Annotated in this window: 56 protein-coding genes and 1 riboswitch (2 of these 57 cut by a window edge); of the genes, 19 read left to right on the forward strand and 37 right to left on the reverse strand. The window is 75.2% G+C overall.

Annotated elements, in window-relative coordinates; translation table 11 throughout:
* Window positions 1-188: the 5' portion of a hypothetical protein gene (locus ACVCAH_RS08710; RefSeq protein ID WP_447135531.1), read on the reverse strand. It extends 409 nt beyond the left edge of the window; only the first 188 of its 597 coding nucleotides appear in the window; its start codon is at window positions 186-188; its stop codon lies off the left edge, out of view.
* Window positions 189-384: 196 nt separating this feature from the next.
* Between ACVCAH_RS08710 and ACVCAH_RS08715 the strand changes: the two genes are divergently transcribed.
* The 3 genes from ACVCAH_RS08715 to ACVCAH_RS08725 all read left to right on the forward strand — a co-directional run bounded on the left by ACVCAH_RS08715 (window position 385) and on the right by ACVCAH_RS08725 (window position 2,116).
* Window positions 385-885, forward strand: coding sequence for a GNAT family N-acetyltransferase (locus tag ACVCAH_RS08715; protein ID WP_447135532.1), 501 nt, complete (start codon window positions 385-387; stop codon window positions 883-885).
* 61 nt (window positions 886-946) lie between these two features.
* Window positions 947-1,741 carry an SAM hydrolase/SAM-dependent halogenase family protein gene (locus tag ACVCAH_RS08720; protein ID WP_447135533.1) on the forward strand — a complete coding sequence of 265 codons (795 nt, stop codon included), beginning with the start codon at window positions 947-949 and terminating at the stop codon, window positions 1,739-1,741.
* A gap of 153 nt (window positions 1,742-1,894) precedes the next feature.
* Window positions 1,895-2,116 carry a CPCC family cysteine-rich protein gene (locus ACVCAH_RS08725; protein WP_447135615.1) on the forward strand — a complete coding sequence of 74 codons (222 nt, stop codon included), beginning with the start codon at window positions 1,895-1,897 and terminating at the stop codon, window positions 2,114-2,116.
* A 40-nt stretch (window positions 2,117-2,156) separates the two neighbouring features.
* Here the strand turns inward: ACVCAH_RS08725 and ACVCAH_RS08730 are convergent, their stop codons facing one another.
* Entirely contained in the window at window positions 2,157-2,588 is a 432-nt protein-coding gene (locus ACVCAH_RS08730) for a hypothetical protein (RefSeq protein ID WP_447135534.1), read from the reverse strand.
* A 96-nt stretch (window positions 2,589-2,684) separates the two neighbouring features.
* Between ACVCAH_RS08730 and ACVCAH_RS08735 the strand changes: the two genes are divergently transcribed.
* Window positions 2,685-3,506, forward strand: coding sequence for a DNA-formamidopyrimidine glycosylase family protein (locus ACVCAH_RS08735; RefSeq protein ID WP_447135535.1), 822 nt, complete (start codon window positions 2,685-2,687; stop codon window positions 3,504-3,506).
* 455 nt (window positions 3,507-3,961) lie between these two features.
* A complete protein-coding gene (locus ACVCAH_RS08740) occupies window positions 3,962-7,603 on the forward strand; it encodes a hypothetical protein (RefSeq protein ID WP_447135536.1) in 3,642 nt (1,213 codons plus the stop codon).
* 9 nt (window positions 7,604-7,612) lie between these two features.
* On the opposite strand, the gene pspM is transcribed toward ACVCAH_RS08740, so the two are convergent.
* From pspM to ACVCAH_RS08775, 7 genes are all read right to left on the reverse strand, one after another.
* A complete protein-coding gene (pspM, locus tag ACVCAH_RS08745) occupies window positions 7,613-8,392 on the reverse strand; it encodes a phage shock envelope stress response protein PspM (RefSeq protein ID WP_447135537.1) in 780 nt (259 codons plus the stop codon).
* Between the two features lie 23 nt (window positions 8,393-8,415).
* On the reverse strand, window positions 8,416-9,288 hold the full coding sequence (locus tag ACVCAH_RS08750; RefSeq protein ID WP_447135538.1) for a PspA/IM30 family protein: 873 nt from the start codon (window positions 9,286-9,288) through the stop codon (window positions 8,416-8,418).
* 199 nt (window positions 9,289-9,487) lie between these two features.
* Window positions 9,488-9,937, reverse strand: coding sequence for a helix-turn-helix domain-containing protein (locus ACVCAH_RS08755; protein ID WP_447135539.1), 450 nt, complete (start codon window positions 9,935-9,937; stop codon window positions 9,488-9,490).
* Window positions 9,938-10,089: 152 nt separating this feature from the next.
* The gene (locus tag ACVCAH_RS08760; RefSeq protein ID WP_447135540.1) at window positions 10,090-10,644 is read right to left on the reverse strand and encodes a CinA family protein; all 555 of its coding nucleotides are present in this window, start codon (window positions 10,642-10,644) and stop codon (window positions 10,090-10,092) included.
* Between the two features lie 99 nt (window positions 10,645-10,743).
* Window positions 10,744-11,334, reverse strand: a complete 591-nt coding sequence (gene pgsA / locus ACVCAH_RS08765; RefSeq protein WP_447135541.1) for a CDP-diacylglycerol--glycerol-3-phosphate 3-phosphatidyltransferase — start codon at window positions 11,332-11,334, stop codon at window positions 10,744-10,746.
* A gap of 77 nt (window positions 11,335-11,411) precedes the next feature.
* Window positions 11,412-12,908 (reverse strand): 30S ribosomal protein S12 methylthiotransferase RimO, encoded by a 1,497-nt coding sequence (gene rimO / locus ACVCAH_RS08770; protein WP_447135542.1) that lies wholly within the window; start codon window positions 12,906-12,908, stop codon window positions 11,412-11,414.
* A 123-nt stretch (window positions 12,909-13,031) separates the two neighbouring features.
* On the reverse strand, window positions 13,032-13,958 hold the full coding sequence (locus ACVCAH_RS08775; RefSeq protein WP_447135543.1) for an ornithine cyclodeaminase family protein: 927 nt from the start codon (window positions 13,956-13,958) through the stop codon (window positions 13,032-13,034).
* A 95-nt stretch (window positions 13,959-14,053) separates the two neighbouring features.
* Window positions 14,054-14,121: riboswitch (guanidine-III (ykkC-III) riboswitch) on the forward strand.
* A gap of 65 nt (window positions 14,122-14,186) precedes the next feature.
* Between ACVCAH_RS08775 and ACVCAH_RS08780 the strand changes: the two genes are divergently transcribed.
* Complete coding sequence (locus ACVCAH_RS08780; protein ID WP_447135544.1) at window positions 14,187-14,501, forward strand: DMT family transporter; 315 nt, start codon at window positions 14,187-14,189, stop codon at window positions 14,499-14,501.
* A 92-nt stretch (window positions 14,502-14,593) separates the two neighbouring features.
* Complete coding sequence (locus ACVCAH_RS08785) at window positions 14,594-14,839, forward strand: hypothetical protein (RefSeq protein ID WP_447135545.1); 246 nt, start codon at window positions 14,594-14,596, stop codon at window positions 14,837-14,839.
* Between the two features lie 97 nt (window positions 14,840-14,936).
* Here ACVCAH_RS08785 and ACVCAH_RS08790 read toward each other — a convergent pair whose 3' ends face one another.
* Window positions 14,937-15,326, reverse strand: a complete 390-nt coding sequence (locus ACVCAH_RS08790; protein ID WP_447135546.1) for a VOC family protein — start codon at window positions 15,324-15,326, stop codon at window positions 14,937-14,939.
* Entirely contained in the window at window positions 15,319-17,775 is a 2,457-nt protein-coding gene (locus ACVCAH_RS08795) for a DNA translocase FtsK (protein WP_447135547.1), read from the reverse strand. The genes ACVCAH_RS08790 and ACVCAH_RS08795 overlap by 8 nt, the downstream gene beginning before the upstream one ends.
* 113 nt (window positions 17,776-17,888) lie before the next feature.
* Here ACVCAH_RS08795 and ACVCAH_RS08800 point away from each other — a divergent pair, with 113 nt between their 5' ends.
* From ACVCAH_RS08800 to ACVCAH_RS08810, 3 genes are all read left to right on the forward strand, one after another.
* Complete coding sequence (locus ACVCAH_RS08800; protein ID WP_447135548.1) at window positions 17,889-18,368, forward strand: YbjN domain-containing protein; 480 nt, start codon at window positions 17,889-17,891, stop codon at window positions 18,366-18,368.
* Complete coding sequence (locus ACVCAH_RS08805; protein ID WP_447135549.1) at window positions 18,365-19,954, forward strand: YbjN domain-containing protein; 1,590 nt, start codon at window positions 18,365-18,367, stop codon at window positions 19,952-19,954. Before ACVCAH_RS08800 ends, ACVCAH_RS08805 begins: the two co-directional genes overlap by 4 nt.
* A gap of 124 nt (window positions 19,955-20,078) precedes the next feature.
* Window positions 20,079-21,125 (forward strand): LPXTG cell wall anchor domain-containing protein, encoded by a 1,047-nt coding sequence (locus ACVCAH_RS08810; RefSeq protein ID WP_447135550.1) that lies wholly within the window; start codon window positions 20,079-20,081, stop codon window positions 21,123-21,125.
* A gap of 93 nt (window positions 21,126-21,218) precedes the next feature.
* Here the strand turns inward: ACVCAH_RS08810 and ACVCAH_RS08815 are convergent, their stop codons facing one another.
* The 6 genes from ACVCAH_RS08815 to ACVCAH_RS08840 form a co-directional block, all read right to left on the reverse strand.
* A complete protein-coding gene (locus tag ACVCAH_RS08815; protein WP_447135551.1) occupies window positions 21,219-22,781 on the reverse strand; it encodes a S1 family peptidase in 1,563 nt (520 codons plus the stop codon).
* A 174-nt stretch (window positions 22,782-22,955) separates the two neighbouring features.
* The gene (locus ACVCAH_RS08820; RefSeq protein ID WP_447135552.1) at window positions 22,956-24,644 is read right to left on the reverse strand and encodes a ribonuclease J; all 1,689 of its coding nucleotides are present in this window, start codon (window positions 24,642-24,644) and stop codon (window positions 22,956-22,958) included.
* Window positions 24,645-24,696: 52 nt separating this feature from the next.
* A complete protein-coding gene (dapA, locus tag ACVCAH_RS08825; RefSeq protein WP_447135553.1) occupies window positions 24,697-25,623 on the reverse strand; it encodes a 4-hydroxy-tetrahydrodipicolinate synthase in 927 nt (308 codons plus the stop codon).
* Between the two features lie 47 nt (window positions 25,624-25,670).
* Complete coding sequence (thyX, locus tag ACVCAH_RS08830) at window positions 25,671-26,414, reverse strand: FAD-dependent thymidylate synthase (protein WP_447135616.1); 744 nt, start codon at window positions 26,412-26,414, stop codon at window positions 25,671-25,673.
* Window positions 26,415-26,520: 106 nt separating this feature from the next.
* Window positions 26,521-27,081, reverse strand: a complete 561-nt coding sequence (locus ACVCAH_RS08835; protein WP_447135554.1) for a DUF2752 domain-containing protein — start codon at window positions 27,079-27,081, stop codon at window positions 26,521-26,523.
* Entirely contained in the window at window positions 27,078-28,307 is a 1,230-nt protein-coding gene (locus ACVCAH_RS08840; protein ID WP_447135555.1) for a winged helix-turn-helix domain-containing protein, read from the reverse strand. Before ACVCAH_RS08840 ends, ACVCAH_RS08835 begins: the two co-directional genes overlap by 4 nt.
* A 78-nt stretch (window positions 28,308-28,385) precedes the next feature.
* Between ACVCAH_RS08840 and ACVCAH_RS08845 the strand changes: the two genes are divergently transcribed.
* Window positions 28,386-28,937 carry an N-acetyltransferase family protein gene (locus ACVCAH_RS08845; protein ID WP_447135556.1) on the forward strand — a complete coding sequence of 184 codons (552 nt, stop codon included), beginning with the start codon at window positions 28,386-28,388 and terminating at the stop codon, window positions 28,935-28,937.
* Here the strand turns inward: ACVCAH_RS08845 and ACVCAH_RS08850 are convergent.
* Window positions 28,836-30,113, reverse strand: a complete 1,278-nt coding sequence (locus ACVCAH_RS08850; RefSeq protein WP_447135557.1) for a glycosyltransferase family 87 protein — start codon at window positions 30,111-30,113, stop codon at window positions 28,836-28,838. The genes ACVCAH_RS08845 and ACVCAH_RS08850 overlap by 102 nt on opposite strands.
* A gap of 35 nt (window positions 30,114-30,148) precedes the next feature.
* Here ACVCAH_RS08850 and ACVCAH_RS08855 point away from each other — a divergent pair, with 35 nt between their 5' ends.
* A complete protein-coding gene (locus ACVCAH_RS08855; RefSeq protein ID WP_447135558.1) occupies window positions 30,149-30,730 on the forward strand; it encodes an N-acetyltransferase family protein in 582 nt (193 codons plus the stop codon).
* Window positions 30,731-31,074: 344 nt separating this feature from the next.
* Here the strand turns inward: ACVCAH_RS08855 and ACVCAH_RS08860 are convergent, their stop codons facing one another.
* From ACVCAH_RS08860 to truB, 7 genes are all read right to left on the reverse strand, one after another.
* The gene (locus ACVCAH_RS08860; RefSeq protein ID WP_447135559.1) at window positions 31,075-31,548 is read right to left on the reverse strand and encodes a GNAT family N-acetyltransferase; all 474 of its coding nucleotides are present in this window, start codon (window positions 31,546-31,548) and stop codon (window positions 31,075-31,077) included.
* A gap of 42 nt (window positions 31,549-31,590) precedes the next feature.
* The gene (dapB, locus tag ACVCAH_RS08865; RefSeq protein ID WP_447135560.1) at window positions 31,591-32,364 is read right to left on the reverse strand and encodes a 4-hydroxy-tetrahydrodipicolinate reductase; all 774 of its coding nucleotides are present in this window, start codon (window positions 32,362-32,364) and stop codon (window positions 31,591-31,593) included.
* An 81-nt stretch (window positions 32,365-32,445) separates the two neighbouring features.
* A complete protein-coding gene (locus ACVCAH_RS08870; RefSeq protein WP_447135561.1) occupies window positions 32,446-33,840 on the reverse strand; it encodes a M16 family metallopeptidase in 1,395 nt (464 codons plus the stop codon).
* Between the two features lie 47 nt (window positions 33,841-33,887).
* Window positions 33,888-36,269, reverse strand: coding sequence for a polyribonucleotide nucleotidyltransferase (locus ACVCAH_RS08875; RefSeq protein WP_447135562.1), 2,382 nt, complete (start codon window positions 36,267-36,269; stop codon window positions 33,888-33,890).
* Window positions 36,270-36,489: 220 nt separating this feature from the next.
* Complete coding sequence (rpsO, locus tag ACVCAH_RS08880; protein WP_043962418.1) at window positions 36,490-36,759, reverse strand: 30S ribosomal protein S15; 270 nt, start codon at window positions 36,757-36,759, stop codon at window positions 36,490-36,492.
* A gap of 231 nt (window positions 36,760-36,990) precedes the next feature.
* A complete protein-coding gene (locus ACVCAH_RS08885) occupies window positions 36,991-37,920 on the reverse strand; it encodes a bifunctional riboflavin kinase/FAD synthetase (protein WP_447135563.1) in 930 nt (309 codons plus the stop codon).
* Window positions 37,921-38,005: 85 nt separating this feature from the next.
* A complete protein-coding gene (truB, locus tag ACVCAH_RS08890) occupies window positions 38,006-38,890 on the reverse strand; it encodes a tRNA pseudouridine(55) synthase TruB (RefSeq protein ID WP_447135564.1) in 885 nt (294 codons plus the stop codon).
* A gap of 225 nt (window positions 38,891-39,115) precedes the next feature.
* Here truB and ACVCAH_RS08895 point away from each other — a divergent pair, with 225 nt between their 5' ends.
* Window positions 39,116-39,418, forward strand: coding sequence for a hypothetical protein (locus ACVCAH_RS08895; protein ID WP_447135565.1), 303 nt, complete (start codon window positions 39,116-39,118; stop codon window positions 39,416-39,418).
* Between the two features lie 11 nt (window positions 39,419-39,429).
* A complete protein-coding gene (locus ACVCAH_RS08900; RefSeq protein ID WP_447135566.1) occupies window positions 39,430-40,464 on the forward strand; it encodes a hypothetical protein in 1,035 nt (344 codons plus the stop codon).
* Window positions 40,465-40,467: 3 nt separating this feature from the next.
* Here ACVCAH_RS08900 and ACVCAH_RS08905 read toward each other — a convergent pair whose 3' ends face one another.
* From ACVCAH_RS08905 to rimP, 12 genes are all read right to left on the reverse strand, one after another.
* Window positions 40,468-41,796 carry an MATE family efflux transporter gene (locus ACVCAH_RS08905; RefSeq protein WP_447135567.1) on the reverse strand — a complete coding sequence of 443 codons (1,329 nt, stop codon included), beginning with the start codon at window positions 41,794-41,796 and terminating at the stop codon, window positions 40,468-40,470.
* 141 nt (window positions 41,797-41,937) lie between these two features.
* On the reverse strand, window positions 41,938-42,450 hold the full coding sequence (locus ACVCAH_RS08910; protein WP_447135568.1) for an adenylate kinase: 513 nt from the start codon (window positions 42,448-42,450) through the stop codon (window positions 41,938-41,940).
* A 271-nt stretch (window positions 42,451-42,721) separates the two neighbouring features.
* Window positions 42,722-42,862: a hypothetical protein gene (locus tag ACVCAH_RS08915; RefSeq protein WP_447135569.1), complete on the reverse strand. Its 141-nt coding sequence runs from the start codon at window positions 42,860-42,862 to the stop codon at window positions 42,722-42,724.
* A 211-nt stretch (window positions 42,863-43,073) separates the two neighbouring features.
* Window positions 43,074-43,283 carry a DUF6186 family protein gene (locus ACVCAH_RS08920; protein WP_447135617.1) on the reverse strand — a complete coding sequence of 70 codons (210 nt, stop codon included), beginning with the start codon at window positions 43,281-43,283 and terminating at the stop codon, window positions 43,074-43,076.
* Window positions 43,283-43,690 (reverse strand): hypothetical protein, encoded by a 408-nt coding sequence (locus ACVCAH_RS08925; RefSeq protein WP_447135570.1) that lies wholly within the window; start codon window positions 43,688-43,690, stop codon window positions 43,283-43,285. The genes ACVCAH_RS08920 and ACVCAH_RS08925 overlap by 1 nt, the downstream gene beginning before the upstream one ends.
* A 130-nt stretch (window positions 43,691-43,820) precedes the next feature.
* Entirely contained in the window at window positions 43,821-44,900 is a 1,080-nt protein-coding gene (locus tag ACVCAH_RS08930; RefSeq protein WP_447135571.1) for a DHH family phosphoesterase, read from the reverse strand.
* Window positions 44,897-45,394: a 30S ribosome-binding factor RbfA gene (gene rbfA / locus ACVCAH_RS08935; protein WP_447135572.1), complete on the reverse strand. Its 498-nt coding sequence runs from the start codon at window positions 45,392-45,394 to the stop codon at window positions 44,897-44,899. The genes ACVCAH_RS08930 and rbfA overlap by 4 nt, the downstream gene beginning before the upstream one ends.
* Window positions 45,395-45,538: 144 nt before the next feature.
* Window positions 45,539-45,832 carry a DUF503 domain-containing protein gene (locus tag ACVCAH_RS08940; protein WP_447135573.1) on the reverse strand — a complete coding sequence of 98 codons (294 nt, stop codon included), beginning with the start codon at window positions 45,830-45,832 and terminating at the stop codon, window positions 45,539-45,541.
* 90 nt (window positions 45,833-45,922) lie between these two features.
* Complete coding sequence (infB, locus tag ACVCAH_RS08945; protein WP_447135574.1) at window positions 45,923-48,934, reverse strand: translation initiation factor IF-2; 3,012 nt, start codon at window positions 48,932-48,934, stop codon at window positions 45,923-45,925.
* 93 nt (window positions 48,935-49,027) lie between these two features.
* Window positions 49,028-49,360, reverse strand: a complete 333-nt coding sequence (locus tag ACVCAH_RS08950; protein WP_447135575.1) for a YlxR family protein — start codon at window positions 49,358-49,360, stop codon at window positions 49,028-49,030.
* Window positions 49,361-49,376: 16 nt separating this feature from the next.
* Complete coding sequence (nusA, locus tag ACVCAH_RS08955) at window positions 49,377-50,420, reverse strand: transcription termination factor NusA (protein ID WP_447135576.1); 1,044 nt, start codon at window positions 50,418-50,420, stop codon at window positions 49,377-49,379.
* On the reverse strand, window positions 50,417-51,106 hold the full coding sequence (rimP, locus tag ACVCAH_RS08960; protein WP_447135577.1) for a ribosome maturation factor RimP: 690 nt from the start codon (window positions 51,104-51,106) through the stop codon (window positions 50,417-50,419). The genes nusA and rimP overlap by 4 nt, the downstream gene beginning before the upstream one ends.
* A 228-nt stretch (window positions 51,107-51,334) precedes the next feature.
* Between rimP and ACVCAH_RS08965 the strand changes: the two genes are divergently transcribed.
* The 5 genes from ACVCAH_RS08965 to ACVCAH_RS08985 form a co-directional block, all read left to right on the forward strand.
* Entirely contained in the window at window positions 51,335-51,787 is a 453-nt protein-coding gene (locus tag ACVCAH_RS08965; protein WP_447135618.1) for a hypothetical protein, read from the forward strand.
* A complete protein-coding gene (locus ACVCAH_RS08970) occupies window positions 51,784-52,233 on the forward strand; it encodes a ferritin-like domain-containing protein (RefSeq protein WP_447135578.1) in 450 nt (149 codons plus the stop codon). The genes ACVCAH_RS08965 and ACVCAH_RS08970 overlap by 4 nt, the downstream gene beginning before the upstream one ends.
* A gap of 66 nt (window positions 52,234-52,299) precedes the next feature.
* Window positions 52,300-52,881, forward strand: a complete 582-nt coding sequence (locus ACVCAH_RS08975; protein WP_447135579.1) for a PadR family transcriptional regulator — start codon at window positions 52,300-52,302, stop codon at window positions 52,879-52,881.
* Window positions 52,878-53,642 (forward strand): ABC transporter ATP-binding protein, encoded by a 765-nt coding sequence (locus ACVCAH_RS08980; protein ID WP_447135580.1) that lies wholly within the window; start codon window positions 52,878-52,880, stop codon window positions 53,640-53,642. Before ACVCAH_RS08975 ends, ACVCAH_RS08980 begins: the two co-directional genes overlap by 4 nt.
* Window positions 53,639-55,743, forward strand: the 5' portion of a protein-coding gene (locus ACVCAH_RS08985) for an FtsX-like permease family protein (protein ID WP_447135581.1). Its footprint extends 613 nt past the window's final position; only the first 2,105 of its 2,718 coding nucleotides appear in the window; it begins with the start codon at window positions 53,639-53,641; its stop codon lies off the right edge, out of view. Before ACVCAH_RS08980 ends, ACVCAH_RS08985 begins: the two co-directional genes overlap by 4 nt.

Consider the following 55,743-nt stretch of genomic DNA (forward strand, 5'->3'; position numbering starts at 1 on the left):
GCGGTCACGCCGCCGGGCACGGTCGTCGTCGCGGCGCCGGTCGCGGTCGGGGAAGCGACGTCCTGCGCGCCGGTCGAGGCGGGGGCGCCAGCGGCACCCGACCGGTCGCGGGCGTCGTCGCCGCAGGCGGCGGTCAGGCTGGCGGCGATCAGGAGCACCGCGACGGCGGCCAGCTTCCGGTTGGTCACCCCGGCAGTCTGCCCAACCCGCTTCCGGTCCCGGCAGTGGCCGGTCGGCCAGTGCCGCTGTCCCATATCTGCCAGCACGCCCGCCTTGTCGACCGACCGCACCTCGACGGAGCCGCCCGCAGGGCCGGCGTGAACGGGTGGGCCCGGTCGGCGGCGGTGTCGGTACGATCCGGGCCGATCGGGGACGGGAGACGGGATGAGCGAGCCACGGGTACGTCCGGCGGAAGCCGGGGACCGGGCGGCGGTCGACGCGCTGCACGAGCGCGAGTGGGGCGGGCCGTACGTGATCGCCCACGACACCCGCTACGACCTGCGTACGCTGCCCACCCTGGTGGCGGTGGACGGTGCCGGCGCCGTGGTCGGGGCACTCGCCCACCACACCGACGCGGACGGCCTGGAGGTGGTCAGCGTGGTCGCGGCGACCCCGGGCGGCGGCGTCGGCACGGCGCTGCTGGCCGCGGCGACCGAGACCGCCCGGGCCGCGGCAGCGGCGCGGCTCTGGCTGATCACCACCAACGACAACCTGCGGGCGCTGCGCTTCTACCAGCGGCGGGGGCTGCGGCTGGTGGGCGTGGACCGGGGCGCGGTGGACCGGGCCCGCCGGCTCAAGCCGACCATCCCGACGGTCGGGGAGAACGGCATCCCGCTGCACGACGAGCTGATCCTGGGGCTGCGCCTGGCCCCCGGCGGCGGCTGACCGACCCACGGCCCAACGGCTGGCACGGCAGGCCCCGGGACGGAGGAACTACCCTGCCGGCATGGCACCGACCCCGTGGATCTCGCTGACCACCGACTACGGACTCGCCGACGGCTTCGTGGCCGCCTGCCACGGCGTGATCGCCCGGCTCGCGCCGGCGGCGCGGGTGATCGACGTGACCCACCTGGTCCCGGCGGGCGACGTGCGCCGGGGCGCGGCGGTGCTCGCGCAGACCGTGCCGCACCTGCCGGCCGGGGTGCACGTGGCGGTGGTGGACCCGGGGGTCGGCACGGCGCGCCGGGGAGTCGGGCTGGCCACCCCGGGCGGGCTGCTGGTCGGGCCGGACAACGGCCTGCTGATCGACGCCGCGGCGGCGCTGGGCGGGATCACCGCCGCCGTCGAGCTGGCCGACCCCGGCTGGCTGGCGCCGCGGGTGTCGCACACCTTCCACGGCCGGGACGTCTTCGCGCCGGTGGCGGCCCGGCTCGCGCTCGGCGCGCCGCTGGCCGACGCCGGCCCGGCCGTCGACCCGGCGACCCTGGTCCGGCTGCCCGCGCCGGTGCTCGATCGCGGGCCGGCCGGGTTCACCGCCGAGGTGCTGACCGTTGACCACTTCGGCAACGTGCAGCTCGCCGCGCCGGCGGAGCTGCTGGGGTCGCTGCCCGGCGGGGTGCGGGTGGCCGGGCGGGACGCGGTGCGCGGCCGGACCTTCGGCGACGCCCCGGCCGGCGGGCTGGTGGTGCACGCCGACTCGGCCGGCCTGGTGGCGGTGGCAGTTAACGGCGGCCGGGCCGCCGACCTGCTCGGGGTCGCGCCCGGCGACCTGCTCCGGGTCACCGCCCCGGACGCCGGCTGACCGCCGGTCGGTCCCGGCCCGCGCGGATCGGCCGGCGGCTGTCCGCCCGCGTCGGCGTCGACCGCGCCGGACGGGGCGCCGGAACCGGCCTCCCGGCCGCCGACCGTTCATCGACTGTGGAATGCTGCCCGGGTGGGTGAGCAGTGGGTTCCCGTGGCCTGTCCCTGTTGCGCCTCGCGGACCGGTGGTGGCACCTGTCCGGTGTGCTTCTGGACGGACGACGGTCAGAACGACGCCGACGCCGATGTGGTGCGCGGCGGCCCGAACGGCGAGCTGAGCCTGTCGCACGCCCGGCTCAACTTCGCCATCTACGGCGCCAGCCACCCGCGCTACCAGGACATCGTCCGCCCGGCGCGCCCGGACGAGCGGCCCTGACCCGTGCCGGGCCGGGGCTGGCCGGCCCGGCACGGGAGGTTCAGCAGGCCGGCACCGTGCCGCCCCACACCGCCGAGATGTACGCGTGGCTGACGTACTGCCCGCCGGCCAGCCGGTTCCACCGATTGGTGGTCCGGTACGGGCCGGCGACCGTCTGGCCGGTCACGTAGCACTGGATCGGCACGTACGCGAAGCGGGCGGCCAGCCCGCGCACCGGGTAGGCGGTGCTCGCGCCGGTGCGGATGTTCAGCGGGCCGTCGCCGACCACCCCGCGCGGCCCGGTCCCGGTCCACAGGTACGCCACGTCCATCCAGGCGTTGGTGGTGAGCCGCAGCCCGTCCCAGAACGTCCCGTCGGCCAGGTCGATGCCGGCCGGGTTGAGCACCACCCGGCCGAACTGGTCCCGCCCGCCGTGGTAGCCGCTCTGGTAGGCCGCCTGCGCCTGCGGCCGGCCCTGTGCAGGTCCTTCCACCGGTCGCCACCGGCGCGGCGACGGCGGGGGACGAGGTGGGTAGGAGGGTTGCGGACGGCGGTCAGGAATATCCCTCGACGGGAGGAGGATGGCAGGGTGCCCGAAGGCGACACCGTCTGGAACACCGCCCGCGTTCTGCACCGCGCGCTGGCCGGCGCCCGGCTGACCGGCAGCGACTTCCGCGTGCCCCGGCTCGCCACCACCGACCTCACCGGCTGGACCGTGCGAGAGTCGGCCAGCCGGGGCAAGCACCTGCTGCTCCGGCTCACCGCACCGGACGACCGGGACGGCCCGGCGCACTGGACGCTGCACTCGCACCTGCGGATGGAGGGCGCCTGGCGGGCGTACGCGCCCGGCGAGCGGTGGACCGCACGGCCGGCCCACCTGATCCGGGCGGTGCTGCGCAGTCCGGGGGCGGTCGCGGTCGGCTACCACCTGCACGAACTGGCCCTGGTCCCCACCGTCGAGGAGGACTCGCTCGTCGGGCATCTCGGCCCCGACCTGCTCGGCGCGGACTGGGACCCGGCCGAGGCGGTCCGCCGGCTGGCCGCCCGGCCCGAGCTCATCATCGGCGAGGCGCTGCTGGACCAGCGCAACCTGGCCGGCATCGGCAACCTCTACAAGTGCGAGGTGCTCTTCCTGCGCGGGATATCGCCGTGGACGCCGGTGGGCGCGGTGCCCGACCTGGCCGGCACGGTCACCCTGGCGCAGCGGCTGCTCGCGGCCAACCGGGGCCGGTGGACGCAGAGCACCACCGGGTCGCTGCACCGCGGGCAGACCAGCTACGTCTACGGCCGCCGCGCCCAGCCCTGCCGCCGCTGCGGCACCGCCGTCCGCAAGGAGGAACTCGGCGAGCGGGTCACCTACTGGTGCCCGGTCTGCCAGCCGGAGCGCGGCGCGGGCGACGACGCGCGGTGATGCCGCTGGCGCGTCCGCCGTGGCGCCCGGTCGGCCTCCTCTCGCCCGGAGGCCCCGCCCTCGGCCCGACGCCGCACGACCGACACCCCTCCACCCCCCTTTGCACTGCTTCAACGGACGCACAGGTTGACCCGCGGCAGTGTTGCGTGGGTTGACGCAGAGCAAAGGACGCGGACGGCGGCCCTGCCGGCGGCTCCCGACCCGCCGAGCAGGGGCCGGGCCGGCCGGCGATCCCCGACGCCGGGTCCCGACCGTCACGACCAGCGCCGTCGCCGCGTGTCGATCGGGTGGAGATGGCCGACCGATCCCAGATACGGACGATTGGGTACTTCCTAACCCACCGGTCCAGGTCGCATGCTGCGGTTGAGTGCTCACCGATCGTCAACGCAGCGCCGAGCGCGGTCGGCCCGCCACGCCGGGGTGGTGGCCGCCGCGCCCCGACCCCGGGGAGAGCCATGGTCATGTTCCGCCGACTCCGGATCCCCTGGGCCGCCCGCCTCGGCGCCGCCGCCGGCGCGCCGGCCACCGTTCCGGCGGCCCGGACCGCCGAGCCGGTCGCCCCCGCGCCGGCCAGCCTCGACCCGGCCGCGGTGCCGCGCTGCTTCGGCCCGGTGCCGAACCACACCGGCAGTCCCCGCCCGGTGCCCGCCGCCGACGGTCGGGTGACCGCGGGCACCGGCATCCGCAAGTTCGTCGACGCGCTGCCCGGCCTCGGCGCGCTGGACGCCAACGAGCTCGGGGCTCACCTGCCGGTGGCCACCCCGGACACCATCAGCTACCCGGGCTGCGACTACTACGAGATCGGCCTGCAGGAGTACGCCCAGCGCCTGCACCGGGACCTGCCGGCCACCCGGCTGCGCGGCTACCGGCAGCTCAACCTGGGCACCGACGCCGACGGGCACAACACCGTCGCGCCGCCGGAACGCCCCTGGCACCTCGGGCCCGTCGTGCTGGCCCGGCGGGGGCGGCCGGTGCGGATCAAATTCATCAACCAGCTCCCCACCGGCCGGGCGGGGGAGCTCTTCCTGCCGGTCGACCCGACCGTGTACGGGGCCGGCACCGGCCCGCTGGACGGCCCGGCGCCGTACCCGCAGAACCGGGCGGTGCTGCACCTGTCGGGCGCGCAGACCGCATGGATCTGCGCCGGGAACCCGTGGCAGTGGATCACTCCGGCCGGCGAGATCACCCCGTACCCGAGCGGAACCGGGCTGACCCACGTGCCGGACATGCCGCCGCCCGGGGCGGGCGCCACCACGCTCTACTACCCCAACGAGCAGAGCGGCCGGCTGCTCTGGTTCCACGACAACACCCTCGGCCTGGCCCGGCTGACCGTCTACTCCGGGCAGGTGGCGCTCTACCTGCTCACCGACCCGGCCGAGGAGCAGTTGGTCGCCGACGGGGTGCTGCCGGCCGAGCAGCTGCCGCTGGTGATCGAGGACAAGACGTTCGTGCCGGACGACACCCAGCTCGCCGGGGAGGACCCGACCTGGGACCGGGACCGCTGGGGCGCCCGGGGCAGCCTCTGGCACCCGCACGTCTACCAGCCCCGGCAGAACCCGTACCGGGCCGGCGGGACGAACCCGACCGGCCGGTGGGACTACGGACCGTGGTCGCGTACCGCCGAGGTGGCCGGGCCGGTCGGCGGCGCGCCCGCCGGGATCGACGGTCCGCACCCCGGCCCGGAGCCGGTGCCGAATCCGCGCCACGACCCGGTGACCGACCCGACGGAGCCCCCGTGGACGCCCGGCGTGCCGCACCCGTCGGCGGTGCCGGAGATGTTCGGCGACACCATGCTGGTCAACGGCGTCGCCTACCCCTACCTGACGGTGGCGCCCCGCACCTACCGGTTCCGGATCCTCAACGCCTGCCTGGACCGCAGCCTCAACCTGGCCCTCTACCGGGCCCGGTCGGACGGCCCGATGTGGGCGGCCGACGGCAGCCTGGCCGACGCCGACGCCGGCGAGGTGCCGATGGTGGAGGCGGTCCGGGCGCCGGACCGGCCGGCCGGCTGGCCGACCGACGGGCGCGACGGCGGGATGCCCGACCCGGCCGCGGCCGGCCCGGAACTGGTCCAGATCGGCAACGAGTGCGGGCTGCTGCCGGCGCCGGTGGTGATCCCGAACCGGCCGGTGGGCTACCGGTACGACCGGCGCGACCCCACCGTGCTCAACGTCGACGGGCACGCCCTGCTGCTCGCCCCCGGCGAGCGCGCCGACGTGCTGGTCGACTTCTCCGCCGTCGCCCCGGGCAGCACGCTGATCCTCTACAACGACGGTCCGACCCCGTTGCCCGGCTTCGACCCCCGCTACGACCACCACACCGGCGGTCCGGACCGCACCGCCGAGGGCGGCGGCCCGCCCACCCGCCCCGGGTACGGCCCGAACACCCGCACGCTGCTCCAGTTCCGGGTGTCCGGCACGCCTGCCCCCCGGTACGACCTGGCCCGTTTGCGCGACCGGCTGCCCCGGGCGTACGCGGCCAGCCAGCGGCCGCCGATCGTGCCGCAGCCCGGCCACGACGCCGCCTTCGGCACCCGCACCGACCGGGCGACCCTGGTCCCGGTGCACGCCACCACGGTCACGTTCACCCCGGCCGGGGCGGCCGCCCCGGTGACCCTGCCACTCGCCGTCAAGACGGTGCAGCAGGTCTTCGAGCCCGGGTACGGCCGGCTGGCCGGGCGGCTCGGCGTCGGGCACCCGCACGCCGGCCCGCTCGCCCCCGCCGCCCTGCCGCTCGACCCGACCGACCCGCCCACCGAGATCCTCTTTGCCGCCGACCCGGCGGTCGGCGTCGGCTCCCCCGCCGACGGCACCCAGCTCTGGCGGATCAGCGGGCACGCCCGGCAGTCCCAGCCGGTGCAGTTCGACGGCTGCGACGTGCAGGTGGTCAACCGGGTCGGCTGGGACGGCACGGTACGGCCGGCGGAGGCGGCCGAGCTGGGCTGGAAGCAGATCGTGCGGGTGGATCCCCGGGAGGACGTGATCGTCGCCCTGCGGCCGGTGGCCCCCGCCCTGCCGTTCAAGATCGGCGACAGCGTACGGCTGCTCGATCCGGCCCGGCCGGCCGGGGCCCGGACCGGCTCGACCCCGGTGAGCCCGGTCGACGGGCGCCCGGCGATGGTGTTGAACCACCTGGTCAACCTGGGCTGGGAGTACCGCTGGCACAGCCGGATGGCCGGGCACCGCGACCAGGGCATGAGCCGGCCGCTGGTGCTGCGGGTCGCGCCGAAGGCGCCCACCGGGCTGACCGCCACCCCGGCCCCCGGCTCGGCCACCGCGCTGCCGGCGATCGCGCTGGCCTGGACCGGCAACGGCAGCCGTCCCCCGGCCACCAGCCACCTGCTCCAGCGGGCCACCGACGCCGCCTTCAGCGACGGGCTCACCGAGATCACCGTGGCGGCCACCGCCACCCGGTACACCGACGCCACCGTCACGCCGGGGGTGACCTACCACTACCGGATCCGCGCCGAGAACGCGGTCAGCTGCTCCGCCTGGTCGAACAGCGTGCCCGCCGCGGTGCGGCTCACCGCCCCGGCCGGGCTGACCGCGGCGATCCCGCCGGCCGCACCGCTGCGGATCGCGCTGCGCTGGGCCAACCGCTCCTTCGCCACCGGCATCGACGTGCAGCGGGCCACCAACCCGACGTTCACCAGCGGGCCGGGCACCACCGCGATCGGGGTCGGCGAGAACCACCTGGACGCCGCCGTCGCCGCGGACACCACGTACTACTACCGGGTGCGCACGACATATCTGGGCGCCGCCTCACCCTGGTCGACGGTGGCCACGGTGACCACTCCGCCGGTGCCGGGCAGGCCGACCGCGGTGAGCGTCACCGCCACCGCGCCCGGCCCGGACACCGCCACGGTGATCGTGGGCTGGGCGGCCAGCACCCCGACCGGGCCCGGCGCCGGGTTCATCGTGCAGCGGGCACTGGACGGGGCGTTCAGCCGGGAGGTGGCCACCTTCACGGTCACCGGCCGGGGGTTCACCAACACCGGCCTGGCCCGCGGGGTCACCTACCACTACCGGATCCGCTCGTTCAACGTCGTCGGCAGTTCCCCGTTCACCACCCCGGTCGCGGTCACCACGCCGGAGTGACCGGCCGGCTCAGGGCGCGCGCAGCGGGGTGTTGACAGTGCGCAGCTCGGCCAGCGCCGCGGCCACGCCGTGCAGCAGGTCGGTCGCCTCGGTCAGCCGGGCGGCGGCCGGGTGCTCGGCGCTCGGCCGGGCGTCCTCGGCGACGTAGCCGGCGGCGGCCACCACCAGCCGCTCGTACGCGGCGACGCCGCTGTCCAGCTGGGCGGTGAGCGCCCGGTGCGCCTCGGCCAGCGGCGGCCGGGCGTCGACCGGGGCGAGCCGCAGCGCGCGCTCCACGCTGGCCACCCGGTTGGCGAGGTCACGCAGGGAGCGGTCGGCCGCGGCCGCCTCCAGCACGGCCGGCTCGGCGAGACCGGTCAGCCGGGGCGCCATGCCGGCCAGGGTCAGCGCGGCCCGGTCCAGCCGGGCCCACGGCTCGGCGGCGCTGGTGCCGCGCAGCGCCACCCGGGAGCGGACCCGGCGTACCTCGGCGAGGACGCCCGGGCCGACCGGGAGCCGTTCCACCGCGGCGACCAGCCGGGCCCGGGACCGGGCGGCGGCCTCGGCCGGGTCGAGCGGCGGGGGCGCCGGGCGGGCGGCCAGCGCGCGCAGGTCGACCCAGCGCCAGGCGGCGAGGGCCACCGCGCTGCCCGCGCCGGCGGCCCAGGCCGCGTCGGGCAGCCCCAGCCCGGCGTACGGGGTGAGCACCGCCGCGGCGCCGCCGAGCCCTCCGGCCAGCACGCTCCATCGGCGGGCGGACCGCCGCAGCCGGCCGAGCCGCCGGAAGTACCGCGTACGCTCGTCTGCCACCTGTGCCTCCTCGACCGGGCCGCTCAGCCGGCGGCGGTGGTGTCCCCGGTGCCGCGCTCCCGGCTCACGCTGGACCGGATCTCGTCGAGCCGGGCGGCGGCCGCCGCGTCCGCGGCCGGCGCGGCCGGTTCGGCGCGGGGCACGGCGGGCCGCTCCTGCTGGGCGCCGAGTTGCTCACCGGCCATGCTGGCACGGATCTGCTCCAGCCGGGCCGATCCGGCCGAGTCCAGGGTCGCCTTCTGGATCTCCAGCATCCGGCCTTCGACGGAGTTGCCGGCCAGTTCGGCGCGGCCCATCGCGGTGGCGTAGCGCCGCTCGATCCGGTCGCGCACCTCGTCGAGTGTCGGGGTGGTGCCGGACGCGGTCAGCGCCGACATCGACTCCAGCGACTGGGCGACGCTCTCCTGCATCTTGGCCTGCTCCAGCTGGCTGAGCAGCTTGGTGCGCTCGGCGAGCTTCTGCTGGAGGATCATCGAGTTGTTCTCCACCGCCTTGCGCGCCTGCGCCGCGGCCCCGAGCGCCTGGTCGTGCAGGGTCTTCAGGTCCTCGGTGGCCTGCTCGGCGGAGACCAGCTGGCTGGCGAGGGTCTGCGCGGACTGCTCGTAGCGCCCGGCCTCGGTCTCGTCGCCCCGGGCCCGGGCCTGGTCGGCGAGGACCAGGGCCTGCCGGGCGTTGGCCTGCAACCGCTCGACCTCGGACATCTGGCGGGAGAGCTTCATCTCCAGCTGGCGCTGGTTGCCGATCACCGCGGCGGCCTGCTGGACGAGCGCCTGGTGCTGGCGCTGCGCCTCCTCGATGGCCTGCTGGATCTGCACCTTGGGATCGGCGTGCTCGTCGATCTTGGCGCCGAAGAGCGCCATCAGGTACTTCCAACCCTTGACGAACGGGTTCGCCATCTCCGCGGTATCCCCTCAGTCGCGTCGCTCCGCCGCGCCGTGCCGGACGGCCCGACGATCCCGGCGCGGCGATGGCACCATCGTCCCAGCCGGACGCCACCCCGGCATCCGTACCGGCCAGCGGGCAACGCCGACACCGTCCGCGATCAACCCTACGCGGCGCGGGCCACGGGTGGCCACGGAGCGCGGCGGGTGGAGATCAGGCGGCGCAGACCACGTCGCGGTCGGCCGGGCGGACCCGGGTGCTGCGCAGCGTGGCCTTGAGCGGGGAGTCCTGGTGGACCGAAACGGCGACCTTGCCGTCGGAGCTGACCTGGTGCACCGGCCGGTTGGTGGCCTTTCGCACGGCGGGCCGTCCCACCGGGGCCGACTCGACCGACTCGTCCTGCACCGGCACCAGCACGCCCGGCATCTGCTCGGCGAGCGCGACGGTGTCGCTGACCTCGCGCAGCAGCTCGGACAGGCGCGCGCCGAGCGCGTCGCAGATGGCGGCCAGCAGCTCGCTGGAGGGCTCCTTCTGGCCGCGCTCGATCTCGGAGAGATAGCCGAGGCTGACGTTGGCGGCGGAGGAGACCTCGCGCAGGGTGCGGTGCTGCCCCTGCCGGCGCGCCCGCAGTGCGTCACCGATCACCCGGCGTAGCAGGACCATCGCACCTCCCCCTGAGGGACACCTCTGTTCCACCCGGCCGCGGCCCGGCGCGGCGGACCGCGCCGGCCCCGAGCGCCGGAGCCTTCCCGCAACCGTACCCGTTGCCGGGCCCGGCGACATCCCACCCCGCCCGGGGATCGTCGGTTGTCCGCCTACCGCCGCCCCGCTCCGCTGTGCGGCGCCGCCCCTTCGACGGCCGGGTCGGCCTCGTGGACCCGGTCGGCGAGCAGCCGGAGCGCCTCGACCACCGCCGCGGACCGGATGTGGTCCCGGCCACCGTCGAGGTCGAGTTGCCGGACGGTGGTGCCGGACGGCCCGGCGACCGCCACGTAGACCAGCCCGACCGGCTTGCCGTCCTGCGGCTCCGGGCCGGCCACCCCGGTGGTGGCGAGGCCCCAGTCGGCGCGGCAGCGCCGCCGCCCGCCCTCGGCGAGCGCGGCCGCCACGTCCGGGTCGACCGGCCCGCGCTCGGCGAGCAGGCCGGCCGGCACCCCCGCCAGCTCGGACTTCAGCTCGGTCGCGTAGACCACCAGCCCGCCGCGGAACACCCCGCTCACCCCGGCGATCTCGACGATCGAGGCGGCCAGCAGGCCGCCGGTGAGCGACTCGACGGTGGCCAGCGTCTCCTCCCGCTCGGCCAGGCTGTGCACCACGGCCGCCGCCGGGCTGCCGACCGGCCGCTCCCCGTTCGCGTCGCTGCTCCGCATGTCCCCGATCCTTCCCCCCACCGTTCCCGATCAACCATGCCCCCCGGCCCCGTCGATCATGCCCCCGCCCACCGCCCGCCCTGGCCGTCGGGGTGGGGGTCAGGGGGTGCGGCGGAGGCGGAGGGCCTGGGCCACGTAGTCGAAGCCGGTGACGACGGTCACCGCCACCGCGGCGGCCATGATCCACGGGCCGACGGCGGTCAGCGCGGCCGGCATCGGCCAGAGGTACCAGGCGATGGCGAGGATCTGCAGCGCCGTCTTGATCTTGCCGCCGCGGCTGGCCGCGATCACGCCGCGGCGGATCACCCAGAACCGCAGCGCGGTGATGCCCAGCTCGCGGACGAGGATCACCACGGTCACCCACCAGGGCAGCCGGTCGTACCAGGAGAGCAGCAGCAGCGCGGCGCCGGTGAGCGCCTTGTCGGCGATCGGGTCGGCCACCTTGCCGACCGAGGTGACCAGGCCGAACCGGCGGGCGATCCAGCCGTCGACCAGGTCGGTCACCGAGGCGACGGCGAAGATCAGGCAGGCGGCCATCCGCCAGCCGGCGTTGCTCATCGCCGAGATGACCACGCTGGTCGCGAAGACCGGCACCAGCACCAGCCGCAGCGCGGTGAGCGCGTTGGCCGCGTTGAGCACCGGCACCCGGCCGACCACCGGGGCCGGCGTCGAGCCGGTCGCCCCGGTCACCGCCGCACCCCGCCCGGACCGCCGTGGCGTTCCCGGTACCGCACCACGTGGCCTCCCCGCTCCGTCCGGGCCCGCCGTCACCGTGCCGCGCCGGGCGCCGCCGAGATCATCTCATCCGGCACGGCGAGCAGGTCCACCCCTTCGGTGCCGGTGACGGTGGCCCGGACCAGGTCGCCGGGGCGCAGCGCGGCCAGGTCCACCCCGCCGCCGTCCGGGGCGACCAGGGTGGTCGAGCCGTCCACCTCCGGGGCCTGGTGGGCGGCGCGGCCCTCGACCACGCCGTCCTCGACCGAGTCGACCAGCACCTCGACGGTGGAACCCAGCCGCTCCTCGGCCCGCTGCGAGCAGAGCTCGTCGGCGAGCGCGGTGAGCCGGTCGTAGCGGCGCTTGACGGTGGCGGCGGAGACCTTGCCGGACAGCCCGGCGGCCTCGGTGCCGTCCTCGTCGCTGTAGTCGAACACGCCGATCGCGTCGAGCCGGGCCGCGGTCAGGAACCGGACCAGCTCGTCGACGTCGGCGCGGGTCTCGCCGGGGAAGCCGACGATGAAGTTGCTCCGCGCGCCCGCCTCGGGGGCCAGCGCCCGGGCACCGTCCAGCAGCTCCAGGAAGCGGTCGGTGGAGCCGAAGCGCCGCATCCGGCGCAGCACCGGCTCGCTGGAGTGCTGGAACGACAGGTCGAAGTAGGGCGCCACGCCGGGCGTGGTGGCGATCGCCTCGATCAGGCCGGGCCGGGTCTCGGCCGGCTGGAGGTAGCTCGCCCGCACCCGGACGATGCCGTCGATCGCGGCGAGCTGCGGCAGCAGCTTCTCCAGCGCCCGCGGGTCGCCCAGGTCCTTGCCGTACGAGGTGGAGTTCTCGCTGACCAGCACCAGCTCGCGGACGCCGGTCTTGGCCAGCCACTCCGCCTCGGCGAGCAGCTCGTCCGGGGTACGCGAGACGAACGCGCCGCGGAACGCCGGGATGGCGCAGAACGCGCAGCGGCGGTCGCAGCCGCTGGCCAGCTTCAGCGAGGCGACCGGGCCGGTGTCCAGCCGCCGGCGCAGCACCTGGCGCAGGTGGGCCGGGGTGTGCTCGTCGGTCTCGACGGCGGTGCGGGCCGGGGTGCCGTGGCCCGGCAGCGACACCGCCGCGGCGCGCCGCTTCACCGGGGTCAGCGGGAGCAGCTCGCGCCGGTCCCGCGGGGTGTGCGCGGCGACCTGCTCGCCGGCGAGCACCGCGTCCAGCCGGGCGGCGATGTCCGGGTAGTCGTCGAAGCTGAGCACCGCCTGCGCCTCGGGCAGGCTGTCGGCCAGCTCACGGCCGTACCGCTCGGCCATGCAGCCGGCGGCGACCACCTTCGCCCCGGTGTCGGCCGCGGCGAGCAGCGTCTGGATCGAATCCTGCTTGGCCTTCTCCACGAAGCCGCAGGTGTTCACGACCACCACGTCGGCGCCCTCGCCGTCGGTGGTCACCTGCCAGCCGTCGGCGTGCAGCCGGGCGGCCAGCTCCTCCGAGTCGACCTCGTTGCGGGCGCAGCCCAACGTCAGCAGGGCGACCCGGCGGCCGTCTGGGGAAGGGGAGGTGGCAGACACCATCCGAGGGTACCGGGCCGGGCCGGCGTCCCCGCCGTCGGCGGGCCGCCGGCAGTCGGCCGGCTCACATCCGCCCGGTCCGGCCGCGGCCAGCGCGCCGCGCCGACCGGGCGCACGTCCGTGCGGTCAGGCGGCGGCCGCGGCGCCGACCCGGACCAGCCGGTCGAGCAGGAAGACCTCGGTGCCGGCCAGGCCGACCGAGCAGAAGACCGACACCTGGTCCGCGCCGGTCCGGCCGGCGGCGGCGCCGGCCAGCACCGCGCCCAGGTCGACCAGCCGGTCGGCGTACGGCGGGTGGGCGGCGAGCATCGGCGGGGCGTACGCGTGCGCCTGCGCCGGCGAGTCGGTGACCAGCAGGTCGGCGACGTCCAGCAGGTCGGTGCCGAACTCCGCCCGGTCGCGCTGCTTGAAGCCCACCGCGTTGACGTGGGTGCCGGGGCGCAGGTTGGCGGCGTCGAGCACCGGCGTCGGGCTGGTGGTGGCGAGCACCACCACGTCCCGGTCACGCACGGCGGCCCGGGCCGAGTCCACCGCCCGGGCCCGAACGCCCAGCTCGGCGCGGACCCGGGCGGCGAACGCCTCCCGGCGGGCGGCGGAGCGGCTGTGCACGGTCACTTCGCGCAGCGGGCGCACCGCGGCGGCGGCCCACACCTGGGTCCAGGCCTGCCGGCCGGAGCCGACCACGCCCAGGGTGGCGGCGTCGGGCCGGGCCAGCGCGTCCACCGCGACCCCGCCCAGTCCCCCGGTACGCCGGGAGCCCAGCTCCTCGCCGACGGCGACCGCCCGCACCGCCCCGGTACGCCCGTCGTGCAGCACCACCACCTGCTCCGACTCGGGGTGACCGAAGGTGTCGTACGACCGGAAGCCGTACCACTCGCCGGTCAGGTGGCCCGCGGTCAGCACCATCCGGCCGCCGCCCAGCGGCGCGGCCGCCCGGGGCGGGGCCACCAGACGACCCGCGTACGCGGCCCGCAGGGCGTCCCGCATGGCGTCCACCGTCGCGGCGGCGTCCAGCGCGGCGGCGACCTCCCGGTCGGAGAAGAGCAGCGTCATGAGCCAATCCTGCAAGTTGAAGTGAAGTTCAGGTCAACGGACGGTGGTCCGGCTCACCCTTCCCTACCCACCGCCGCCCGGTGCTAGCCTCGGCGCCGGTGGCCCCGTGCGGGCCGCCCCGGACGAGTGGTGGGCGTACCCGGTCAGGCCAAGACGCCCCGCGTGACGTACAGACTCGACTCGTCCCGGCCCCCGACGGTCCGGGCGGACCCGGTGAGGTGCACTTCGATGGCCTGGATCGTGCTAGTCATCTCCGGACTGCTGGAGACGGCCTGGGCGGTGGCCCTGGACCGCAGCGCGGGCTTCACCCGCCTCGTCCCGTCGCTGGTCTTCGTCGTCGCTCTGGTGCTCAGCATGCTCGGGCTGGCGTACGCGCTGCGCGAGATCCCGGTCGGCACCGGCTACGCGATCTGGGTCGGCATCGGCGCGGCCGGCACCGCCCTGGTCGGGATGCTGGCGCTGAACGAACCGGCCAGCCTGCCCCGGATCGCCTGCCTGGGGCTGGTCATCGCCGGCGTGGTCGGGCTGAAGATCTTCCACTGAGTTCCGGCGCGCCGAAGTGCCCGAGGCGTGCCGAACGCCCACAGTGGGTAGTGATCGGCTGGCATCGCAGGCTCTCACCGACGGAGGCAGATATGGCCGACATGCACAGCACCGCCCGCCCGCGCAGCAACGCCGCCCGCATCTGCACCATCCTGGGCTTCGTGTTCGCGGTTCTCGCGCTCCTGCTCAACCCGATCATCTTCGGCATCCTCGGCGTCATCCTCGGCGTGGTCGGCGCGGTGCTCGGCGACAAGCCGCTCGGCTGGTACGCCGCCGTCGCCAGCGTGGTCGGCGCGGTGATCGGCCTCGTGCTGGTGGCCGCGATCGTCAACAACTGACCGCACCGCTCCCCCGACGCGACGGGCCCGCCGCACCCCGGCGGGCCCGTCCGTGTCTTCCTGAGGGTCGGCCGGGTACGCCCCGGCGCTCACCGGCTCAGCCGGCGTCGGCGACGCCCCGGTCGGCGACGATCACCCGGTGGCCGTCGGGGTCGCGGACGACCGCCATCCGCTCACCCCAGGGCTGCGCCGCCGGTTCCGCCAGCACGGTCACCCCGGCCGCGCGCAGCCGGTCGACCGCGGCGTCGCAGTTTCGTACGTACACCCAGAGCGCGACCCGGTCGTCGGGCGGCGGCCCCGGCTCCGCCTGGCGCCCGATGCCGAGCTGACCGGCGCCGAAGCTCAGCGAGACGTACTCCGGCTCGCCCGTGTCGGGGAAGCGGTAGCTGACCGTCCCGCCGAGCAGGTCCCGGTAGAAGCCGAGGGCGGCCGGCAGGTCCGCGGCGGTGAGGATCGGAAACAGCTCCTCCGCCAGCGGGTCACTCACCGCCGCGCAGGCCGGCCAGGACCTCCTCCAGCTCGTCCGGCTTGACCAGCACATCGCGGGCCTTGGAACCCTCGGACGGCCCGACCACGCCCCGGGTCTCCATCAGGTCCATCAGCCGGCCCGCCTTGGCGAAGCCGACCCGCAGCTTGCGCTGCAGCATCGAGGTCGAGCCGAACTGCGAGGTGACCACCAGTTCGATCGCCTGCACCAACAGGTCGAGGTCGTCGCCGATGTCCTCGTCGATCTTCTTCTTGCTGTCCTGCGCGACGGTCAGCACGTCCGGGCGGAACTCCGGCTCGCGCTGGTCCTTGCAGAACTTCACCACGTCGGCGATCTCGCGCTCGGTGACCCAGGCGCCCTGGATCCGGATGGGCTTCGAGGCGCCCATCGGCAGGAACAGCCCGTCTCCCCGGCCGAGCAGCTTCTCCGCCCCCGGCTGGTCGAGGATGACCCGGCTGTCGGCCAGCGAGGAGGTGGCGAACGCGAGCCGGGACGGCACGTTCGCCTTGATCAGGCCGGTGACCACGTCCACCGACGGGCGCTGGGTGGCCAGCACCAGGTGGATGCCGGCGGCCCGGGCCAGCTGGGTGATCCGGACGATCGAGTCCTCCACGTCGCGCGGGGCGACCATCATCAGGTCGGCCAGCTCGTCCACGATCACCAGCAGGTACGGGTACGGCCGCAGCTCCCGCTCGCTGCCCGGCGGTGCCTTGATCTCGCCGTTGCGCACCTTGCGGTTGAAGTCGTCGATGTGCCGGACCCCGTTGGCGGCGAGGTCGTCGTAGCGCATGTCCATCTCGCGGACGACCCACTCCAGCGAGTCGGCCGCCTTCTTCGCGTTGGTCACGATCGGGGTGACCAGGTGCGGGATGCCCTCGTAGCCGGTCATCTCGACGCGCTTCGGGTCGACCAGCAGCAGCCGCACCTCGTCCGGGGTGGCCCGGGTGAGGATCGACACCAGCAGCGAGTTCAGGCAGGAGGACTTGCCCGCGCCGGTGGCGCCGGCGATCAGGATGTGCGGCATCTTGGCCAGGTTGGCCACCACGTAGCCGCCCTCGATGTCCTTGCCGAGCGCGACCACCATCGGGTGGTGGTCGCTGGTGGCGGCCCGCGAGCGCAGCACGTCGCCGAGCGCGACGTTCTCCGGGTCGGTGTTCGGGATCTCCACGCCGACCGCGCTCTTGCCCGGGATCGGGCTCAGGATCCGCACGTCCGGCGACTTCACCGCGTACGCGATGTTGCGGGAGAGCTGGGTGATCCGCTCGACCTTCACGCCGTGGCCCAGCTCGACCTCGTAGCGGGTGACGGTCGGGCCGCGGGTGAAGCCGGTGACCGCGGCGTCCACGTCGAACTGCTCGAAGACGCCGGTGAGCGCGGCGATCACCTCGTCGTTCGCCTTGCTCCGCTTCTTCGGGGCCGCGCCGCTGCTGAGCATGTTCGCCGGCGGCAGCGTGTAGTCGCCGGCCAGCCCGGTCAGCGCCAACTGCTCGGCCCGGGTGGGCGCGGGCGAGTGCTCCGGCGGCTCGACCGGCTTGCGGGTCGCCGGCACCTTGGCCGGCGCCTTGCGCGGCAGCACGATGGTGTCCTGCAGGTCCACGCCGTCGTCGAGGTCGTCGAAGTCGTCCGGGTCCACCGGCGGCATCCGCTTCGCGGAACGCCTGCGGGCGGGCGCGGCGCGGGCCTCGGTCTCCTCCGCCGCGTCCTCGGCGGCGGGCGCGCCGGTCACCGCGCCGGCCAGCAGCCCGAGCCGCTCGGGGATCTTGTTGATCGGCGTGGCGGTGACCACCAGCAGGCCGAAGACCAGCAGCAGGATCAGCAGCGGCACCGCGACCCAGGCGGTGACCGCCCGCTCCAGCAGGCTGCCCACCCCGGCGCCGACCAGCCCGCCGGCGAAGTCGCGCTGGACCTCGTCGACCGGCTCCTGCCCGATGTGCAGCAGCGCGGCCGTGGCCACCAGCAGCGAGCCCCAGCCGACCAGCCCGCGACCGCGGTGCTCCGGGTCGACCGGCTGCCGCATCAGCCGCCAGGCGCCGATCATCAGCAGCACCGGGACCACGATGGCGATCGCGCCGAGGAAGAGCCGGACCGTGTCGGCCACCCGCTCGCCGACCGGGCCGGCCGCGGAGAACCAGATCCCCACCGCGCTGAGCAGGGCGAGCCCGAAGACCAGCAGGCCGGCGCCGTCGCGACGGTGCTCGGGATCGAGGTCCCGGGCCGTGGCGGCCTGCCGGCCGGCCGCGCGCACCGCCCAGCCGACGCCGTGCGCCAGCCCCATCCACAGTGCACCGACGGCCCGGCCGACGTAGACCGCCGGACCCGGACGGGCGGCCGCGGTGCGGCGCCGGGCGGGCGCGCGGGTCTTCTTCGCCGGTTGGCGGGCACGGCTGTTCGTTGTGCCGCGCGGCGACGCGCCGCGCCGCCGGCTCGCCTGAGAGGTACGGCCCGCCATAGCATCAACTTAACGGCGTGACCCGGCAGATCGCCGCTTTTCCGGGTCGTGTCCGCGCGTCGCAGCACGGACCTCGCCGTCCGCCGTGATATTCGCCTCTGAAGGGATGCCCCATGGCGTCGCCGGAAATCGAGGACGGTCCGGACGGCCCCCTGGCCGGACATCCCCGGGAACTGCGACCTTTGACCGGTGAGCTGATCGCCGCGGTGCTGGCCAGCCGGGGCTACGTCGTCCAGCGCGACCCGGACGGCGACCTGGTCGGCCGCTGGGACGACAGCCTGATCTGGTTCCTACGCCTGGGCCCCGCCGGGGAGTTGCTCCAGGTCCGCACCGTCGCCGCCCCCACCTTCTCCATCGAGCACGTCCCCGCGCTGTACGCGTTCTGCAACGGCTGGAACCACGACCGGCTCTGGCCCAAGGCATTCGTGCACGTGGAGGACGACGGCCGGGCCCGAATCTGCGGCGAGGTGATCGCCGATCTGGAACGCGGCGTCACCCCGCACCAGCTGGACCAGTTGCTCGACTGCGGCATCGCCACCGGCTGCCAGCTCGCCGCCGAGGTACACCGGCTGCCCGGCGCGGTGGTGCCATGAGCGAGCCACCCGGCCCGGCCGACCCTGCGCTGGCCGACGCGCTCGTCGACGCCGGGGACCTGCCCGACGGCGAGGCCCGGACCGCCGAGCTGGAACGGATCGCCGCGCACGCGGACGCGGCCGGGGCCGACCGGACGGCGGTGGCCGCCCGGTTCGCGCTGGTCGAGGCGTACCTGCTGGACGGGGAGCGGTGGCGGCTGGTGGAACCGGTGCGCCGCTGCCTGGCCGCCGTCGACCGCCAGCCTGACCTGCTCCCGGCGGCCGACGCCGAGCTGCTGCTGCGCTACCAGCGCTACGCGGTGGAGGCGCTGCTCGGCACGCCCCGGATCGGGCTGGACCAGGCCCGGTCCATGCTGGACGACCTGGCCGCCCGGACGGCTCCCGCGGACGGGGACGCCGCGGTGGTCGCGGAGCTGCGCTGCCGGATCGCCGACCACCTGGGCGACGAGCCCACCGCCCGCCGGTGGTACGACCGGTGGGCGGCCGCCGCGCCCGGGCCGGCCGACGGCTGCCCCGGCTGCGCCCCGGCCCGCCGGGCCGAGCTGCTCGCCGGCTGGGGCGACTGGCGGGCCGCGCTGGACGCGCTGCGGGCCCCGCTCGACGGCCCGGTCGCCTGCACCGAGCAGCCGGAGCGGGCACTCGCCGCGGCACTGCTGCCCTGGCTGCGGGCCGGGGAGCCGGAGCAGGCCGGGCAGGCGCACGTGCGGGCGTACCGGCGGCACCGGCGGGAACCCGCCGCCTTCCCGTACCTCTCGGCGCACCTGCGGTTCTGCGCGCTGGGCGGGCACCTCGGCCGGGGGCTGGACATCCTCGCCGAGCAGTTGCCCCGGCTGGACCGCCCGGCCGACGACCTGTCCGCGATGGAGTTCGCCGCCGCCGGGGCGCTGGTCTGCGCACTCGCCGTCGAGGCGGGGCTGGGCGGCCGGACGCTGCACCGCCCCGCCGCCGGGCCGCGGCCGGCCGCCGAGCTGGACGTCGAGACGCTGGGGCACACCCTGCTCGGCACCGCCACCCGGCTGGCCGGCAGCTTCGACGCCCGCAACGGCACCGGCCACCAGTCCGGCCGGATCGCCTCCTGGCTGGCCGAGCGGCCGCTGGCCGCCCCGGTTCCGCTGCCCGTCGACGACGCGCCGGACGACCTCGACGACCCGCTCGACGACGACGCCGGGCCGGCGGAGCTGGAACCGGCGCCGCTGACCCAGGCCATGATCATGGCCGCGCTGGACCGGCGGGGTGACCACTACCAGGTGGACGACGGCGGCACGGTGGTCGGCCGGTGGGGCGCGGCGGTGATCCAGTTCCGGCAGGCCGGAGAGCGCGGGGAGATCCTGCATGTGCGGGTGGTCGCGGCGCGCCGGCTGCCGGCCGGCCGGCTCGCCGAGGCGTACGCGTTCTGCAACGCCTGGAACCACGACCGGCTGCTGCCGAAGGCGTACGTGCACGATCTCGGCGGTGAGCTGGCGCTGGCCGGCGACGTCAGCACCGACCTGGCGCACGGGGTGGCACCGGCCCAGCTCGCCGTGCTGCTGGACGCGGCCGTGCGCACCGGCGTCGGGTACGCCGAGGCGGTCGCCGAGCTGCCCTGACGCGCGAACGGCTTCGCCGGTTGCGATGACGACGTCCACCGACCGCCATCCGACAGCAGCGCAACCCGATCGCCGGCGCAGGAGTGACTCCCCCGTCAACCGCGCTGACCCCTGGGAGTCCACGATGACCCGCCTCCACCGCACCGGCACCGTCGCCACCGCCGCTACCGCCCTGCTGGCCCTGTCCACCCTCTGCCCGCCCGCCGCCACGGCCCACGCCCCCGCACCGAACCCGGGGGCGGGGACCGCGCCGCCCCTGGACGAGGCGCCGGTCATCTCCGCCCGGGGCGACCTCGTCTTCCTCGGCGGCGATCCGTGGCGGCCCGCGGGGCCCCTGGCCGTCACCGTCACCAACCGGGGAACGGCACCGGCGAAGGGCTACTTCGTGCTGCACCTGCCCTCCGGAGTGGAGCTGACGTCGGGCGGGGACTGCGCGGCCGCCCCGGAGCCCCGCGCCTACCGCTGCGCCGGCGCCGAGCTGGCGGCCGGCGGCAGCCGCACCTACCGGCTGACGGTGACGTCGACGGCGGCCGAGCCGGTCTTCGGCGTCGCCGCGTGGGGCACGGTCGCCGGCCAGGAGGCCAGCGGCGCCACCGATCGGTCCGCCGAGTTCCGGGTCAACTGGCCGGACCGGACGTCGCTGCGGCTGCGCGCCACCGCCGGCCAGGTCGACGGCGGGGCGGCCACGGTGACGGTCCGGGTGACGAACACCGGCAGCTTCGCCATCGGCGGCTACTCGCTGAACGTCACCACCCCCGATGGCGTGCGGGTGACCGCCCCGGCGTGCTCGGAGAGCGGCCGGATGGCCGGCGTGGGCTGCGAACTCCTGCGGCCCGGGACGCTCAGGGCGGGCGCCACGGACACCTTCCGGGTGCGCCTGACGGTCCGTGGCGGCGAGCGCACGGTCCGGCTGTACCTGGCCCCGGTCGACCGGTACACGAACAAGGACACCTCGGTCACCCTGCGGTTGGCCGGTGGCGTGGGGGGCGGCGCCACCACCCCGCCGTCGGCCGACCCGACCGGCACGCCGACCCCGACGGCACCGGCCGAGGAGCCGGGGCAGCTGCCCCGCACCGGCCCGGCCGGCGGCACGTACGCCCTGGTCGGCGCGGCGCTGCTGGCCCTCGGGGCGGGGCTGCTGCTGCTCCGCCGCCGCCTCCGGCGGAGCTGACCGGCGGCGTCACCGGACGCCGTACCCCGGCCCGGGCCGGTCGCCGACATGCACGGGGATGTCGGCGGCCGGCCCGCTCGGGTGTCACGCCGGTCAGCCGGCGGAGAACGCCAGGGTGTAGTCGCCGGAGCCGCGCAGCGCGGTCACCCGGTAGCGGTAGGCCCCGGCCGGGCCGTCCACCGTCAACCGGCCCGCCTCCCCGTCGGCGTCGGCACGGGCCACGGTCCGCCAGCCGGCGCCGGTCCAACGCTGGAGGGTGAGCGCGAACCCGGCCCCGTCCGGGGCGTCCAGGCAGGCCCGCTGCGGGCCGGCCGGGGCGCGGAACCAGCGGCCGTCCGGCTGGGTCTGGGTCCGCCCGACGGCCAAGGAGCCGGTGCGGGTGACCTGGCCGGTGCAGTCGGCGCCCCCGTCGGCCGGCGGGGGCGGCGGCGGGGTGCTGGCGGCCGGCGGCTCGGCCGGCGCGGTGGGTGCCGGCGCCTCGCCGCCGTCGGCGGTGACCAGGGTCAGCCGGTTGGCGGCGAGGATCTCGTTGACCGGCTGGAAGAAGGTGACCCCGCCCCGGGTGCAGTCGCCGGAGCCACCGGAGGTGACGCCCTGCGCCTGGTCGCCGGAGAGCCAGGCGCCGCCCGAGTCGCCCGGCTCGGCACAGACGTTGGTGAGGGTCAGCCCGGTGACCGTGCCCTCCGGGTAGTTGACCGTGGCGTTGCGGGCCTGGATCACCCCGCAGCGGGTGCCGGTCGTCGAGCCGGACCGGCAGATCGACGCCCCGATCGGCGCCTCCTGCGAGCCGGCCACCGGCACCGTGCCGCCGTTGAAGTCGTTCACCACGCCCTGCGGCGTCCAGTCGTCGTTCACCTCGACGAACGCCCAGTCGTCACCGGGGAAGGACGAGGCGCGGAAGGTGCCCTGGGCGACCCGGTTCGATCCGGTGGTGCGGTCCCCCGGCCGGCCGCAGTGTCCGGCGGTGACGAATCCGCCGACCACCGAGAAGCCGACCGAGCAGCGGCCGGCGTTGTTGATGAAGTACGCGTCCCCGCCGCGTACGTCGAACAGCAGGCGGGGCGCCTCGGCTGCGGTCCGCACCCGGACCGCCCCCGCCGGTGCCCCGCTCGCCGCGGCGAACCGCCGGCCGGCCGCCTCGGCCCCCGGCTGGGCGAGCACCACCACGCTGTTGTCGGCCACGTCGACGTACCAGCCGGCCACGTCCGGGCTGGCCTGGCCGCCGGCCCGGTCCAGCCGGCGCTTGACCGCGTCCAGCTCGCCGACGCCCCGGGCCACCTGCTTCGGCACCGCACCGGCGGCGCGCACCCGGTCGGCCCCGGCCGGATCGGCGACCGCCACGGTCAGCTGGCGGCCGTCCGCGCTGAGCCAGCTGCCGCCGTAGTCGGTGCCGAGTTCGGCGCGGAGCCGGGCCACCGCGCCGGCGGCCCGGCGTTCGCTGCGCAGCCGGTCGACCACCTGCTCCGGGCTGAGCGACAGGTCGCGGCGCATCGCGTCGACCACCTCCGGGGCGACCCCGGCGGTGGCCGCCGCATCGCCCGTCCGGTCGGCCGGTGGGGCGGTGCCCTCCCCGGCCAGCGCCGGCAGGGTCACCGCCGCCGCCGCTCCCGCCGTCGCCACCAGGACGCCGATGGCTGTCATCCGTCTGCGGTCCATCCGCCACGCTCCTCCCGGCCGGCGCGGGGTACGCCTGCCTGGGACGGAGTACGGAAGCGGGCGACGGACGGTTGAACAATCGATCGAAAACTATTCCATGGGGACGGATCGCGCCGTTAACGCCGACGGCGCCCGCCCGCACGCGGGGTGCGGACGGGCGCCGGAGCGTACGGCTCAGACCTCGACGACGGTGGGGACGATCATCGGCCGCCGACGGTACGCGTCGTTGACCCACCGCCCCACGGTGCGCCGGACGATCTGCTGGAGCTGGTGCGGGTCGGTGATGCCGTCCGCCGCGGCCCGGTTCAGCGCCTCGGTGACCAGCGGGATCACCGGGTTGAACGCCTCCGGGTCCTCGGAGAAGCCCTTCGCGGAGAGGGTCGGGCCGCCGACCACCTTGCCGGTGACCGAGTCGACCACCACGGTGGTGGCGATGAAGCCGCCGTCGCCGAGGATCCGCCGCTCGGTGAGCAGCGACTCGCTGACGTCGCCGACGGCGAGGCCGTCGACGTAGACGTAGCGGCTCTTCACGTGCCCGACCAGGCTGGCCCGCCCCTCGACCAGGTCGACCACGTCGCCGTCCTCGCAGAGCACCACCCGGTCCGCCGCCACCCCGGACTCGATGCCGAGCCGGGCGTGCGCGCGCAGGTGGCGCCACTCGCCGTGCACCGGCATCAGGTTGCTGGGCCGGACCACGTTGAGCAGGTAGAGCAGCTCACCGGCGGGCGCGTGGCCGGAGACGTGCACCTTGGCCACGTCCTTGTGCACCACCACCGCCCCGGCCCGGGCCAGCCGGTTGATCACCCGGTAGACCGAGGTCTCGTTTCCGGGCACCAGCGAGGAGGCGAGCACGACGGTGTCGCCGGGGGCGATGGTGATGTGCCGGTGGTCGCCGCTGGCCATCCGGCCCAGCGCGCTCATCGGCTCGCCCTGCGAGCCGGTGGACATCAGCACGATCTGCTCCGGCGGCAGCGTGGTCGCCTCCTCGATCCCGATGACCAGGCCGGCCGGGATGTTGAGCAGCCCCAGGTCGCGGGCGATGCCCATGTTGCGGACCATGGACCGGCCGATCAGCGCGACCTTGCGGCCGTGCTCGGCGGCGGAGTCGAAGACCTGCTGCACCCGGTGCACGTGCGAGGCGAACGAGGCCACGATGATCCGGCCGGTGGCCTTGGCGAAGATCGAGTCGAGCACCGGCCCGATCTCCCGCTCCGGGGTGACGAAGCCGGGGATCTCCGCGTTGGTGGAGTCGGAGAGCAGCAGGTCCACGCCCTCGGCACCGAGGCGGGCGAACCCGGCCAGGTCGGTGATCCGGCCGTCCAGCGGGAGCTGGTCCATCTTGAAGTCGCCGGTGTGCAGCACCAGGCCGGCCGGGGTGCGGATGGCCACCGCGAGCGCGTCCGGGATCGAGTGGTTCACCGCGAAGAACTCGCACTCGAACGGGCCGAGCCGCTCCCGGCCGCCCTCCCGCACGGTCAGCGTGTACGGCTGGATCCGCCGCTCGGCGAGCTTCGCCTCGACCAGGGCGAGGGTGAACTGCGAGCCGACCAGCGGGATGTCCGGCTTGTGGGCGAGCAGGTAGGGCACCGCGCCGATGTGGTCCTCGTGGCCGTGGGTGAGCACGATCGCCTGCACGTCGGCGAGCCGGTCCAGGATCGGGCCGAAGTCGGGCAGGATCAGGTCGACGCCGGGCTGCTCCACGTCCGGGAACAGCACTCCGCAGTCGACGATCAGCAGCTTGCCGTCGTACTCGAAGACGGTCATGTTCCGACCGATGGCGCCGAGCCCGCCGAGCGGGATGATCCGCAGTCCACCCTCCGGCAGCGGCGGGGGAAGTTCCGCCGCGATGTGCGCCTCGGTCACGCGTCCACCTCATTCTGCGACGCCGTCATCCGGCGTCCGTCGTGTCGTTCGGTCATTCGGGTAGTTCCAGGCCCGCCGCCGCGCAGTCCGCGCGCAGCTGGGCGAGTTCGTCGTCGGTGGCGTCCACCAGCGGCGGGCGGACCGGGCCGGCGGGCAGGCCCTTGGCCGCGAGACCCGCCTTCACCAGGATCACGCCCTGGGTGCGGAAGATGCCGGTGTACAGCGGCAGCAGCCGCCGGTGCAGCTCCAGCGCCGTACGGGTGTCCCCCGCGTCGTACGCCTCGATCATCCGCTTGGTCAGCGCGCCGGTGAAGTGGGTCGAGGTGCCGACCACGCCGACGGCGCCGACGGCCAGCGCGGGCAGGGTGAGCGAGTCCTCGCCGCTGTAGAAGGCGAGGTTGGTGCGGCTGGTCACCCAACTCGTGGCGGTCAGGTCGCCCTTGGCGTCCTTGACCGCGACGATCCGGCCGTGCTCGGCGAGGCGCACCATCGTCTCGGTGGCGATCGGCACGCCCGCGCGGTGCGGGATGTCGTAGAGCATCATCGGCAGGCCGGTGGCGTCCGCGACGGCGGTGAAGTGGCGCAGCAGGCCGCTCTGCGGCGGCTTGTTGTAGTACGGCGTCACCACCAGCAGGCCGTTCGCGCCGGCCTTCTCGGCGGCGGCGGCCAGCTCGATGGTGTGCCGGGTGTCGTTGGTGCCCACCCCGGCCACCACCTTGGCCCGGTCGCCGACGGCCTCCACCACGACCCGGATCAGGCGCTCCTTCTCCGCGTCGGTGGTGGTCGGCGACTCGCCGGTGGTGCCGTTGACCACCAGCGCGTCGTTGCCCTGCTTGTCGACCAGGTGGTTCGCCAGCCGCGCGGCGCCGTCGAGGTCGAGCGAGCCGTCGGCGGTGAACGGGGTCACCATGGCCGTGAGCACTCGCCCGAACGGGCGGGACACCGCCCGGTCGAGGGTGTCAGGGTGGTCGTGCGTCATGCCATCCAACCTAGCGGACGAGCAGCGGGCGCCCGCCGGGGAAGGGCTCAGGACAGCTCGGCGTGCGGGCTCGCCGCCACCTCGGTGCCGTCCGGCAGGGTCGAGATGACGAAGTCGGCGAAGACGTTCGGCGCGACCCGCTGCAACTGGCGCAGGCACTCCACCGCCAGCTCGCGGATCTCCACGTCGGCGTGCTCGGTGGCGCGCATCGCGATGAAGTGCCGCCAGGCCCGGTAGTTGCCGGTGACCACGATCCGGGTCTCGGTGGCGTTGGGCAGCACCGCGCGGGCGGCCTGCCGGGCCTGCTTGCGCCGCAGGGTGGCGTTCTCCACGTCGGCGAAGCGTCGCTCCAGCCCCTCCAGCAACTCGTTGTACGCCCGCACGCTCGCCTCGGCCGCCTCGACGAACCTCTTGTGCAGCTCCGGGTCCTCGGCGATCACCGCCGGCTCGACCATGGCGGCGTCCCGCTCCGGCACGTACCGCTGGGACAGCTGGGAGTACGAGAAGTGCCGGTGCCGGATCAGCTCGTGGGTGAACGACCGGGACACCCCGGTAAAGTAGAAGCTCACCGAGCCGTGCTCCAGCACCGAGAGGTGCCCGACCTCCAGGATGTGCGCCAGGTAGCCGGCGTTGGTGGCGGTGGCCGGGTTCGGCTTCTTCCAGCTCTGGTAGCAGGCCCGCCCGGCGAACTCGGCGAGGGCCTGGCCGCCGTCGGCGTCGGTCGACCACGGCACGTCGTCCGGCGCCTCGAAGTGGGTCCACGCGACGAGCTTCACCTGGGGCTGCACCATGTCCGGCATTCCTCGGACTGTAGTGGCGGGGCCCCGCCCCGCCCAAGTCAGGCTCGCCCGGTGCAACCTCGATCACCCGCCACCGGCGGTGGACCACCGCCCCCGGTCAGACGTAGAGCGAGGTGAACGGGGCCCAGGGCAGGTTGCGCAGCACCGAGAAGGCCAGCCAGACGGCCAGGAACCCGCCGATGACCTTCGGGCTGATCCGCAGCTCCGGCAGGCGCCAGCCGAACGCCTGCCGCCCCGCCCAGACGACGAAGAGGTAGGCCAGGAAGGGCAGCGCGAAGACGAAGAGGAAGTGGTGCCGCGCGGCGGCCGGCAGGTCGGCGTGCAGCACGTACCAGAGCGCGCGGGTGCCGCCGCAGCCGGGACAGTCCAGCCCGGTGGTCAGCTTCAACAGGCAGGTCGGCGCGGCGTCCGGCGCCGACCGGGTCGGGTCGCTGAGCAGCGTGTAGCCGATGCCGGCGGCGACGCAGCCGACCGCGGCCAGCGGCACCACCCAGCGGGGCGACCGGTCGTAGAGCCGGGTCACGAACCGGGTGAGCCGGTCGGGTTCGGCGACCGGGTAGGGCGGCACCTGATCCGCGGGCCACGCCGGGGCGGCCGGCGCGCCGGTCGGCGGCTGCGGCTGGCCGGCCGGTCCGTCAACGCTCGTCACGCCGCTCACCGTACACCGGCGACGCCCACCAGCGCGGCGGCGAGCGGGACGGCCAGGTCACCGGCGGTGGGCGGGGCCACCGCGTCCAGGCCGAGCCAGCCGGCGAGGCGGTGGAGCTCGGCGGCGAGCGCCAGCGCGGTCTCGCCCGGGTCGGCGCCCGGTTCCACCCAGGCGGCCGGCACCTGCAGCACGCCGGCCTTGCGGTCGGCCTTCAGGTCGACCCGGGCGGTGAAACGCTCCCCCTGCAGGAAGGGCAGCACGTAGTAGCCGTACACCCGCTGCGGCGCCGGCACGTAGATCTCGATGCGGTAGCTGAAGTCGAAGAGCCGTTCGGTGCGGGCGCGCTCCCAGACCAGCGGGTCGAACGGGCTGACCAGGGTGTTGCCGCGCACCCAGCGGGGCAGCCGCGCCTGGGCGTGCAGCCAGGCGGGCTGCCGCCAGCCCTGGACCGTGACCGGGGTCAGCTCGCCGGCCTCGACCAGCTCGGCGATCGCCTGCCGGGCGCCGGCCAGCGGGAGCCGGAAGTAGTCGCGCAGCTCCGGCTCGGCGGCCACCCCCAACGACCGGGCGGCGATCGCCACCAGCGTGCGGTAGGCCTCGGCGTCGGTCGGTGTCGGCGCGTCGAGCACGGCGGCGGGCAGCACCCGCTCGGGCAGGTCGTAGCGGCGGGCGAACGAGGTGGTGCGCTCGGCGGCGGTGACCTCGCCGGCCCAGAACAGGAACTCCAGGGCGCGCTTCACGGCCGACCAGTTCCAGCCCCAGTTGCCGGTCTCCCGGGGCGCGTCGTGCTCGATCTCGGCCGCGGTGAGCGGGCCCCGGGCGGCCACCTCGTCGCGCACCCAGGCGACCAGGCCGGGCTGCTCCTGGGCGATCCGGCGCATGCCGCCCCAGGAATCCGAGTGGGCGTTGGCCATCCGCCAGCGCAGCGCCGGGTGCAGCCCGACCGGCACCAGCGACGCCTCGTGCCCCCAGTATTCGAACAGCTCGCGAGGGCGGCGGTAGGCGGCGGTGTCGAGCAGCGCCGTCGGGTAGGGGCCGAGCCGGCTGTAGAGCGGCAGGTAGTGCGCGCGTTGCAGCACGTTGACCGAGTCCATCTGGATCAGCCCGACCCGGTCGAGCACCCGGCGCAGGTGCCGTCGGGTGGGCACCCCGGCGGGTCCGGGGTCGGCGAAGCCCTGGGCGGCGAGCGCCACCCGGCGGGCCTGGGCGAGCGAGAGCGATTCCGGTGCGGTCATCGTCGGCGAGGCTAATCCACGGGTACGACGCCGGAGCGGACGCTGGACCGATCGCCCGTGCCGGCATAGAACGGACGCATGCTCACCATTCGCCGGGAGGAGCCCGACGACGCCGAGGCGGTCGCCCGGGTGCACGTGCACGGCTGGCAGGCCGGATACGCCGGGCTGATGCCCGACGAGGTGCTGGACCGGCTGAACGTCACGGCCTGGGCCCAGCGCCGCCGCGACGTCGGCACCGCCGATCCGGAACACCCGTTCACCACCCTGCTCGCTGAGGTCGACGGCGTGCTGGCCGGCTTCACCACGTTCGGCCCGTACCGCCACAACCAGGACCGGGCCGACCTCGACCCGGCGCACGGGGAGGTGGTGGCGATGTACGTCGAGCCGGCGCATTGGGGGGACGGCACATCCCGCGCGCTGCTCGCGGCCGCCCACGCCGGCCTGCGCGAACGCGGCTGGGCCGACTACCGGCTCTGGGTGCTCGAAGGGAACCACCGGGCCCGCCGGTTCTACCAGCGGGCCGGCCTGTCACCGGACGGTGAGCGGTCGACCTACCCGGTGCCGCTCGCCGGCGGCCGTCCGCCGGTCGGGCTGGTCGAGCTGCGGTACGCCGGACGTCTCGACGGCTGACCCGGCCGGCGCCGCCGGGCGGCGGATCGGCAGGAACGCCAGCAGGGCCAGGCTGATCCAGACGTACGTGTTGGCGCCGAGGAAGCCGTCCACCCCGGTGAAGTCCTTCTCCCAGGCCCAGACGATCCGGCTGGTCAGGAAGGCGTACCCGACGGCCGCGGCGGCCAGCAGCATCCGGCGCCGGCGGCCGCGGGCGGGCGCGGCCATGCCGTTGTCCACCAGCAGGATCAGCCCGGGCAGCAGCCAGACCAGGTGGTGCACCCAGGTGACCGGGCTGACCAGGCACATCGCCGCGCCGGTCAGGGCCAGGCCGGTCGCCTCGTCGCCGGCGGCCACCGCGGCCCGGGAGCGCCACGCCCAGAGCGCCAGCGTGCCGAGGACCAGGACCAGCCAGGTCAGGGTGCTCGGGTGCTCCGGGTCCAGCCGGGCCACCACGCCGTTCAGCGACTGGTTGGAGACGAACGCCAACTCGCCCACCCGAGCGGTGTTCCACAGCGCCTCGGTCCAGAACTCCCGGGAGGCGTCCGGGAAGAGCGCGGCGGCCAGCAGGCTCGCCCCGGCCGCGGCGGCCATCGAGGTGACCGCCGCCCGCCAGCGCCCGGTGACCAGCAGGTAGACGATGAAGATGCCCGGGGTCAGCTTGATCGCGGTGGCCAGGCCGATGCCCACCCCGGCCCACCGGCTGCCGGCGGGCAGCAACCGCAGCAGGTCGACCGCGACCAGGAAGAGCAGCAGCGTGTTGACCTGGCCGAAGTTGACCGTCTCGCGCATCGGCTCGTAGGCGGCGGCCAGGCAGAGCGCGACGGCGAGGGCGAACCAGCGGGTCCAGCCGGCCCGGCGGGCGATCGGGTCGACCAGCCACCAGATCAGCACGGCGCTGGTCAGCACGCTGGCGGTCACGCTGACGGTGATCGCCGCCAGCCACGGCAGGTACGCCATCGGCAGCATGACCAGGGCGGCGAACGGTGGGTAGGTGAAGCCGTACTGGGTGCCCGGCTTGAGGAAGTCGTAGACCTCCCCGCCGTCGTGCACCCACCAGGTGAGCGCGCCGTAGTAGACCTTGAGGTCGAAGAAGCCGTGTCGTACGGCGGCCACGGAGAGGAAGGCGGTCACCGCGGCGGCGAGCCCGACCACGCCGACGACCTGCGTCGCCGTCCTTCTGGCACCCTGGGCCACCGTCGCCTCCCTCGCCCTGCGTAGGCTTCCGTCCCATGGCTCTCGGGTACGTCCGCCCGGCGCGTCCCGAGGACGCCGGCGAGATCGCACGCATCCAGCTCGCGACCTGGCGGGTCGCCTATCGCCGGATCCTGCCCCGGCACGTGCTCGACAACCTGGACGAGGCGTGGCTCGCCCGGCGGTGGAGCGCCGCGGTGCAGGAGCCGCCGTCGCCCAGCCACCGGGTGCTGGTCGCCGTCGAACAGGCCGAGCAATCCTATCTGGTGGGGTTCGCCGCCTCCGGTCCGGCCGACGCCGAGGCGCTCGCCCCCGGCGAGCCGGCCGAGGCGCTCGGGCCGGACGTGGTGGCGGTCACCGACCTGCTGGTCGAGCCGCGCTGGGGCCGGCGGGGGCACGGCAGCCGGCTGCTCGCCGCCAGCGTGGACCTGTGGCGGGAGGACGGCTTCGCGCGAGCGGTGGCCTGGGCGTTCGACGCCGACGAGGCGACCCGGAAGTTCCTCACCGGCACCGGCTGGGAGCCCGACGGCGCTGCCCGCGCCCTGGACGTCGACGACATGCTGGTCGACCAGCTCCGCCTGCACGTCGCCGTCCCCACCGAACCCCTCCCCGCCGACTGACCCTCGCGACCTTGCGCCTGCCGGCCCCGCGGTGCCCGTCCTGCGGGCCCGCGACGCCCCGGTTTCCCGCTGACGGTCGACACCCCGTCCCTGCCGGCAGGGACGACGCTGCGCCGTTGGCGGAGTGTCCGGAGCGCAACATCGGCGGCCAGGTGGAGGTCCGCCGCCTGCGGTCACCAGGCGTGACCGCCCGAGGCCGGACCTCGGGCTGGACCGACATTCCGGAGAGGAATGAATATTCCGGTCCGGAATGTCGGTCGGTCGGAACTGTGGCCCCGAGGCCGCCGGGGCGGAGCGGCCCGCGCCTCCCGTCGACTCGACCCGGTCGGTCGCCGAGCCGGGGGTCAGCGGCCGGGCGGCGCGAACTCGGCGACCAGTTCGTCGTCCTCCATCGCGCCGGTGGGGCGGAAGCCGAGGGCCGTGTAGAGGCGGGCGGCGTCGGTGTTGTCGGGGTGGTACGAGAGCCGGACCGGCTCGCCCTGGGCGGCCAGCCAGCCTGCGAGGGTGGCCACGGTGGCCCGGCCGACGCCCCGGCCCTGTTCGGCGGCGTCGACGACCATCCCGCCGATCCAGCGGGAGGCGTCGTCGTCGACCCCCCACATGACGTGCCCGACCACCGTCTCGTCCGCGTACACGGCGAGCGAGGTCCACACCTCGGAGCGCATGGTCAGCAGCAGGTAGCGGGCCGCCAGCGCGGGCACCCAGTCCCGCTGGTCGTCGCGCGGGGCGACGTCGGCCACGGCCCGCCAGTTGTCGTCGTCCACCGGCCGCAGGGTGACCCGGCGCCCGGCCCGGTCCAGCTCTCCAGAATCGATCACCGGGGCAGCGTAGGCGCCGCCCCGGCGGTCCGGCGAGCGGTTTCAGTCGAGCAGGGCGTCCAGGCCGACGGTCAGGCCCGGCCGGTTGCGCACCGCGCGCACGGCCAGCAGCACCCCGGGCATGAACGAGGCCCGGTCGTACGAATCGTGCCGGATGGTCAGCGTCTCGCCGGTGGTGCCGAAGAGCACCTCCTGGTGGGCGACCAGCCCGGTGGCCCGCACGGCGTGCACCCGTACCCCGTCGATGTCGGCGCCCCGGGCACCGGCGACCTCGTCCTTGGTCGCGTCCGGCGCCGGGCCGAGCCCGGCCTCGGCGCGGGCCGCCGCGATCAGCCGCGCGGTGTGCGTGGCGGTGCCGCTCGGGGCGTCCAGCTTGCGTGGGTGGTGCTGCTCGATGATCTCGACCGACTCGAAGTGCCGGGCCGCCCGCGCGGCGAACTGCATCATGAGCACCGCGCCGATGCCGAAGTTGGGCGCGATCACCACGCCGACCCCGGGCTTGCGGGCCAGCCACCCGCGCACCCGCTCCAGCCGCTGCTCGGTGAAGCCGGTGGTGCCGACCACCGCGTTGATGCCCTGGTCGATGCACCAGTGCAGGTTGTCCATGACGACGTCGGGAGTGGTGAAGTCGACGACCACCTCGGCGGCGGCGTCGGAGGCGTTGAACAGCCAGTCGCCCTGGTCGACCATCGCCACCAACTCCATGTCGGTGGCGGCGTCGACCGCCTTGCACACCTCGACACCCATCCGGCCGCGGGCACCCAGCACACCGACCCGGATCGGCTCGGCCGCGCCCTTCTCCTGCTCGTCAGTCACGGGGCACAACCTATCCCAATCGGGACGCCGTCACCGGGCGGGCCGGCCACCGTCCCACCGGCACCGGACCGGCATCGACGGTCAGCGGGCGGCGAAGTCGTGCTCGCCGAACGGGCCGACCACGGCCAGTGACATCGGCCGGCTCAGCAGCTCGGCGGCGAGGGTGTTGACGTCGTCCACGGTCACCGCGTCCACCCGGGTGAGCAGCTCGTCGACCGGCATCAGGTCGCCGTAGAGCAGCTCGCCTTTGGCCAGCCGGCTCATCCGGGAGCCGGTGTCCTCCAGGCCGAGCACGAACGACCCCTTCGACATGCCCTTGCCCCGGGCGACCTCCGCCTCGGTCAGCCCGTCGGCGGCCACCCGGGCCAGCTCGGCCCGGGTCAGCTCCAGCACCTCGTCCACCTTGCCGGGGGCGCAGCCCGCGTAGACCGCGAACAGGCCGGTGTCGGCGTACTGGCTGGCGTAGGAGTAGACCGAGTAGGCCAGGCCGCGCTGCTCGCGGATCTCCTGGAACAGCCGGCTGGACATGCCGCCGCCGAGCACGTTGTTGAGCACGCCGAGGGCGAACCGGCGCTCGTCGAGCCGGTCGATGCCGGGGCAGCCGAGGATGACGTGCGCCTGCTCGGTCTCCTTCGGCTCGACCAGGGTGGTCGCGGCCTTCGTGCGTACCGCCGGGGTGGCCGACCGGTGCGGCGCCGGCGACGCCGGGTCGGTGTCCAGCGGGGTGCCGCGCAGCGCCTGGCGGACCAGCTTGACCACGGCGGCGTGGTCCAGGTTGCCGGCGGCGGCGATGACGATCTGCGGCGCGACGTAGCGGCGCCGGTAGAAGCTCTGGATCTGCCGCCGGCTCATCGGCGTGACCGTCTCCTCCGTGCCGGAGATCAGCCGGCCGAGCGGGTGGTCGCCGTAGACGGCCCGGGCGAACAGGTCGTGCACCTCGTCACCGGGCTCGTCGTCGTGCATGGCGATCTCTTCGAGGATCACGCCACGCTCGGTCTCCACGTCGGCCGGGTTCAGCACCGAGTCGGCGACCAGGTCGCACATGACGTCGATGGCCAGCGGCAGGTCCTCGTCGAGCACCCGCGCGTAGTAGCAGGTGTATTCCTTCGTGGTGAAGGCGTTGGTCTCGCCGCCCACCGCCTCGATCGTCGAGGAGATCTCCAACGCGCTGCGCTTGCGGGTGCCCTTGAAGAGCAGGTGCTCCAGGAAGTGCGCGGCGCCGGCCTGCGGGCCGGTCTCGTCGCGGGAGCCGACCGCCACCCAGATGCCGAACGACACGCTGCGCATCGCCGGGATCGCCTCGGTGAGCACGCGCAGCCCGTTGGGCAGCACGGTACGGCGTACCGTGCCGCCCAACGGGTCGTCGCTCAGCGTCCGGGTGACCGCCCGGGCGGCGCCGCCGGCGCGGGTGGCCCCGACGGACGCGGCCACCCCCCGTCGATCCGGCGGAAACGGCGCACGAACGGCCCGACTCACGTGTTGCTCCAAGATCGACGAGGGGTGGGTGGTGCGATGGTCAGGCGTCAGCTGTGCCGGGTCCGGCGGCGCGGACGCTCGCCGCCCTCGCCACCCTCGCCGCCACCCGGGCCGCGCTCGCCGCCGCCGGGGCCACGACCGCCCCGCTCGCCGCGCTCGCGGTCGCCCCGGTCACGCGGGCCCCGGTCGCCCCGGTCGCGGCCGGCCGGCCGCTCGCCACCGGCTTCCTCGCCCTCGGCCGGCGCCTCGGCGCCCTCCGGGCGGACCTTGTCCAGGTAGATCTTGCCGCGGGCGTCGATGTCCGCGATCTCGACCTCGACCCGGTCGCCGACGTTGAGGAAGTCCTCGACCTTCTCGACCCGCTTGCCGTCGCCCACCTTGGAGATGTGCAGCAGGCCGTCCCGGCCCGGCAGCAGCGAGACGAACGCGCCGAACGCGGCCGTCTTCACCACGGTGCCGAGGAACCGGTCGCCGACCTTCGGCAGCGTCGGGTTGGCGATCGCGTTGATCCGCTCCACCGCCGCCTGCGCCGACGGCCCGTTGGTGGCGCCGACGTAGATGGTGCCGTCGTCCTCGATGGAGATCTCGGCGCCGGTCTCGTCCTGGATGGCGTTGATGGTCTGCCCCTTCGGGCCGATCACCATGCCGATCTTGTCGACCGGGATCTTGACGGTGGTGACCCGCGGGGCGTAGTCCGACATCTCGGCCGGCGCCTCGATCGCCCGCTGCATCACGTCGAGGATGGTCTGCCGGGCCTCGTGGGCCTGCTGCAGGGCGGCAGCCAGCACGTCGGACGGGATGCCGTCGAGCTTGGTGTCGAGCTGGAGCGCGGTCACGAAGTCCCGGGTGCCGGCGACCTTGAAGTCCATGTCGCCGAACGCGTCCTCGGCGCCGAGGATGTCGGTCAGCGTCACGTACTGGGTCTTGCCGTCGACCTCGTCGGAGATCAGGCCCATGGCGATGCCGGCGACCGGCGCCTTCAGCGGCACACCCGCGCTGAGCAGGCCCAGCGTCGAGGCGCAGACCGAACCCATCGAGGTGGAGCCGTTGGAGCCGAGCGCCTCGGAGACCTGCCGGATGGCGTACGGGAACTCCTCGCGCGAGGGCAGCACCGGGATCAGCGCCCGCTCGGCGAGCGCGCCGTGGCCGATCTCGCGCCGCTTCGGCGAACCGACCCGACCGGTCTCACCGGTCGAGTACGGCGGGAAGTTGTAGTTGTGCATGTAGCGCTTGGACTTCTCCGGGGAGAGGGTGTCCAGCGACTGCTCCATGCGCAGCATGTTCAGCGTGGTAACGCCCAGGATCTGGGTCTCGCCCCGCTCGAACAGCGCCGAGCCGTGCACCCGCGGCAGCACGCCGACCTCGGCGGTCAGCGGCCGGATGTCGCGCGGGCCGCGGCCGTCGATGCGTACCTGCTCGCGCAGCACCCGGCTGCGGACCTCGGACTTGGTCAGCGACCGCAGCGCGGCGCTAAGCTCCTTCTCCCGGCCCTCGAAGCGCGGGCCGAGCTCCTCGGCCACCCGGGCCTTGATCCGGTCCAGGGCCTCCTCGCGGTCGGCCTTGCCGGCGATCTTCAGGGCCTCGGCCACGTCGGCGCGGGCCAGCTCGGCCACCGCGTCGTACGCGTCGTCCTGGTAGTCCAGGAAGACCGGGAACTCGGCGACCGGCTTGGCGGCCACCTCGGCCAGCTCGCTCTGCGCCCGGCACAGCTCGCGGATGGCCGGCTTGGCGGCCTCCAGACCGCTGGCCACGACCTCCTCGGTCGGGGCGGGGGCGCCGCCGGCGACCAGCGCGACGGTGTGGTCGGTGGCCTCGGCCTCGACCATCATGATCGCGACGTCGCCGTCGGCCAGGGCGCGGCCGGCCACCACCATGTCGAAGGTGGCCCGGGCCAGCTCCTCGTAGGTCGGGAAGGCGATCCACTGGCCGTCGACGTGCGCCATCCGGGTCGCCCCGATCGGGCCGGAGAACGGCAGGCCGGAGAGCTTGGTCGACATCGAGGCGGCGTTGATCGCCACCACGTCGTACGGGTGCTGCGGGTCGAGGGCGAGGACGGTCTCGACGACTTGGACCTCGTTGCGCAGGCCCTTGACGAACGACGGGCGCAGCGGCCGGTCGATCAGCCGGCAGGTGAGGATGGCGTCCTCGCTGGGCCGGCCCTCACGGCGGAAGAACGAGCCGGGGATCCGGCCCGCGGCGTACATCCGCTCCTCCACGTCCACCGTCAGCGGGAAGAAGTCGAACTGCTCCTTGGGCTGCTTGCCCGCGGTGGTGGCGGAGAGGACCACCGTCTCGCCGAGCTGGGCGATGACGGAGCCGGCGGCCTGACGGGCCAGCCGGCCGGTGGAGAAGGTGACCTCACGGGTGCCGAAGGCCCCGTTGTCGATCACGGCGGTGCGGGACTGGGTGCCGAGGTTACTCTCGGTCATGTGCGGTCGTGCTCCTTCGCATCGGGGGCCCACGACGCGGAGAGCTGCTCAGACGGCCGGTCTTCGATCGAAGCGCCCGGGTGGCGGCGAGATGCCGGGTGCCCGGGGGCCACTACCGGAGACCGGTACGCTGACCGGCTCCCTGTTCGGGTGGTCGCGCGGCCCTGTTCTTCTGTGGTGCAGAGCGGGGGAGCGGCCGGTCGGCCACTCCCCCGTCACGTCACCGGCGCAGACCGAGCCGCTCGATGAGCGACCGGTAGCGGTTGATGTCCTTCTTCTGGACGTAGTTGAGCAGCCGACGGCGACGGCCGACCAGCAGCAGCAGCCCACGGCGGCTGTGGTGGTCGTGCTTGTGCACCTTCAGGTGCTCGGTGAGCTCGGCGATCCGCTTGGTGAGGACCGCGACCTGCACCTCCGGCGAACCGGTGTCGCCCTCGGCGGTCGCGTACTCCGCGCGGATCTTGGCCTTGGCTTCTTGGTCGAGCGCCATGTTCTCCCTGTTTCGTGGGTTGTTCGATGGTGTCCGTCGGACCGGTCAGGGGACCGGGAACGGACCGGTACCTCGCACCCGCGGCGTCGTGCAGGCACGCGAGGCCCCACGTCGGTCAGCCGACGTCCCCGCCAGACTACCAGCCCGGCCGGGCGCCGGCCGGTCAAGGGCGGCGAACCGGGGCGTCGGCGCCCCGCGGGGCCGACCGGTGACCCGTCCGCAGCCCTCCGGTCAGCCCAGCGCGCGGCGGGTCCGCTCCACGTCCTGCTCGATCTGGGCGATCAGCGGCTCGATCGCGTCGAACCGGACCTGCTCCCGCAGGTGCGCCACGAAGTCCAGCGCCAGCCGCTCACCGTAGAGGTCGCCGGTGAAGTCCAGCGCGTACGCCTCCACCCGCCGCTCCCGGCCGGAGAAGGTCGGGTTGGTGCCGACCGACACCGCCGCGGCCAGCGGCTCGCGCTGCCCGCGGCGCACCAGCCGGGCCGCGTAGACGCCGTCGGCGGGCACCGCCGCGTACCGGTGGCAGAGCAGGTTGGCGGTGGGGAAGCCGAGCTCCCGGCCGCGCTGGTCGCCGCGGACCACCACCCCCTCCAGCCGGTGCGGGCGGCCCAGCGCGGCGGCCGCCGCGCCCACGTCACCGGCGTCGACGCAGGAGCGGATGTACGTGGAGGAGAAGACCGTGCCCGCCTCGGCGACCAGCGGGCCGGCCTCCACCCCGAACCCGAAGGTGCGGCCGAGCCGCTCCAGCAGCGCCACGTCGCCGGCGGCCCGGTGCCCGAAGCGGAAGTTGTCCCCCACCATCACCAGGGCGGCGTGCAGGTGCTCCACCAGGACGTCGTGCACGAACGCCTCGGCCGGCAGCCGGGAGAACTCCGGGGTGAACGGCACCACGCAGAGCACGTCGACGCCGAGCGCCTCGATCAGCTCCGCCTTGCGGGCCGGCTCGGTCAGCACCGCCGGGTGTGAGCCGGGGCGGACCACCTCGGCCGGGTGCGGGTCGAAGGTCACCACGACCGACTTCACGCCCAGTTCCCGGGCCCGGGCCACGGCGTGCCCGATGGTCGCCTGGTGCCCCCGGTGCACCCCGTCGAAGACGCCGATGGTGACGACCGACCGCCCCCAGCCACCGGGCGCCGCGTCGTACCCCCGCCACCGCTGCATGCTTTTCCTCCCCTGCCTGCCCGCGGCCGTGACCCGGCCCCGGGTGAACCTCCCGCCGGCCCGCGGCGGGGCTCGCGCCCGCCCGTCAGGCCGGCGCGAGCACGATCTCCGCGCGGGCCCGACCGTCCCGCTCGCTGACGATAGCGATCAAGCCGCCGGCCGGGTCGAAGACCGCGTAGGGGCCGGCGATCCCGGCCGGGTCGAGCGGCCCGCCGTGGGAGAGCACCTTCGCCTCGTCGGCGCTGGCGTTCCGGCGCGGGAAGAACCGGTCGGCCGCCGCGGCCAGCGGCAGGTTGACCACATCGGGCGCGCGCCGCTCCAGCTCGTCGAGGGTGGCGGCCTCCGCGAGGGTGAACCCGCCGCCCACCGCGGTACGCCGCAGCGCGGTCAGGTGGCCGCCGACCCCGAGCGCCAGCCCCGCGTCCCGGGCGATGGCCCGGATGTACGTCCCGGACGAGCAGTCCACGGCCACGTCCACGTCGACCACGTCGTCCGACCGGCGGATCGCCAGCAGGTCGAGCCGGGGGATGGTGACCCGGCGGGCGGGCAGCTCGACGCTCTCCCCCTCGCGCACCCGCTTGTACGCCCGCTGCCCGTCGATCTTGATGGCGCTCACCGCGCTCGGCACCTGGTCGATCTCGCCGGTCAGCGCGGTCAGCGCGGCCCGGATCGCGTCGTCGGTGACCCGACCGGCCGGGGTGGTGGCGATCACGTCGCCCTCGGCGTCGTCGGTGACGGTCGCCTGGCCGAGCCGGATGGTGCCGGTGTAGCTCTTGCCCGCGCCGATCACGTACGTCAGCAGCCGGGTGGCCCGGCCCACCCCGATCACCAGCACCCCGGTGGCCATCGGGTCCAGCGTGCCGCCGTGGCCGACCCGGCGGGTCCGGGCCAGCCGGCGGATCCGCGCCACCACGTCGTGCGACGTCATGCCGCCGGGTTTGTCGACCACGATCAGACCGTCTGCGCTCACGACACCCAAGCCTGCCAGACGGCCGGGTCGGGGCCACCGGCGGTGGACGCGACCGGATCCGATGTACGGCCAACGGACCGTTCCGCCGGTCGGCCCGTCTTGCCGGCCGGCCGGCGGGCGGGACGGCGGGCACCGCGGCACGGGTGCGAAGATCATGCGCCCCCTGGGGTCCGACCGGCGGCCAGCGCCAGCCGGAGACCGGCCACCACCGCCGACAGGAGCACGATGACCCCCGAGGTGCCGCCCGCGCACGAACACCGCCCGCACGTCGACCTGCCGGAGTGGTTACGCAATCCGACGCCCGCCCGGCGGACCCCCGGTCGCCGCGTCTCCGAACTCGTCGAGCGGGTGCCGGCGCTGCGCGCGGCCCGGCGGGCGCTGTGGCGGCGCTGGGACCGCCCCCGGTGGAGCGAGCGACACCCGGTGGTGAGCGCGATCGTGTCGTTCTTCGGCGTCGCCGTGACGGCGACCGCCCTGATCACCGGCACGCTCTACCTGTTCCACAAGATCATGCGCGGTGAGCTGTGACGGAGGACCCGATGAGCGCCGACCCAGCTGCCGGCGCTCTCCCGCCGACCGGGCAGCCGGCGGCGGCCACAACTCCGCACGGTGATGCCGGCGGCGCAGTGCAGTTCGCCGAGACCGCACCGGTGCGGCTGCCGGACTGGATGCGGCCGCCGGAATCCGAGCACCGGCCGGTCGGGCTGGACCGGGTGCGGTTCGCCTGGGCACGGCACAACGGCGCGCTGGTGGTCGGTCTGGGCATCGCGCTCGCCCTGGCGATGCTCGCCGGCGGCGGATGGCTGGTGCTCCGGACCGCCGACGGCTACCGCACGGCGGTCGCGTCGCCGACGCAGAGCCCGACGCCGTTGCCGAGCAGTGCGGTGGGCATGCCGCGCGACCTGTTCGCCGGCACCCCGGCCGCCTCCTTCCCCAAGCGCGAGGACGCCGTCGTGCTGCCGGCGGCCACCGCCCAGGGGCCGTTCACCGCCGCCCAGGTGCGCGCCGCGCTGGAGTCGGTCCGCGCCGCGCTGGTGCAGAGCCGGCTGGAGACCAACATGCTCGTCGGCGACGTCGAGCCGTTCCTCGCCCGGCTCGCCCCGGACGCCCGGAAGCAGCTCCGCCCGCACTTCGAGGACGGGTCCTTCCTGCACTACGCCACCCGGATGGAGTCCCGGTCGGGCTGGGAGTTCGACATCCGGGCCCAGGGACGGATCGCCTACCGGGCGACCCGGATCGAGGGGATCCGGCTGCTGGAGGTGACCACCGAGTTCGTCTGGGTGTACTCGTTCGACGTGGCCCGCAAGGCGCCACCCGGCGCCGGCCTGGTGGCGATCCGCGACCGCGTGGTGTGGCACGTCCCCCACCCGAGTGACGTGCCGGCCGCCGGGCGGGGAGTCTGGCTGGCGTCCGCCCGGGCGGTCACCTGGAACGCCGACTGTGGCTGGCTGGGCGACGGCTGGGTGCAGGTGGCGTCGTGGTTGCCGGACCTGCACGGCGAGCGCCCGCCCGGCGGCGACCCGGGCGACATCTTCGACCTGGACGCGCCGGCGCCGACCAGGACCCGCTGCTGAGTGTCAGCGCACCGCGCCGACCACCGCCCAGCCGCCGGAGCGCAGCCGCAGCAGCAGCGCGGCCAGCCGGAGCACGATGAACAGGGTCAGCCCGGCCCAGATCCCGCCCAGCCCGAGGTCGAGCCCGTACGCCAGCCAGATCGCCGGCAGGAACCCGCCGAGCGCCGACACCACGGTGAGGTTGCGCAGGTAGCGCACGTCGCCGGCGCCGATCAGCACACCGTCGAGGGCGAAGACCACCCCGGCCAGCGGCTGCATGGCGACGAACCACGGCCAGGCCACCATGGCCTGCTCGCGTACCTGCGGGTCGGAGCTGAACAAGGACGGGACCACGCCGGCGCCGGCGGCGATCAGCACCGCGAACCCGAGGCCGCAGGCCGCGCCGAGCAGCGCGACCCGGCGGGCCAGCGCGCGGGCCCCGGCCGCGTCGCCGGCGCCGAGCGCGGCGCCGACCAGCGACTGGGCGGCGATGGCGAGCGCGTCGAGCACCAGCGCGGTGAAGAACCACAGCTGCAGGGCGATCTGGTGCGCGCCGACCGCGGCGGCGCCGAATCGGGCGGCGACCGCCGTGGCGGAGAGGAAGCTGGCCTGGAACGCCACCCCCCGGATCAGCAGGTCGCGGCTGAGCACCAGCTGCTGCCGGATCAGCCGCGGCCGGGGCCGCAGGGCGACCCGCTCGCCGACCAGGGCGGCGGCGAACAGCCCGCCGGAGATGGTCTGGGCCACCGCGTTGGCCACCGCCGAGCCGGTCAGGCCGAGCCCCGCCGGGTAGACCAGCAGCGGGCAGAGCAGCGCCGAGAGCAGGTTGGGGCCGAGCACGAACCACAGCGGGCGGCGGGTGTCCTGGATGCCGCGCAGCCAGCCGTTGCCGGCGGCGGCGAGCAGCAGGCCGGGCGCGCCGAGCGCCGCGATCCGCAGCCACTGCCCGGCGGCGTCGGCCACCTCCCCGGTGCCTCCGGCGAGGGTACGCGCCAGCGCCCCGCCGCCGAGCTGCATGGCGACCGCGACCAGCAGCCCGACGCCGAGCGCCAGCCAGGACGCCTGCACCCCCTCGGCCACCGCGGCGGCCCGGTCGCCGGAGCCGAACCGGCGCGCCGATCGCCCCGTGGTGCCGTACGCGACCACGGTGCCGAGCCAGGCGGTGAGCGTCATCACGGTGCCGCCGACGGCGAGCGCGGCCAGCGGCACCCGGCCGAGGTGGCCCACCACGGCGGTGTCGACCAGCACGTAGAGCGGCTCGGCGGCCAGCACGACGAGGGCCGGTAGGGCGAGCGCGGCGATCCGGCGCGGCGAGGCGGCCCGCGCCGCGGTGAGGGTGCTGGTCTGGCTCATCGCCGCCGATCCTGACACAGCCAGGTAAGGCATGCAAGACGCCCCATCACTTACAACCCCGCCGCCCGCCGACTCCTCGCGTGATCGTCTGACGTCCAGCAGGGCCCGGAGCACGGATCCACCCTGCCGAGCATCAGACGATCACGGATTCGGCAGGGAACCGAGCCAGCGGCGGACGTCGGCACGGGTGCGGAGCCGGACCACCGGCAACCCGGGCGCCCAGGTCTCGACGCCGCGCAGCAGCCGGGGTCGGGAGTGCCGGGGATAGCGCCAGACGTAGCGGAGGAACTGCGCCTCGATCCGTTCCGGGCAGCCGGGCGGCAGGTCGGCGCGGCCGGTGGCCCGGTACGTCCAGCGCCGGCGCAGTACCCGCAGCAGGCAGAGCCGCCGGGGCGGATCGCAGAGGACGAGCAGGTCGGCCCGGGGCAGGCGCAGGTCGAGGGTGCCGCCGTAGTTGCCGTCCATCACCCAGGCCGGCCGGGCGGTCAGGTCGGCGACGGCCGCCCGCCACGAGGCGTCGTCGCTGGGCACCCAGCCGGGGCGCCAGTAGTGCCGGTCGAGGTGGATCAGCGGGAGGTCGAGCCGGCGCGCGACCTCGCGGGAGAGGGTGCTCTTGCCGGCGCCCGGGCTGCCGGCGATGAGAATCCGTCGCACCCGGGGACGGTAGCGACCCGCGGCCGTGACGGTGGACGGCCGCGCCGCCAGCCTGCGGAGAGAACCGTCGTGGGCCGCCGTCAGCGGCCCGAGAGCGCCGGCGTGAGTGCGGTCGGTGGCCCGGGGCGGACCGGCGTCGGCGCGATCAGCGGAGGACTGGCCTGGGCGCGGTCAGCGGTCTGGGAGAAGGGGTCCGGCGCCGGTCGGTGCCGGGTGGGCGGTGACGTCGTCGGCGTGGCACGTCGGCGGCGTCACCGCCGGTCGGTCAGCGTCACTGACGGGTGTCCATCGACGTCTGCAGCGCGCGGCGCATCTGCTCGCGGGCCTCGTCGGTGGTCTCGGGCTTCGGCTTGCTCGGCATGGTGGTGATCCCCTTCCAGGGTGCGAGCCACCGCTGGACGGCAGCTCTCACGGGCGGTCGTGCTGAGCGCCCGACAGCGGTCCGGGATCACCGGAGCGGCTGATGGGGCAGCGTGTGCCCGGGTCGGTCGACCCTGGAGGGAGGCGGCGCCCGGTGTGGCCCCACCGCCCACGGCCGTCGCCACGAACGCGCCGGCCGTTTCCCAAGCTATCGTTCAGGTCCACATGCTGCCCGGGGTTCCCGCCATTCGGACCTGATCAGGTCAGCGGGCCAGGAAGTGCCAGCCCAGCCACCACCAGAAGCCGAAGAGCCCGATCCGGCCGACCGGCACCGAGCCCACCTCGTAGCGCATCACGTACGCGCAGACCTCGCCCAGCGTGGGGATCCGCGAGCCCTCCCGCCGGGCGAGCCACTCGACCGCGCCGAAGAGCAGCAGCGCGGCCAGGAAGCCCGTGATGGCCAGCGTCCGCATCATCGCCGCACCAGCCCCCAGAACGCGGAGAGCCAGACCAGCCAGCCCGCCGAGCGGACCAGCTGGTCCTCCAGCAGCGGGTCGGCGAGCCGGGAGAAGGTGGGGAACTCGTCGCCCGCGGCGAGCACGAAGGTGGCCCCCTCGAAGACGCCGAAGACCACCACCGGCAGGGTCCACCAGACCGCGCCCGAGCCGAGCCGGGCCGGCGCCGGCCGCCGGGGCACCCGGTTGCTCAGGCCCAGCCAGATCAACACGCCGCCGGTGCCGAGGGTGTAGAGATTCGCCTCCGTCGAGAAGGACGGGAAGCGACCGCCGACCAGGGAGAGACAGACCAGCACCGGTACGGCCACGGCGGGCCGGTCCCAGGCGCGGGGCGCGTCGACGGTGAGGTCGTGGGGGTGCTCCATCCCGCAATTCTCCCCGCCGTCACCGAGCGCGGAAAGGTCAACACTCCCCGGAGCTGACCCTGATCTCTGCCCTGCCGCGCCCGCCCGAATCCGGCGTGGCGCCGCCCGACACCCCGGCGAGGGGCCGCCGTCAGCCCTCGGCGGGGTGGAGCAGCGCGCCGGGCAGCTCGGCGCGGATCCGGTCGACCACCTCGTCGGCGGTACCCGTGCCGGTGAAGCCGGCGGCGAACCGGTGCCCGCCGCCGCCCAGGGCGATCGCCACCCGGCTCACGTCGACCGCGCCCTTGCTGCGCAGCGAGACCGCCCAGTCGCCGGCGGTGGTCTGCTTGACCACGCAGCTCACGTCGGCCTCGGCGGTGCACCGGACCGAGTCGATCAGCGCCTCCAGCACGTACGGCCGCTGGTCGTGGCGGGCCAGGTCGTCCAGGGTGGCGTAGGTCCAGACCAGGCCGTGCCCGCCGGCTGCGGCGGGCTCCAGCCGGGCCCGGCCGAGCACCTCGCCGAAGAGGCGGACGGCGCCGAAGGGTCGGGTGTCGAACACCCGACGGGAGATGTCGCCGGGGCGGATGCCGGTGGCGAGCAGCCGGGCCGCCATCTGGTGCACCGCCGGGGTGGTGGCCTCGAACCGGAACGAGCCGGTGTCGGTGGTCAGCGCCACGTAGAGGCACTCGGCGATGCCGGCGTCCAGCGGCACGTCCAGCCGGGCGAGCAGTTCCTCGGCGACCACCGAGGTGGCCGCGGCCCGCGGGTCCACCAGGTTGACGTCGCCGAAGCCGGTGTTGGACGCGTGGTGGTCGAGCACCACGGCCGCGCCGGCGCCGGCCAGCCGGTCGACCAGTTCGCCGAGGCGCGACTCGCTCGCCGCGTCGAAGCAGACCACCAGGTCCGGGTCCGGGTAGGCCCGGGTGGCCGGCACCAGCAGGTCGAGCCCGGGCAGCCCGCGGAACGGCTCGGGCACCTCCGGTGGGCCGGGAAACGTCGCCTGCAACCGGCGTACGCCGAGCCGGCGCAGGCCGAGGCCGAAGCCGAGCATGCTGCCGAGCGCGTCGCCGTCCGGGTTGACGTGGCAGATCAACAGCACCCGGGCGTCGGCCGGCAGTTGTCGTACGGCCGCGACGGCCGCGGCCCAGTCGGCCTCGCCGGGACCGGTGCCGGCCGGGGGCGCCGCCGCGACGAGGGCGCTCCCGGGCTGGCCGGAGGGGTCGGTCACCGCCGGTCCCCGCCCCGGGGCGGGGTCTCGTCCTCGTCCTCGGCGTCCTCGCCCACCGCGTCCTCGTCCTCGGACTCCTCGTCCAGCCGGTACGGCTGGGGCTCGCCCGCGTACTCGGCCCTGGCGGCCAGCCGCTGCACCTCGGCGTCGGCGTTACGGGCCGCGGCGAGCAGGTCGTCGATGTGCTTGACCTGGTCCTGCACGTCGTCGAGGACGAAGGTCAGGGTCGGCGAGTGCCGCAGCCCGAGCGCCTTGCCGACCGTGCTGCGCAGCATGCCCTTGGCGCTCTCCAGCGCGGCGGCGGTGCTGGCCTGCGCCGCCGCGTCACCGAGCACGGTGTAGAAGACCGTGGCGTCGCGCAGGTCGGCGGTGATCCGGGCGTCGGTGATGGTGATCATCCCGAGCCGCGGGTCCTTGATCTGGCTCCGCACCACCGACGCGACCAGTTCGCGAATGCGCTCCGCGTGCCGGCGTACCTTGGCCGGATCCGTCATTTCCGCCACCTCCACGGCGTCCCGCTCCCGGTCGGCCGGCGGCGCCACGGCGCCGCCGGAACCGACCGGCCAACATCTCGAACACTACCTGCGCGGCCGGGCCCGTCGCGCGGCACCGGGGTGGCGCCGCCGGGCGCCCGCCGGTCAGTCTTCCTCGCCGTAGAGCCGCCGGCGCACCGACAGCAGTTCGGTCTCGGGCCGGCCGGCCACCAGTCGCTCGCAGGAGTCGAGCACCTCGCGGACGTGGGACGCCTCGGCGGCCACCACGGCCACCGCGATCTGCGCCCGGCCGTGCAGGTCGAGCGCGCCCACCTCGGCGGCGGACACCTCGAAGCGACGCAGCGCCGCCACGATCGGGCGTACGTATGATCTCTTGGCCTTGAGCGACCGGGAGTCGCCCGGCAGCAGCAGGTCGAAGACCGCGGTTCCGGTGAACATCGCCCCGGACGATACCCGGCCGGGCCCCCACATGATCAAGGGGTTTACGCCTTTCGGCGTAAACCCCTTGATCAGTGCGTCACCGCGGGATCAGGCGCGCGGCTTCTCCCGCATCTCGAAGGTCTCGATGATGTCGCCGACCTGGACGTTGTTGAAACCGCCCAGCGTCAGACCACACTCGAAGCCCTCGCGGACCTCCGTCGCGTCGTCCTTGAACCGCTTGAGGGAGCTGATCGTGAGGTTGTCCGCCACGACCGCCCCGTCCCGCAGCAGCCGCGCCTTGGCGTTGCGGCGGATGATGCCGGACCGGACGATACAGCCGGAGATGTTGCCGATCTTGGACGAGCGGAAGACGTCGCGAATCTCCGCGGAGCCCAGCTCGACCTCCTCGTACTCCGGCTTGAGCAGCCCCTTGAGCGCGGCGTCGATCTCCTCGATGGCCTGGTAGATGACCGTGTAGTACCGGATCTCCACGCCCTCGCGGTCGGCGATCTCGCGGACCTTGTTGGCGGCCCGCACGTTGAAGCCGATGATCGTGACCGCCTCGGACGAGGCGCTCGCGAGCATGACGTCGCTCTCGGTGATCGCACCCACGCCCCGGTGGATGATCCTGAGCTGGACCTCCTCCGGGATGTCGAGGTTGAACAGCGCGTCCTCGAGGGCCTCCACCGAACCGGAGACGTCGCCCTTGAGCACCAGGTTGAGCGAGGTCTTCTCGCCCTCCTTGAGCTGCTCCATGAGCGTCTCGAGGGTGGCCCGGCCGCGCGAGTTGGCGAAGGACGCCGCCCGCCGCCGTGCCTGCCGCTGCTCGGCGATCTGCCGCACCGTGCGGTCGTCCGCCGCGGCGAGGAAGGTGTCGCCGGCGCCCGGCACCGCGGTCAGACCGAGGACCAGCACCGGACGAGCCGGACCCGCCTCGGCGACCTGGTTGCCGTTCTCGTCGAGCATCGCCCGGACCCGGCCGTGCGCCCCACCGGCGACGATCGAGTCGCCCGCCCGCAGGGTGCCCTTCTGCACCAGCACCGTCGCCACCGCACCGCGACCCTTGTCCAGGTGCGCCTCGATGGCCACACCCTGCGCCGGCCCGTCGATCGGAGCGGTCAGCTCCAGCGACGCGTCGGCGGTCAGCAGGACCGCCTCGAGCAGGTCGTCGATGCCGATACCCGGCTTCGCCGCCACGTTGACGAACATGGTGTCGCCGCCGTACTCCTCGGCGACCAGGCCGTACTCGGTCAGCTGCTGGCGGACCTTGTCCGGGTTCGCCTCCGGCTTGTCGACCTTGTTGACCGCCACCACGATCGGCACGTCCGCCGCCTTGGCGTGGTTCAGCGCCTCGATCGTCTGCGGCATCACGCCGTCGTCGGCCGCGACCACCAGCACCACGATGTCCGTCACCTGGGCACCACGGGCACGCATGGCGGTGAACGCCTCGTGACCCGGGGTGTCGATGAAGGTCACCGCGCGGTCCTCGCCCTCGTGCGGGACGTGGACCTGGTAGGCACCGATGTGCTGGGTGATGCCACCGGCCTCGCCGGCCACGACGTTCGCCTTGCGGATCGCGTCGAGCAGCTTGGTCTTACCGTGGTCGACGTGACCCATGACGGTCACCACCGGCGCACGGCTGACCAGGCGGTCCTCCGCGACCTCGGCGTCGAGGTCGATGTTGAACTGCGCGAGCAGCTCGCGGTCCTCGTCCTCCGGGCTGACGATCTGCACGTCGAAGCCGAGGTGCTCACCCAGCAGCAGCAGGGTCTCGTCAGAGCAGGACTGGGTCGCGGTGACCATCTCGCCCAGGTTGAACATCTCCTGGACCAGCGAACCCGGGTTGGCGTTGATCTTGTCGGCGAAGTCCGACAGCGAGGCGCCACGGGAGAGCCGGACGACCTGACCCTGACCCCGGGGAGCACCCGAGCTCATGGTCGGGGCCGACAGGTTGTCGAACTCCTGTCTGCGCTGCTTCTTGGACTTGCGACCGCGGGTCGGCCGACCACCCGGACGCCCGAAGGCACCCGCGGCGCCGCCGCCACGGCCACGACCGCCGCCACCGGGGCGACCGCCGCCACCGGCCGGGGCACCCGGACGGAAACCGCCGCCGGGAGCACCACCGCCGCCGCCACCGGGGCCACCACGGTAGCCACCGCCACCGCCGCCGCCACCGGGACCGCCGCGGAAGCCACCGCCACCGCCGCCGCCACCGGGACCGCCGCGGAAGCCACCGCCACCGCCACCGGGACGACCTGCGCCGCCGCCGGGGCCGCCACGACCGCCACCGGGGCCGCCGGGGCGACCGGTGGTTGGCCGCTGGCTCGGCATGGAGGCCGGGCTGGGCCGCGGCGGCATGGAGGCCGGGCTGGGCCGCGGCGGCATGCCGGCCGGGCTCGGCCGCGGGCCACCCGCACCGGCGGCCGGGGGCCGCTGCTGCTGGCCACCCTGGATGCCGAACGGGTTGTTACCGGCGCCGCGCGCCGGCGGACGACCGCCCGGACGGGCACCCGGACCGGGGGTCGGCCCACCGGGACGACCGGCGGCCGGGGCACCCGGACGCGGCGGCACCGCGTTCGGACCCGGACGCGGACCCGGACGGGGACCGCCCTCGGCCGGGGGCTCCCGGCGGACGTTCTCCCGCTGCTGCTGACGGGCGGCCTGCGCGGCCTTGACCGCGGCCTCCTGCTCAGCCTTGAGGGCAGCGGCGCGCGCCTCGGCGGCCGCCACCTCGATGTCGTGCGCGCTCGCCGGCTTGGCGACCGGGGTCGCCGGCTGCGGCGGGCCGGGGACCGGGCCCTTGGGCTTCGGTCCGGGTGTTGTCGCGGCCGGCCGCCGGGGCGGCATGGGCTTGGCCGAGACCCGGGGGGCACCCGGGCTCGGTGTCGGGGACGGCGTCGGGGTCGGCGCCGGGCTCGGAGCGGCCGCCGGGGCGGGCGGTGCCGAGGGACCACCGGCGGACGCGACGAATGCGCCACGCAGCCGTCGGGCGACGGGCGCCTCGACGGTGCTGGACGCGGACTTCACGAACTCGCCCATTTCCTTCAGCTTGGCGAGAACGGTCTTGCTTTCGACCCCGAGCTCCTTAGCAAGCTCGTGTACGCGGGCCTTACCTGCCACTGCACTCCTCACTCCGAGGTCGTGCGGGCAGCACCCGCAGCGACCTCACTCCTGCACTTGAAGCCTGGTCATTTCTGCGACTTCATCGTGTGCTCATGTCGGTCGTCCTACCTTGCTAGCGACCCTCGTCCGGTCGGGTTGACCGGACGTAGTGGTTGGCGCATCGACGTGCTCCGCCAGCTCACCGTGGTCGAGGACCCCGGTGATGCGCAGCGCACGCCCGAAGGCGCGACGCCGCACCGCCAGCGCGAAGCAGGCCGGATCCGGGTGCATGTGCGCTCCCCGACCCGGCAGTCTGCGGGCCGGATCGGGCCGGAGGCTGTAGCCAGCCTCGTCGCCGACCGCGACGATCCGCAGCAATTCGCTGGCCGGCGCACGCCGCCGGCATCCCACACAGGTGCGCTCCGGCTGCGCGCGTCGTACCACTGGAGAAAGTCTACCCCTAGCTGCTCGAGATCGCGCCGCCCGGCTCCGGGACGTGATCAGCTTCGCCCCGGCCCGGCGCCGCGGCCTGCTCGGCGTCGGAGCGGATGTCGATCCGCCAACCGGTCAACCGGGCCGCGAGCCGGGCATTCTGCCCCTCCCGGCCGATCGCGAGCGACAGCTGGAAGTCCGGGACGGTGACCCGGGCGGTCCGGCTGGCCAGGTCGACCACCTCGACGCGCAGCGCCTTGGCCGGCGACAACGCGTTGCCGACGAAGGTCGCCGGGTCATCCGACCAGTCGATGATGTCGATCTTCTCGCCGTGCAGCTCGCTCATCACCGCGCGGACCCGCTGCCCCATCGGGCCGATGCAGGCGCCCTTGGCGTTCACCCCGGGAGTCGTCGAGCGCACCGCGATCTTCGTACGGTGACCTGCCTCACGGGCGATCGCCGCGATGTCGACGGTGCCGTCGGCGATCTCGGGCACCTCCAGCGCGAAGAGCTTCTTCACCAGCCCCGGGTGCGAACGGGACAGGGTGATCTGCGGACCGCGCATGCCCTTGGCCACGTGCACCACCACGCACCGGATCCGCTCGCCGTGTGCGTACCGCTCGCCGGGCACCTGCTCGGACTGGGGCAGGACGCCCTCGAGCTTGCCCAGGTCGACGCTGACGATGCCCTTCTCGGCCCGCGCCTCGTGCGCCTGCACCACACCGGTGACCAGGTCGCCGTCACGCCCGACGTACTCGCCGAAGTGCACCTCGTCGGTGGCCTCCCGCAGCCGCTGGAGGATCACCTGCTTGGCCGTCATGGCGGCGATCCGGCCGAAGTCGTGCGGGGTGTCGTCCCACTCCCGCACCACCCCGCCCTCGTCGTCCAGTTCCTGCGCGTACACCAGGGCGGCGCCGGTCTTGCGGTCGATCTCCACCCGGGCGTGCGGCTCCGCACCCTCGGTGTGCCGGTAGGCGGTCAGCAGCGCGGTCTCGATCGCCGCGAGGATCGTGTCGAACGGGATCTCCCGCTCGCGCTCCAGTGCGCGCAGCGCCGCGAGGTCGATGTTCACCTCTCCTCGTCCTCCACATCATCATCGTCGTCGTCGAAGTCATCGGTGTCGTCTGTCTCGTCGAGCTCGTCCGTCTCCTCGATCTCGTCGAGGCGGGTGAACTCGACCTGCACCCGGCCCGGGCCGAGATCGGCGTAGGCCCACTCCGCGCGGCCGGCCTCGGTCTCCAGCACCACGCGCTCGTCGTCGGCGGCGACCACCCGGCCGGTGACCTGCCGGTCCCCCGCGGGGCGCTCGCCGCGCTGCTCGGGCAGGCCGCCGCGGGCGGTGACCTTCACCAGCCGGCCCACGTTGCGCCGCCAGTGCCGCGGCAGGGTGAGCGGCCGGTCCACGCCCGGGGAGCTGACCTCCAGCTGATATTCCCCCGCGACCAGGTCGCCACCGGATTCCTCCGCCGCGTCCAGCGCCGCCGAGACGGCCCGGGAGACGTCGGCGACGGCGTCCAGGTTGATCCCGCCGTCGGCGTCGACGATCACCCGCACCACGTGCCGGCGGCCGGCCCGGGAGACGGTGAGCTCCTCCAGGTCGTAGCCGGCGTCGTTGACCACCGGCTCGACGACCTCACGCAGCCGGGCGCGCCGGGCGGCCAGGTCGCCGCGGGGGGCGCCGGCGCGGTCGGCGCCACGCGGGCCGTCGGCGCGCCGGGGTTTCCCCGTCGGCCTGGTGGCACGGCCACGCTGCGTCATCTGGCGCACCCTTCTCCTGATCCACGGCGGCGGTCTGCCGCCATGCCGGCACGCCACCGGGGCGGACGCGCCGGTGGCTGCGCAGAGCGTAACGCGCCTGCGCCGTCCCGGACCGGGCGGCGCACCGACGCCGTGGCCCACGTGCCGCCACGGATGGTGTTGACTTGTCCGGTGGCGACGGGCAGAACGACACAACACGGCCGGGTATCCGGGCATTCCCGACGAACGGTGCTGCGCGCCGGAGCGCTGCTGGCGCTCGGCGGCGCGGTCGCGCCGCTGACCGGCTGTGATCTTCTCGACCGCGACGACGACTCCGCCCCGGGCCCCGATCCGCTCGCGCCGCTGGTCGAGGAGTCGCTCCGGCTGGCCGCCGGACACCGGGCGGCCGCCGCCGCACACCCGGCGCTGGCCGACCGGCTCACCCCGATCGCCGAGGCGCACCAGGCGCACGCGGCCGAACTCGCCCGGGTGATCGGCACCCCGCTGCCGTCGGCGCCCGCACCGACCCCGTCCGACCCCGCGGCGACCGACCCGGACGCGGCCCTCGCCGCGCTGCGCGAGGCCGAACGCGCCGGCCGGGAGACCGCGACGAAGGCCTGCGCGGCGGCGCCGGCGGAGCGGGCCGCGCTGCTCGGCTCGATCGCCGCCGCCCGGGCCACCCACGTGGAGGCACTGAAGTGACGCAGCCGACCGCCCCGGCCGGGCCCCCCGCCGTCCTGGCCGACGCGCTCACCGCCGAGTACGCCGCCATCTGGGCGTACGGCCCGATCGGGGTGCGGCTCACCGGAGCCGCGCGGGAGGCCGCCCGGGACGCCGAGGCGGCCCACCGGCGCCGCCGGGACGCCCTGGTGCTCCGGTTGAGCACCACCGGCGGGACGGTCCCGCCGGACCGGGCCGGCTACGCGCTGCCCTTTCCGGTGACCGACCGGGCGAGCGCGCTGCGGCTGGCGGTGGAGGTCGAGGAGCGGACCGCGGCGTTCTGGCGGGCGGCCCTGCCGGACACCACCGGCGCGGACCGGGACCAGGCGCTGGCCGCCCTGGTGGAGTACGCCCTGCGCGCCACCCGCTGGCGGCGCACCGCCGGGATCACCCCGCTGACCGTGCCGTTCCCCGGCCGACCCGCCTGACCTCGGCGGCAGGGCCGTCGCGCCTCCGGTTGCGGGTCGCATACCAGGTATGCATACTCCGTTGCCATGTCCATCCGTCACGGGCTGCTCGCCCTGCTCGAACGCGGCCAGATGTACGGCTACCAGCTGCGCGCCGCGTTCGAGGAGTCGACCGGCTCGACCTGGCCGCTGAACATCGGGCAGGTCTACACCACGCTGTCCCGGCTGGAACGGGACGGGCTGGTCCGGTCGCTGCCGGAGAGCGAGGCCGGGCAGCGCCCGTACGAGATCACCGACGCCGGACGGGCGGACCTGGCCCTGTGGTTCGCCACCCCGATCAGCCGTGCCGACCGCCCCCGTGACGAACTGGCGATCAAGCTCGCCCTGGCGCTGACCACCCCGGGCGTGGACGTCCGGTCGGTGGTGCAGACCCAACGCAGCGCGACCATGCGCACGCTGCAGGAGTTGACCCGGTTGAAGTACGCCAGCGACCGCCCCGAGGACCTGCCGTGGCGGCTGGTGCTGGACGCGATGGTGTTCCAGGCCGAGGCGGAGGTCCGCTGGCTGGACCACTGCGAGAGCAGCCTGGTGCGGTACCGACCGGCGGGTGGCGGGCCGACGGCCACGGCCGGGCCGGTGGACCGGACCGACGAGGAGGTACGCCGGTGAGCACGGGCCGGGAGCCGGACGGTCCGCGGACCGGGGCGGACGACGCCGTGCTCGACCTGCGCGAGGTGCACCGCACCCACGGCACCGGCCCGGCCGCCGTGCACGCCCTGCGCGGGGTGAGCCTGTCGGTGCGGCCGGGTGAGCTGGTCGCCGTGATGGGCCCGTCCGGCTCCGGGAAGTCGACCCTGCTGGCCCTCGCCGGCGGGCTGGACAGCCCGACCGCCGGCGAGGTGCGCGTCGAGGGCCAGCCGCTGGGCGAGCTGGACCGGCGGCGGCTGGCGCAGCTGCGCCGGCGCCGGATCGGCTACATCTTCCAGGACCTCAACCTGCTCGGCAGCCTCACTGCGGTGGAGAACGTCGCCCTCCCGCTCGAACTCGACGGCGCCGGCGCGCGGCGGGCCCGCCGGCAGGCCGCGGACGCGCTGGCCGAGGTGGGCCTGCCCGAGCTGGGCGACCGCTTCCCGGACCAGCTCTCCGGCGGGCAGCAGCAGCGGGTGGCGATCGCCCGGGCGCTGGTCGGCGAGCGCCGGCTGGTGCTGGCCGACGAACCGACCGGCGCGTTGGACTCGCAGACCGGCGAGGCGGTGCTGCACCTGCTGCGCCGCCGGGTGGACGCGGGCGCGGCCGGGGTGCTGGTCACCCACGAGGCGCGGCACGCCGCCTGGGCCGACCGGGTGGTGTTCCTGCGGGACGGGGTGCTGGTCGACACGACCGCGCCGCTGGTCGGGGTCGAGCAGCTGTTGACCGGCAGCGGGCGGTGAACCCGGGCCGCGGCGCGCGGCTCGCCGGGGCGGTCGGGTCCTGGCGGGCGGCGCTGCGCATCGCCCGCCGGGAGGCCCGCCGCGCCCGGGGCCGGACCGCGCTGGTGCTGGCCATGATCACCCTGCCGGTGCTGGCGCTGAGCTTCGCCGCCGCCAGCTACGACATGTCCGAGCTGACCCGCGCCGAGCAGGTCGAGCGCCAGCTCGGGACGGCCGACGCGGAGCTGCGCTGGGTCGCCCAGGGCCCGGTGGCGCAGGACGCCTGGGGGGACGGCTGGAGCCACGAGGGCGAACCGATCCAGCCCGCGTCGGTCACCGCGAAGCAGGTCGGCGCGCTGCTGCCGGCCGGCAGCCGGGCCCTGGAGGTACGCCGCTGGGTGCCGGTCCCGGTCCGCCTCGGCGACCGGGACGAGACGCTCTCCGGCCGGGTGGTCGACCTCACCGACCCGCTCGGTGCGGGGCTGGCCCGGGTCCGCAACGGGCGGCCACCGACCGGGGCGGGCGAGATCGCGCTGAACCCGGCGGCGCTGCGCCGGCTGCACGTCCGCCCCGGCGGCACGGTCACCGCCGCCGACGGCTCCACCACCTACACCGTGGTCGGCGTGGTCGAGTTTCCCGAGGAGCTGCGCCCGGTGGCGGCGCTGCACCCGGCCGCCGCGCCCGACGCCGCGGCGGCGCCGGACAGCACCTTCCTGGTCGACCTGCCCACCACCCTCGACGGCGACCTGGTCCGCCGGCTCAACGACGCCGGGGTCGTGGTGACCGCCCGTACCCCGGCCCCGGTCCCCCCGCCGCCCGCCGACGCCGCCCTCTGGTCGGGCCGCTCCGCCGCGGTCGACGTCGAGCAGATGAGCACCGGGGTGCTGGTCGGCGGGCTGGGGCTGCTGGAGGTGGTGCTCCTGGTCGGGCCGGCCTTCGCGGTCGGCGTACGGCGCCGGCGGCGGGACCTCGCGCTGGTGGCGGTGGCCGGCGGGGACGCCGCCCAGCTGCGCCGGATCGTGCTGGCCGACGGGGTGGTGCTGGGTGCGGTCGGGGCCGTCGCCGGGGTGACGCTCGGCGTCGCGGCCGCGTTCGCCGGCCGGCCACTGGTGGAGCAGTACCTGTTCGGGGCGCGCTTCGGTGGGTACCGCTGCTGGCCGGCGGCACTGGCGACGATCGCCGGCGTCGCGGTGCTGGCCGGGGTGCTCGCCGCGCTGGCGCCGGCCTGGACGGCCGCCCGGCAGGACGTGGTCGCCGGGCTGGCCGGGCGGCGCACCGTCCCGGCGCACCGGCGGCGGTGGCTGACCGTCGGGCTGGTGCTGGCGGCCGGCGGCGCGGCGGTCGCCGCGGCGGGAGCGGCCGGGAGCAGCCCCACGGTGACCCTCGCCGGGTTGGTCCTCGGCGAGTTGGGGCTAGTCTTCGCCACCCCCACGCTGGTCGGGTCGCTCGCCCGGATCGGCCGGGCGCTGCCGCTGGCTCCCCGGATCGCGCTGCGCGACGCCAGCCGCAACCGGTCCTCGACCGCGCCGGCCATCTCCGCGGTGATGGCGGCGGTCGCCGGCAGCGTCGCCCTCGGCGTCTACCTGGCCAGCGACGAGGCCCGCGCCGACCGGATGTACGAGCCGAACCTGCCGTACGGCAACGCCGTGGTCAGTCATCCCGACCCGCTCGGCCCGGACGACGCCGCGATCCGGGCGCGGATCGCCGCGGCGGCCCGCGCCCAGCTCGGCGCCGTTGACATCGCGCCGTTGGCCACGGCCGACTGCCCGGCGGACGGCGGCGCCTGCGTGGTGAGTCCGATGCTGCCGGCGGAGCAGGTCTGCCCGTGGTCGCCCGGCGACGGCCTCTCCGCGGCCGATCGCCGGCGGGCCCGTGCCGACGCCCGCTGCCGGGACGAGGTCGACGACCGCTACGGCGGGTACTTCCAGGTAGTGGTTGACGACGGGAGCGCCCTGCCGATCCTCACCGGCGCCGAGCCGGCGGACGCGGCCGCCGCCACCGCCGTGCTGCGGGCCGGCGGGGTGGTGGTCACCGATCCGCGCTACCTGGTCGACGGCCGGGTGCGGGTGCAGGTCAGCCACCTCGGCGACGACCCGGACGCCCCGCCGCCGGCCACCGCCAC

Source organism: Micromonospora sp. LZ34 (assembly GCF_052981855.1).

What these genes read in the sequence shown, in the direction of transcription:
- ACVCAH_RS08715 (WP_447135532.1), top strand. Translation starts at nt 385, where the DNA reads ATGAGCGAGCCACGGGTACGTCCGGCGGAAGCCGGGGACCGGGCGGCG.
- ACVCAH_RS08720 (WP_447135533.1), top strand. Translation starts at nt 947, where the DNA reads ATGGCACCGACCCCGTGGATCTCGCTGACCACCGACTACGGACTCGCC.
- ACVCAH_RS08740 (WP_447135536.1), top strand. Translation starts at nt 3,962, where the DNA reads ATGGTCATGTTCCGCCGACTCCGGATCCCCTGGGCCGCCCGCCTCGGC.
- ACVCAH_RS08750 (WP_447135538.1), bottom strand. Translation starts at nt 9,288, where the DNA reads ATGGCGAACCCGTTCGTCAAGGGTTGGAAGTACCTGATGGCGCTCTTC.
- ACVCAH_RS08755 (WP_447135539.1), bottom strand. Translation starts at nt 9,937, where the DNA reads ATGGTCCTGCTACGCCGGGTGATCGGTGACGCACTGCGGGCGCGCCGG.
- ACVCAH_RS08760 (WP_447135540.1), bottom strand. Translation starts at nt 10,644, where the DNA reads ATGCGGAGCAGCGACGCGAACGGGGAGCGGCCGGTCGGCAGCCCGGCG.
- rimO (WP_447135542.1), bottom strand. Translation starts at nt 12,908, where the DNA reads ATGGTGTCTGCCACCTCCCCTTCCCCAGACGGCCGCCGGGTCGCCCTG.
- ACVCAH_RS08775 (WP_447135543.1), bottom strand. Translation starts at nt 13,958, where the DNA reads ATGACGCTGCTCTTCTCCGACCGGGAGGTCGCCGCCGCGCTGGACGCC.
- ACVCAH_RS08780 (WP_447135544.1), top strand. Translation starts at nt 14,187, where the DNA reads ATGGCCTGGATCGTGCTAGTCATCTCCGGACTGCTGGAGACGGCCTGG.
- ACVCAH_RS08785 (WP_447135545.1), top strand. Translation starts at nt 14,594, where the DNA reads ATGGCCGACATGCACAGCACCGCCCGCCCGCGCAGCAACGCCGCCCGC.
- ACVCAH_RS08795 (WP_447135547.1), bottom strand. Translation starts at nt 17,775, where the DNA reads ATGGCGGGCCGTACCTCTCAGGCGAGCCGGCGGCGCGGCGCGTCGCCG.
- ACVCAH_RS08800 (WP_447135548.1), top strand. Translation starts at nt 17,889, where the DNA reads ATGGCGTCGCCGGAAATCGAGGACGGTCCGGACGGCCCCCTGGCCGGA.
- ACVCAH_RS08805 (WP_447135549.1), top strand. Translation starts at nt 18,365, where the DNA reads ATGAGCGAGCCACCCGGCCCGGCCGACCCTGCGCTGGCCGACGCGCTC.
- ACVCAH_RS08810 (WP_447135550.1), top strand. Translation starts at nt 20,079, where the DNA reads ATGACCCGCCTCCACCGCACCGGCACCGTCGCCACCGCCGCTACCGCC.
- ACVCAH_RS08815 (WP_447135551.1), bottom strand. Translation starts at nt 22,781, where the DNA reads ATGGACCGCAGACGGATGACAGCCATCGGCGTCCTGGTGGCGACGGCG.
- dapA (WP_447135553.1), bottom strand. Translation starts at nt 25,623, where the DNA reads ATGACGCACGACCACCCTGACACCCTCGACCGGGCGGTGTCCCGCCCG.
- thyX (WP_447135616.1), bottom strand. Translation starts at nt 26,414, where the DNA reads ATGGTGCAGCCCCAGGTGAAGCTCGTCGCGTGGACCCACTTCGAGGCG.
- ACVCAH_RS08840 (WP_447135555.1), bottom strand. Translation starts at nt 28,307, where the DNA reads ATGACCGCACCGGAATCGCTCTCGCTCGCCCAGGCCCGCCGGGTGGCG.
- ACVCAH_RS08845 (WP_447135556.1), top strand. Translation starts at nt 28,386, where the DNA reads ATGCTCACCATTCGCCGGGAGGAGCCCGACGACGCCGAGGCGGTCGCC.
- ACVCAH_RS08855 (WP_447135558.1), top strand. Translation starts at nt 30,149, where the DNA reads ATGGCTCTCGGGTACGTCCGCCCGGCGCGTCCCGAGGACGCCGGCGAG.
- ACVCAH_RS08875 (WP_447135562.1), bottom strand. Translation starts at nt 36,269, where the DNA reads ATGACCGAGAGTAACCTCGGCACCCAGTCCCGCACCGCCGTGATCGAC.
- rpsO (WP_043962418.1), bottom strand. Translation starts at nt 36,759, where the DNA reads ATGGCGCTCGACCAAGAAGCCAAGGCCAAGATCCGCGCGGAGTACGCG.
- ACVCAH_RS08885 (WP_447135563.1), bottom strand. Translation starts at nt 37,920, where the DNA reads ATGCAGCGGTGGCGGGGGTACGACGCGGCGCCCGGTGGCTGGGGGCGG.
- ACVCAH_RS08895 (WP_447135565.1), top strand. Translation starts at nt 39,116, where the DNA reads ATGACCCCCGAGGTGCCGCCCGCGCACGAACACCGCCCGCACGTCGAC.
- ACVCAH_RS08900 (WP_447135566.1), top strand. Translation starts at nt 39,430, where the DNA reads ATGAGCGCCGACCCAGCTGCCGGCGCTCTCCCGCCGACCGGGCAGCCG.
- ACVCAH_RS08905 (WP_447135567.1), bottom strand. Translation starts at nt 41,796, where the DNA reads ATGAGCCAGACCAGCACCCTCACCGCGGCGCGGGCCGCCTCGCCGCGC.
- ACVCAH_RS08920 (WP_447135617.1), bottom strand. Translation starts at nt 43,283, where the DNA reads ATGCGGACGCTGGCCATCACGGGCTTCCTGGCCGCGCTGCTGCTCTTC.
- ACVCAH_RS08925 (WP_447135570.1), bottom strand. Translation starts at nt 43,690, where the DNA reads ATGGAGCACCCCCACGACCTCACCGTCGACGCGCCCCGCGCCTGGGAC.
- rbfA (WP_447135572.1), bottom strand. Translation starts at nt 45,394, where the DNA reads ATGACGGATCCGGCCAAGGTACGCCGGCACGCGGAGCGCATTCGCGAA.
- ACVCAH_RS08940 (WP_447135573.1), bottom strand. Translation starts at nt 45,832, where the DNA reads ATGTTCACCGGAACCGCGGTCTTCGACCTGCTGCTGCCGGGCGACTCC.
- rimP (WP_447135577.1), bottom strand. Translation starts at nt 51,106, where the DNA reads ATGACGCAGCGTGGCCGTGCCACCAGGCCGACGGGGAAACCCCGGCGC.
- ACVCAH_RS08975 (WP_447135579.1), top strand. Translation starts at nt 52,300, where the DNA reads ATGTCCATCCGTCACGGGCTGCTCGCCCTGCTCGAACGCGGCCAGATG.